41 protein-coding genes, 1 tRNA gene and 5 pseudogenes (1 of these 47 cut by a window edge) are annotated in these 57,671 nt (G+C 71.2%); 28 read left to right on the top strand and 19 right to left on the bottom strand.

Features of this window, described 5'->3' with window-relative positions:
• The first annotated feature begins 172 nt into the window (after positions 1–172).
• From Q3Y56_RS07560 to Q3Y56_RS07545, 4 genes are read left to right on the top strand one after another with little or no spacing between them, the layout of a single operon-like run.
• The gene (locus tag Q3Y56_RS07560; RefSeq protein ID WP_304465506.1) at positions 173–592 is read left to right on the top strand and encodes a GntR family transcriptional regulator; all 420 of its coding nucleotides are present in this window, start codon (positions 173–175) and stop codon (positions 590–592) included.
• Between the two features lie 5 nt (positions 593–597).
• A complete protein-coding gene (locus Q3Y56_RS07555) occupies positions 598–1,551 on the top strand; it encodes an ABC transporter ATP-binding protein (RefSeq protein ID WP_304461180.1) in 954 nt (317 codons plus the stop codon).
• The gene (locus tag Q3Y56_RS07550; RefSeq protein ID WP_304461179.1) at positions 1,548–2,561 is read left to right on the top strand and encodes a hypothetical protein; all 1,014 of its coding nucleotides are present in this window, start codon (positions 1,548–1,550) and stop codon (positions 2,559–2,561) included. Before Q3Y56_RS07555 ends, Q3Y56_RS07550 begins: the two co-directional genes overlap by 4 nt.
• Before the next feature lie 34 nt (positions 2,562–2,595).
• Positions 2,596–4,152, top strand: coding sequence for a glycosyltransferase family 39 protein (locus Q3Y56_RS07545; protein WP_304461178.1), 1,557 nt, complete (start codon positions 2,596–2,598; stop codon positions 4,150–4,152).
• On the opposite strand, the gene Q3Y56_RS07540 is transcribed toward Q3Y56_RS07545, so the two are convergent.
• Positions 4,106–4,819 carry a hypothetical protein gene (locus Q3Y56_RS07540; protein WP_304461177.1) on the bottom strand — a complete coding sequence of 238 codons (714 nt, stop codon included), beginning with the start codon at positions 4,817–4,819 and terminating at the stop codon, positions 4,106–4,108. The genes Q3Y56_RS07545 and Q3Y56_RS07540 overlap by 47 nt on opposite strands.
• Positions 4,820–5,038: 219 nt before the next feature.
• On the opposite strand from Q3Y56_RS07540, the gene Q3Y56_RS07535 reads away from it, so the two are divergent.
• From Q3Y56_RS07535 to pepN, 8 genes are all read left to right on the top strand, one after another.
• Positions 5,039–5,869: a trypsin-like serine protease gene (locus Q3Y56_RS07535; protein WP_304461176.1), complete on the top strand. Its 831-nt coding sequence runs from the start codon at positions 5,039–5,041 to the stop codon at positions 5,867–5,869.
• A 379-nt stretch (positions 5,870–6,248) separates the two neighbouring features.
• Positions 6,249–7,043: a trypsin-like serine protease gene (locus tag Q3Y56_RS07530; RefSeq protein WP_304461175.1), complete on the top strand. Its 795-nt coding sequence runs from the start codon at positions 6,249–6,251 to the stop codon at positions 7,041–7,043.
• A gap of 240 nt (positions 7,044–7,283) precedes the next feature.
• Positions 7,284–7,979 carry an MBL fold metallo-hydrolase gene (locus Q3Y56_RS07525; RefSeq protein WP_304461174.1) on the top strand — a complete coding sequence of 232 codons (696 nt, stop codon included), beginning with the start codon at positions 7,284–7,286 and terminating at the stop codon, positions 7,977–7,979.
• Between the two features lie 281 nt (positions 7,980–8,260).
• The gene (locus tag Q3Y56_RS07520) at positions 8,261–11,317 is read left to right on the top strand and encodes an endo-alpha-N-acetylgalactosaminidase family protein (RefSeq protein ID WP_304465505.1); all 3,057 of its coding nucleotides are present in this window, start codon (positions 8,261–8,263) and stop codon (positions 11,315–11,317) included.
• A 158-nt stretch (positions 11,318–11,475) separates the two neighbouring features.
• Entirely contained in the window at positions 11,476–12,375 is a 900-nt protein-coding gene (locus tag Q3Y56_RS07515; protein WP_304461173.1) for an AraC family transcriptional regulator, read from the top strand.
• Between the two features lie 9 nt (positions 12,376–12,384).
• Positions 12,385–12,759 (top strand): chorismate mutase, encoded by a 375-nt coding sequence (locus Q3Y56_RS07510; RefSeq protein ID WP_304461172.1) that lies wholly within the window; start codon positions 12,385–12,387, stop codon positions 12,757–12,759.
• 73 nt (positions 12,760–12,832) lie between these two features.
• The gene (locus Q3Y56_RS07505; protein ID WP_304461171.1) at positions 12,833–13,579 is read left to right on the top strand and encodes an HNH endonuclease family protein; all 747 of its coding nucleotides are present in this window, start codon (positions 12,833–12,835) and stop codon (positions 13,577–13,579) included.
• Positions 13,580–13,741: 162 nt separating this feature from the next.
• Positions 13,742–16,288, top strand: coding sequence for an aminopeptidase N (gene pepN, locus Q3Y56_RS07500; protein ID WP_304461170.1), 2,547 nt, complete (start codon positions 13,742–13,744; stop codon positions 16,286–16,288).
• Positions 16,289–16,506: 218 nt separating this feature from the next.
• Here the strand turns inward: pepN and Q3Y56_RS07495 are convergent, their stop codons facing one another.
• A complete protein-coding gene (locus tag Q3Y56_RS07495; RefSeq protein ID WP_304461169.1) occupies positions 16,507–16,983 on the bottom strand; it encodes a hypothetical protein in 477 nt (158 codons plus the stop codon).
• 162 nt (positions 16,984–17,145) lie between these two features.
• On the opposite strand from Q3Y56_RS07495, the gene Q3Y56_RS07490 reads away from it, so the two are divergent.
• Together Q3Y56_RS07490 and Q3Y56_RS07485 are read left to right on the top strand one after the other, a co-directional pair.
• Positions 17,146–18,543 (top strand): aminotransferase class V-fold PLP-dependent enzyme, encoded by a 1,398-nt coding sequence (locus Q3Y56_RS07490; protein WP_304461168.1) that lies wholly within the window; start codon positions 17,146–17,148, stop codon positions 18,541–18,543.
• Positions 18,540–19,882, top strand: a pseudogene (locus tag Q3Y56_RS07485) (lysine N(6)-hydroxylase/L-ornithine N(5)-oxygenase family protein); the annotation flags it as partial. The gene Q3Y56_RS07490 and the pseudogene Q3Y56_RS07485, both read left to right, overlap by 4 nt.
• Here the strand turns inward: Q3Y56_RS07485 and Q3Y56_RS07480 are convergent.
• Both Q3Y56_RS07480 and Q3Y56_RS07475 read right to left on the bottom strand, forming a co-directional pair.
• Positions 19,817–20,269 carry a hypothetical protein gene (locus tag Q3Y56_RS07480; RefSeq protein ID WP_304461167.1) on the bottom strand — a complete coding sequence of 151 codons (453 nt, stop codon included), beginning with the start codon at positions 20,267–20,269 and terminating at the stop codon, positions 19,817–19,819. The pseudogene Q3Y56_RS07485 and the gene Q3Y56_RS07480 sit on opposite strands and share 66 nt — an antisense overlap.
• Positions 20,270–20,332: 63 nt before the next feature.
• Positions 20,333–22,129, bottom strand: coding sequence for a bifunctional UDP-sugar hydrolase/5'-nucleotidase (locus Q3Y56_RS07475; RefSeq protein WP_304461166.1), 1,797 nt, complete (start codon positions 22,127–22,129; stop codon positions 20,333–20,335).
• Positions 22,130–22,241: 112 nt separating this feature from the next.
• On the opposite strand from Q3Y56_RS07475, the gene Q3Y56_RS07470 reads away from it, so the two are divergent.
• From Q3Y56_RS07470 to pyk, 3 genes are all read left to right on the top strand, one after another.
• Positions 22,242–22,691, top strand: coding sequence for an NUDIX hydrolase (locus Q3Y56_RS07470; RefSeq protein WP_304461165.1), 450 nt, complete (start codon positions 22,242–22,244; stop codon positions 22,689–22,691).
• Between the two features lie 41 nt (positions 22,692–22,732).
• Positions 22,733–23,449, top strand: a complete 717-nt coding sequence (locus Q3Y56_RS07465) for an SIMPL domain-containing protein (RefSeq protein WP_304461164.1) — start codon at positions 22,733–22,735, stop codon at positions 23,447–23,449.
• Positions 23,450–23,603: 154 nt separating this feature from the next.
• On the top strand, positions 23,604–25,037 hold the full coding sequence (gene pyk / locus Q3Y56_RS07460; protein WP_304461163.1) for a pyruvate kinase: 1,434 nt from the start codon (positions 23,604–23,606) through the stop codon (positions 25,035–25,037).
• Between the two features lie 57 nt (positions 25,038–25,094).
• Here the strand turns inward: pyk and Q3Y56_RS07455 are convergent.
• Together Q3Y56_RS07455 and Q3Y56_RS07450 are read right to left on the bottom strand one after the other, a co-directional pair.
• Positions 25,095–25,717 (bottom strand): annotated as a pseudogene (locus Q3Y56_RS07455) (helix-turn-helix domain-containing protein).
• 110 nt (positions 25,718–25,827) lie between these two features.
• Positions 25,828–25,900 (bottom strand) — tRNA-Leu (locus Q3Y56_RS07450).
• A 99-nt stretch (positions 25,901–25,999) separates the two neighbouring features.
• Between Q3Y56_RS07450 and Q3Y56_RS07445 the strand changes: the two genes are divergently transcribed.
• The gene (locus Q3Y56_RS07445) at positions 26,000–26,638 is read left to right on the top strand and encodes an ANTAR domain-containing response regulator (protein ID WP_304461162.1); all 639 of its coding nucleotides are present in this window, start codon (positions 26,000–26,002) and stop codon (positions 26,636–26,638) included.
• 108 nt (positions 26,639–26,746) lie between these two features.
• Here Q3Y56_RS07445 and Q3Y56_RS07440 read toward each other — a convergent pair whose 3' ends face one another.
• The 9 genes from Q3Y56_RS07440 to Q3Y56_RS07400 all read right to left on the bottom strand — a co-directional run bounded on the left by Q3Y56_RS07440 (position 26,747) and on the right by Q3Y56_RS07400 (position 37,344).
• Positions 26,747–27,463: an ABC transporter ATP-binding protein gene (locus tag Q3Y56_RS07440; RefSeq protein WP_304461161.1), complete on the bottom strand. Its 717-nt coding sequence runs from the start codon at positions 27,461–27,463 to the stop codon at positions 26,747–26,749.
• On the bottom strand, positions 27,460–28,386 hold the full coding sequence (locus Q3Y56_RS07435; RefSeq protein WP_304461160.1) for an ABC transporter ATP-binding protein: 927 nt from the start codon (positions 28,384–28,386) through the stop codon (positions 27,460–27,462). The genes Q3Y56_RS07440 and Q3Y56_RS07435 overlap by 4 nt, the downstream gene beginning before the upstream one ends.
• 5 nt (positions 28,387–28,391) lie before the next feature.
• A complete protein-coding gene (locus Q3Y56_RS07430) occupies positions 28,392–30,125 on the bottom strand; it encodes a branched-chain amino acid ABC transporter permease (RefSeq protein ID WP_304461159.1) in 1,734 nt (577 codons plus the stop codon).
• A gap of 13 nt (positions 30,126–30,138) precedes the next feature.
• Entirely contained in the window at positions 30,139–31,071 is a 933-nt protein-coding gene (locus tag Q3Y56_RS07425) for a branched-chain amino acid ABC transporter permease (protein ID WP_304461158.1), read from the bottom strand.
• A gap of 100 nt (positions 31,072–31,171) precedes the next feature.
• Positions 31,172–32,401, bottom strand: a complete 1,230-nt coding sequence (locus Q3Y56_RS07420) for a branched-chain amino acid ABC transporter substrate-binding protein (protein WP_304461157.1) — start codon at positions 32,399–32,401, stop codon at positions 31,172–31,174.
• 437 nt (positions 32,402–32,838) lie between these two features.
• Positions 32,839–33,294, bottom strand: coding sequence for a hypothetical protein (locus Q3Y56_RS07415; protein WP_304461156.1), 456 nt, complete (start codon positions 33,292–33,294; stop codon positions 32,839–32,841).
• A gap of 63 nt (positions 33,295–33,357) precedes the next feature.
• Positions 33,358–34,251 carry a trypsin-like serine protease gene (locus Q3Y56_RS07410; RefSeq protein WP_304461155.1) on the bottom strand — a complete coding sequence of 298 codons (894 nt, stop codon included), beginning with the start codon at positions 34,249–34,251 and terminating at the stop codon, positions 33,358–33,360.
• A gap of 240 nt (positions 34,252–34,491) precedes the next feature.
• Positions 34,492–34,998 (bottom strand): hotdog fold thioesterase, encoded by a 507-nt coding sequence (locus Q3Y56_RS07405; protein ID WP_304461154.1) that lies wholly within the window; start codon positions 34,996–34,998, stop codon positions 34,492–34,494.
• A 63-nt stretch (positions 34,999–35,061) separates the two neighbouring features.
• Positions 35,062–37,344, bottom strand: coding sequence for an FdhF/YdeP family oxidoreductase (locus tag Q3Y56_RS07400; RefSeq protein WP_304461153.1), 2,283 nt, complete (start codon positions 37,342–37,344; stop codon positions 35,062–35,064).
• A 141-nt stretch (positions 37,345–37,485) separates the two neighbouring features.
• Here Q3Y56_RS07400 and polA point away from each other — a divergent pair, with 141 nt between their 5' ends.
• The 4 genes from polA (at position 37,486) to Q3Y56_RS07380 (ending at position 43,433) form a co-directional block, all read left to right on the top strand.
• Positions 37,486–40,224 (top strand): DNA polymerase I, encoded by a 2,739-nt coding sequence (gene polA / locus Q3Y56_RS07395; RefSeq protein WP_304461152.1) that lies wholly within the window; start codon positions 37,486–37,488, stop codon positions 40,222–40,224.
• Positions 40,225–40,325: 101 nt separating this feature from the next.
• Positions 40,326–42,092, top strand: coding sequence for a lytic transglycosylase domain-containing protein (locus Q3Y56_RS07390; protein ID WP_304461151.1), 1,767 nt, complete (start codon positions 40,326–40,328; stop codon positions 42,090–42,092).
• Between the two features lie 180 nt (positions 42,093–42,272).
• Positions 42,273–42,407 (top strand): SPW_0924 family protein, encoded by a 135-nt coding sequence (locus tag Q3Y56_RS07385; RefSeq protein WP_304461150.1) that lies wholly within the window; start codon positions 42,273–42,275, stop codon positions 42,405–42,407.
• Between the two features lie 18 nt (positions 42,408–42,425).
• On the top strand, positions 42,426–43,433 hold the full coding sequence (locus tag Q3Y56_RS07380; RefSeq protein WP_304461149.1) for a DUF3068 domain-containing protein: 1,008 nt from the start codon (positions 42,426–42,428) through the stop codon (positions 43,431–43,433).
• Here Q3Y56_RS07380 and Q3Y56_RS07375 read toward each other — a convergent pair.
• A pseudogene (locus Q3Y56_RS07375) lies at positions 43,420–46,160 on the bottom strand (ATP-dependent RNA helicase). The gene Q3Y56_RS07380 and the pseudogene Q3Y56_RS07375 overlap by 14 nt on opposite strands.
• Positions 46,161–46,263: 103 nt before the next feature.
• Positions 46,264–47,084: pseudogene (locus Q3Y56_RS07370) on the bottom strand (class I SAM-dependent methyltransferase).
• Positions 47,085–47,430: 346 nt separating this feature from the next.
• Here Q3Y56_RS07370 and rpsA point away from each other — a divergent pair.
• From rpsA to Q3Y56_RS07345, 5 genes and pseudogenes are all read left to right on the top strand, one after another.
• Entirely contained in the window at positions 47,431–48,930 is a 1,500-nt protein-coding gene (gene rpsA, locus Q3Y56_RS07365) for a 30S ribosomal protein S1 (protein ID WP_304461148.1), read from the top strand.
• 263 nt (positions 48,931–49,193) lie between these two features.
• Positions 49,194–50,138 carry a PAC2 family protein gene (locus Q3Y56_RS07360; RefSeq protein WP_304461147.1) on the top strand — a complete coding sequence of 315 codons (945 nt, stop codon included), beginning with the start codon at positions 49,194–49,196 and terminating at the stop codon, positions 50,136–50,138.
• A 203-nt stretch (positions 50,139–50,341) separates the two neighbouring features.
• A pseudogene (coaE, locus tag Q3Y56_RS07355) lies at positions 50,342–50,949 on the top strand (dephospho-CoA kinase).
• A 148-nt stretch (positions 50,950–51,097) separates the two neighbouring features.
• Positions 51,098–51,466 (top strand): tetratricopeptide repeat protein, encoded by a 369-nt coding sequence (locus tag Q3Y56_RS07350; RefSeq protein ID WP_304461146.1) that lies wholly within the window; start codon positions 51,098–51,100, stop codon positions 51,464–51,466.
• Between the two features lie 731 nt (positions 51,467–52,197).
• Positions 52,198–54,684: a toll/interleukin-1 receptor domain-containing protein gene (locus Q3Y56_RS07345; RefSeq protein WP_304461145.1), complete on the top strand. Its 2,487-nt coding sequence runs from the start codon at positions 52,198–52,200 to the stop codon at positions 54,682–54,684.
• Here Q3Y56_RS07345 and Q3Y56_RS07340 read toward each other — a convergent pair.
• Entirely contained in the window at positions 54,681–54,983 is a 303-nt protein-coding gene (locus Q3Y56_RS07340) for a DUF6343 family protein (RefSeq protein WP_304465504.1), read from the bottom strand. The genes Q3Y56_RS07345 and Q3Y56_RS07340 overlap by 4 nt on opposite strands.
• A 555-nt stretch (positions 54,984–55,538) precedes the next feature.
• On the opposite strand from Q3Y56_RS07340, the gene Q3Y56_RS07335 reads away from it, so the two are divergent.
• Positions 55,539–56,270, top strand: a complete 732-nt coding sequence (locus Q3Y56_RS07335) for a hypothetical protein (protein ID WP_304461144.1) — start codon at positions 55,539–55,541, stop codon at positions 56,268–56,270.
• Positions 56,271–56,629: 359 nt separating this feature from the next.
• Here the strand turns inward: Q3Y56_RS07335 and Q3Y56_RS07330 are convergent, their stop codons facing one another.
• A protein-coding gene (locus tag Q3Y56_RS07330) for a WGR domain-containing protein (RefSeq protein ID WP_304461143.1) crosses the window boundary here: on the bottom strand, positions 56,630–57,671 show its 3' portion. The gene runs 395 nt beyond the window's last position; 1,042 of the gene's 1,437 nt are visible here — the last part of the coding sequence; its start codon lies off the right edge, out of view; the stop codon is at positions 56,630–56,632.

The following is a 57,671-nucleotide window of genomic DNA, read 5'->3' as shown; positions in this document are numbered from 1 at the left end:
CTCCGCCGTACAACGTCGTACGGACCGGATGCGCGGCGTCTGCCCTTCCCGACCGGGGCAGGCGCCGCGCGGCTTTGTGCTGCCCTGACAGCACGGCTCGCGTCGGCTTGACAGCGCTCGGCGCCCGCCTGCACCATCATTCCACTAACTGATTAGTGAAAGGGTGGTGGATGTGGTCGAGTACCGCATCGACCGGCGCAGCGGCGTCGCCACCTACCTGCAGATCGTCCAGCAGACGAAGCAGGCGCTGCGCCTCGGGCTCCTGCAGCCGGGCGACAAGCTGCCCACCGCCAAGGAGGTCGTCGCGGCCACGGCGATCAACCCCAACACCGTCCTCAAGGCGTACCGGGAGCTGGAGCGCGAGGGCCTGGTCGAACCCAAGCCCGGCCTCGGCACCTTCGTACGGCGCTCGCTCGCCCGGCCCGAGGCCGCCGCGGACTCACCCCTGCGCGCCGAACTCGCCGCGTGGACGGACCGGGCCCGCGCGGCCGGACTCGACCGCGAGGACGTGGCGGCGCTGATCGCCGCCGTCCTCGACGAACGCTTCGGCGGCGGCCCGGCCGCCGCCGGCACCGACCGATACGGGGAGTAGAACGGGTGACCGATCAGATAGCCGCCCCGGGCACGGCAGCCGTGGAGGCGTCCGGCCTGGGCAGGAAATACCGGCGCGGCTGGGCGCTGCGGGAGTGCACGTTCCGCCTGCCCGCCGGACGCGTCTGCGCACTGGTGGGCCCCAACGGCGCCGGCAAGAGCACCCTCCTCGCTCTCGCCGCGAACCTGCTGGCGCCCACCGAGGGCACCGTACGGCTCTTCGGCGAGCCGCCGTCGGCACCGGCCGCGCGGCGGCGCGTCGCCTTCGTCGCCCAGGACAAGCCGCTCTATCCGCGGTTCACCGTCGCCGAGACCCTGCGGCTCGGCCGCGAGCTCAACCCCGCCTGGGACCAGGCCGTGGCCGAACGCCTCGTGGCCGAGGCGGACGTGCCGCTCACGGCCCGGATCTCCACCCTCTCCGGCGGCCAGCGCACCTGCGTCGCCCTGGCCCTCGCCCTCGGCAAGCGCGCCGACCTGCTGCTGCTGGACGAGCCGATGTCCGACCAGGACCCGCTGCGCCGCCGCCGGATGATGGGCGCGCTGATGGCCGAGGCGGCCGAACACGGCACCACCGTGGTGATCTCCACCCATGTGCTCGCCGAACTGGACGGCGTCTGCGACTACCTGCTGCTGATCGGCGGCGCCCGGCTGCGGCTCGCGGGCGAGACCGACGCCCTCCAGGCCGCGCACCGCCTGGTCACCGGCGTCCACGAAGGCCCCGGCCTGCCGCCCGGGTTAGCAGGACACACCATCGTCGAGTCCCGCACCACCGGCCGCCAGTTCACCGCCCTGATGCGCCCCGGCGCGGCGCCGGTCGGCGGCGACTGGATCGTGAGCGAGCCGTCGGTCGAGGAGATCCTGCTCGGCTACCTCCGCGCACCGGACGCCCCGCCGCTGCTCACCCGCAGCGCGCGGGCGGCGTCCGCTCACGCCGCGGCCGCGGAGGTGGTGGCCGGATGAAGGGCCTGACGTGGGTGGTCTGGCGGCAGTACCGGACGCTGCTGCTGACCGGGGCGGCGCTGGCCGCGGCTCTTGCCGCGTACATCGTGTACCAGCGGTTCGAGCTGGTGGGCTTCCAGCGGGACCACGGCATCGCGGGATGCGACCGGCTGCAGCCCGAGTGCCACGGCAGGGAGGTGTTGGACGGGTTCGACGACGAGGGCCCCAACGCCCTCGGCAAGGTGCTGATGCGGCTTGAATCCGACTACCGGGAGCCGCTGCTCGACACCGGCCGGTTGCTGCTCGTCCTGCCGCTGCTGATCGGTACCTTCCTCGGTGCTCCGTTGCTGGCGCGCGAGCTGGAGACGGGGACGTACAGGCTCGCCTGGGCGCAGTCGGTCAGCCCCCGCCGCTGGCTCGCCGCCAAGCTCGCCCTCCCCGCCGCGTTCACCCTGCTGGTCTCGGCCGCGCTGACGGCGCTGTACGGATGGTGGTGGCACCCCTCCTACCGGGACTTCGGCGATCTGATCTGGACCTCCGACGTGCCGTTCCTGACGACCGGCCCGGCGGCGGTGGCCCTGGCTCTGCTGGCGCTGCTCCTCGGTGCCACGATCGGTCTGCTCGTACGGCGCACGCTGCCCGCGATGGTCGTCTCGCTGGCCGCCACGGCGGGCGTGCGGTACGTACTCGAACTGCCGGGTCTGCGCTCGGCGTTGTGGCCCCGGCAGACCACGACCAGTGGCGAACTGTCCGGCTTCGGACCGGTGCTCGACGCCGTGCCCGGGGACGCACGCGACATCAAGTACGGGTACGTCACGGCGTCGGGGGAGCGGACGGCAGACGGGCTCTGCGCCATGGAGTACCCGGATCGCTGCCTGGCGGACCACGGGGTCGTCAAGACGTACGCCGTGTATCACCCCTCAAGCCACTTCTGGCCCATGCAGTGGGTCCAGGCCGGGATCTGCCTCGCCGCGGCCGCCGCGCTCGCCGCCTTCTGCCTGTGGTGGGTCGGCCGCCGCCCGGCCGCCTGACCCACCCCCACGCGCGAACGGAGCCCGCCCCACCATGGTCCATCCGCCGTCGGCCGCCGAGGCCACCGCCGCCGAGGCCGCCGCCGTACGCGCCGCCCGGCCCGGCAGCACCAGCGGCAGCGTCCCCGCGCGGCCCGCCCGCCGCCGGATCGGCCGCGCCACGGCGGCCCTGGCCCCGGCGGGGCTGATGCTGGCGCTCGGGCTGTGGGGGATCGGCCGCGAAGGCAGCATGTGGCGGGACGAGTCGACGACGTACCAGGTCGCGCACCGGGACCTCGGCGAGATCACGCACATGCTGGGCAACGCCGACGTCGTGCACGGCCTGTACTACCTCCTGATGCACGGTCTGTTCGCCCTCTGGGACGGCGGACTGGTGGCGCTGCGGCTGCCGTCGGTGCTGGGCATGGCGGCGGCCGCGGCGGGCGTCGGGCTGATCGGGCACCGGCTCGCCGGGCCGCGCGCCGGGCTCGCCGCCGGGCTGGTCTTCCCGCTGATCCCGGCGGTACAGGAATACGCGCAGGAGGGCCGCTCGTACGCGCTGGTCTGCGCGCTGGTGGTGTGGTCCACGCACGCGTTGCTCGGTGCCGTCGCCCGGCCGCGCGCGTGGGCATGGGTGCGGTACGCCGCCGTCTCCGCCCTGGCCTGCCTGCTGCACGAGTTCGCGGTGTTGGCGCTGCTCGCGCACGGCGCCACACTCCACCTCGCCCGCGCCACCGTCCCCGAGGACGTCCGCTGGCGCTGGGGCCGCGCCGCCACCTGCGCGGTGCTGCCGATGGCGCCGCTCGTGGTCGTCAGCCAGCAGCAGGCAAATCTCGTCGGGTGGATCCCGCGTCCCGATGCCGCCCAACTGCTCGGCTTCGCCGCGCCGGCGCTGGCGGGGCTGCTGCTCGCCAAGGCCCCGGTCTCAGCCGCCGCGGGCCCGGTGCGGCTGCGTACGCTCGCGCTGCCGCTGCTGATCCTCCCGCCGGCGCTGCTGATGGCCGTGTCGTACCTCCACCCGCTCTACGTCGACCGCTACGTGCTCTACTCCCACGTCGGCCTCGCCCTGCTGCTGGGCGCCGCGCTCGACTGGGCGCTCCGCGCGGCCCGGCGCCGCGGGACGCTCGCGGTCGGCACCGTCCTGGGGCTCGCGACGGCGGCCGTGGCCGCCCTGCTGCCGCCCTCGCTGCATCTGCGGACGCCGGAGAGCAGGCTGGACGACACGGTCTCCGCCGCCCGCGCCGTACGGGAGCTGTCCGAACCCGGTGACGGAGTGCTCTTCCTGCCCGCCCGGCGACGGGAGCCGATGATGTCGCGCCCGGAGGACTTCGCCGGCCTGCGGAACCTGGCCCTGAGCGTGGACGCGGTCACCTCGGGCACCCTGCACGGCGTCGAACTGCCCGCCGCCGAGATCCGTACGCGGATGCTCACCGCGGACCGCATCGTCACGGTGAACGACCCGCCCGGCGGCAAGCCCGCCGGCGCCCCGGAGGAGCAGGCCAAGCGCGAGGTGCTCAGCGGGCACTTCGCGGTGTGCGAGCAGCGGGCGGTCAAGGGCATGCGGATCATCCTGTACGCCCGCCCGGGGAAGTGCGGACCGCGGCCCCACTGACATCCGCCACCACCTCGACCGCGTCCGGCCCGTACGCCTCGGAGTTGACGACTTTCAGCAGCAGGCAGAAGACACCGTCGACACCGTGCGTCCGGGCCAGGCGGGGGTGCTCCCGGGCCAGATACCGCGCCGCCGCCTGGTTGGCGACCGAGCGCTGCCCGCACAGCAGGAACAGCGGATGCCGCCCCGCGCCCGGGGCGACCCGGGCCAGCAGGACGTACTCGGCCGCGCCCCGCTCCATACGGTAGGAGGTCCCGGCGACGGCGAAGTCGACCTCTCCTTCGATCGAGAAACCGGGCAGCGACACGGCCAGGTGGGCGGCCATCCGCCGGTTCGAACGCGGGCCGCCGACGCAGAACTCGGTGCGCTCGCCGATGCCCTGCCGGGTCTCGTCGTGCGCGGCGACCTCGAACCCCGCTCCGCACTCCTTGACCAGCCCGGCGAGTTCCAGCAGCGCGTAGGTGTCGTTGCGCGCCACGCTGTCGGCCGCACCGCCGAAGTCCCGGTTGACCACGAGCAGGCACTCGGCGCCGGGCGGCAGCCCGAAGAACCGCTGGGTGCGGCGGAGTTCGCGGCGATAGAGGAACGTACGGGAGAACCAGCCGAATCCCGTGCCCATGGCCGCCGTGACCAGGCCCAGCACAAGGTTCAGCAGTATCTCGGTCATATGCGTGAAGGGTAGCCGCCGCCGTCCGCGGTGTGAGCGAGGACGCCGTGCCGCCGGCTCGCCGCACCCGCCGTGGCCGTCGATGTCCGGAGTACGAACACATCTGGCCGGAAAACGTGGCTTGTCACGCCCTTCACCGCGTCCACATAATCAATGGCCATGGGTTGGCATGTGCGTGCCAATCACGCGGTATCCCGCCCCCACGGAAAGGACATCCCCTTGCGGAATTTCCTGAAGCACGTGAAGAGATCGGCGGCAGTCTGCGCGGCCGCGCTCGCCGGGATCAGCCTGTTCCCCGGTACCGCACTGGCCCAGAGCGACGGCTCCCGGGCCGGACAGGGTGACGGCTCCCGAGCCATCGCGCCCGTCGTCGGCGGAACCCGCGCCACGCAGGGCGAATTCCCGTTCATGGTGCGCCTGTCCATGGGATGCGGCGGCGCCCTGTACTCCAAGACCATCGTCCTGACCGCCGCGCACTGCGTGAACGGCAGCGGTCCCAACACCTCCATCACCGCCACCGCGGGCGTGGTGGACCTCCAGGGCTCCGGCGCGATCAAGGTCAAGTCCACCCGGGTCCTCCAGGCCCCGGGCTACAACGGCACGGGCAAGGACTGGGCGCTGATCAAGCTCGCCCGGCCGATCGACCTGCCCACGCTGAAGATCGCCGACACCACGGCGTACAACAACGGCACCTTCACCGTCGCCGGTTGGGGCGCGGCGCGCGAAGGCGGGCCGCAGCAGCGCTACCTCCTCAAGGCCACCGTGCCGTTCGTCGACGACGCCACCTGCAAGAGCGCCGGCGGCAGTTACGCGGGCCTGGTCGCGAACGAGGAGATCTGCGCCGGATACATGCAGCAGGGCGGCGTGGACACCTGCCAGGGCGACTCCGGCGGCCCGATGTTCCGCAAGGACAACACCGGCCAGTGGATACAGGTCGGCATCGTCAGCTGGGGCGAGGGCTGCGCCCGTCCCGGCAAGCCCGGCGTCTACACCGAGGTGAGCACCTTCGCCGGCGCCATCAGGTCCGGCGCGGCCCAGCTCGGCGGCTGAGGCCCCGGACCGCACCCGCGGCGACCGCGACCAAGAGCCCAGCGGGCCAAGGGCAGGCGACCAAGAGCAGGCGACCAAGAGCAGGCGACGCCCCGGCCGGGCCTTCCTTCCGGCCGGGGCGTCGCCGACTTCGCAGCTGTTGTCGCACGTCCCGCGGCGGTGTTCGGAATGCGGGCGCCCTTGGCCGGAACTCGACCCTTGCCAGGGCGTGTTGTCCGTTCGGATAATCACAACGCGCTACGCGGGCTCATCCCCCACTGGGTCCCGGGCACCTCATGGTGTGGTGCCTTCCGCCGATGCCCCACCCCGGCGAAGGCTTCCGGATTTCCTGTTGGCATGGACCTGCTGTGCGTGTCAACCCCCCACGAAAGGAAGTCCGTTGCAGAACTTCATGAAGCAGGTGAAGCGCACCGCAGCCGCCGGTGCCATCGCCCTCAGCGCGTTCAGCCTCTTCCCCGGCACCGCCCTGGCGCAGGACGACGGCGGCAAGTCCGCGAAGGTCGTCGGCGGCACCAAGGCCGAGCAGGGCGAATTCCCGTTCATGGTCCGCCTGTCCATGGGCTGTGGCGGCGCACTCTACACCCAGGACATCGTGCTCACCGCCGCCCACTGCGTCGACGGCAGCGGCCCGAACACCGACATCACCGCCACCGCCGGCGTGGTGGACCTGGAGGACTCCAACGCCGTCACCGCCAAGTCCACCGAGGTCCTCCAGGCCCCCGGCTACAACGGCACCGGCAAGGACTGGGCGCTGATCAAGCTCGACAAGAAGATCGACCTGCCGACGCTGCCGATCGCCGAGTCGGACGCGTACAACAACGGCGACTTCTCCATCGCCGGCTGGGGCGCCGACAAGGAGGGCGGCGACCAGCAGCGCTACCTGCTCAAGGCCAGTGTGCCGTTCGTCGACGACGCCACCTGCAAGAGCGCCTACAGCAACCTGGTGGAGAAGGAGGAGCTCTGCGCCGGACTCCTCGACCAGGGCGGCGTGGACACCTGCCAGGGCGACTCCGGCGGCCCCATGTTCCGCAAGGACGACTCCGACAAGTGGATACAGGTCGGCATCGTCAGCTGGGGCGAGGGCTGCGCCCGTCCCGGCAAGCCCGGCGTCTACACCGAGGTGAGCACCTTCGCCGAGGACATCAAGAAGGCGGCGTCCGAGCTCGGCGCCTGAGCCGTCCGGCACGCCCGTCGCCCCCTTGAGTGACCGGCGCCGCCCCCGGACCGGGTTCCCTCCCGGCCGGGGGCGGCGCGCGTCATCCCCGAAAACGAAGCGCCGTCCAGCGCCGTCCGCCGGCAACAGCGCCCGCCGTTTCACCCCCGCCGGCGCCGCCGACTTCCGTTCGCCCACGGCGTGTTCGCGCCCCGCGCAACCACCTGGCCGCCGCCGCCCACCGGCCCTAGCGTCGCCGACATGGAGATCACCCACGTCACCGACACCGTCTGGATGCTGCGCTTCCCCGTGGGCCAGGCGTACGCCGTCCGGATCCCGGACGGCTTCGCGCTGGTGGACTGCGGATGGGCGGGCTACGAGAAGCCGATCCTGGACGCCCTCGCCGGACTCGGCGCGTCGGGCCCCACCGACCTGCGCGAGATCCTCATCACCCACTGCCACAAGGACCACTACGGTTCCGCCGCCGCCCTGGCCGCCGCCACCGGCGCCCGCATCCTCGCCGGCGCCGCCGACGCCCCCGTCATCAGCGGCGCGCAGCCGCTGCCGGACCCGGTGCTCGCCGACTGGGAGATCCCGCTCTACGAGGCCAACGCCCCGCAGGTGCCACCGGCCCCGGCCGTGCCGGTCGACCGGGAACTGTCCGACGGCGACACCCTCGACTGGGGCGAACCCGCCCGCATACTGCACGTACCCGGCCACACCCACGGCAGCGTGGCGCTCCATCTGCCCGACTCCGGCGTGCTGTTCACCGGCGACACCATCGCCAACGTGGGACAGTTGATGCCGGGCGTGTTCAACCTCGAACCCGCCCGCATGGCCGACGCCTTCCGCAAACAGGCCGCCCTGGACGTGGAGACCGCCTGCTTCGGCCACGGCGACCCGCTGACCACCGGCGCGGGCGCCGCCCTGCGCGCCGCCGCCCGGACGCTGACCTGAGCCGACGGGCGCTGACCTGAGCCGATGGACGCTGACCTGAGCCGGCGGACGCTGCCCCGAGCCCGTGACCGCACCCGCAGCCCGTAGACCGCACCCACAGCCCGTGACCGCACCCGCCCCACGAGTCCAACACCCCCCACGCTTTGTCCATGGGCTCAGGCGCCGTCCCGCCCCAGGGTGTGGAGGAAACCCAGGCGACGAGCCGGAGGAGCAGCGCGTTGACGAAGCACGGGGAGCGGGGCACGGGCCCCAGCCGCAGAACGGTCGTGGCCACCGGTGCGATGGCCGGAATCGGCACGGCACTGGGCCCCGGCGGCGGGTCGGCGCACGCCGCCCCCGGCGCCCGCACCGCCGACACCGTCATCCGGTCGCCGCGGCTGGAGGTCCGGGTCGGCACCGACTTCCCGCGCGTCATCTCCTACACCGACCGCGGCACCCGCGCCGTACTCCACGCCCAGACACGCCCCGTCGGCTCCGTCCTCATCGGCGACACCGAGCTGACCCCCCAGGTCACCAGCACCGCACACAGCGACCACATCACCTACACCCTCGCCTTCACCGGCGGCACCCGGATCGGCGTGGAGATCCGCGTACGGGACTGGCAGGTGCACTGGCGCGTCACCCACATCAGCGACACCGACGCTCTCCGCGTCGGCACCCTGCGCATCCCCGGCCTCGCCCTGCTCACCGTCCGCGCCGACCAGCCCGGCGCCGCCCTGCTGGCCGCCCGTATCGAACTGGACAAGGCCGCAAGCGGCGACACCCTCGTTAGGCCCGGCAACCCCGCGACCCCCGTGGACGCCGCACCCCTGGGCTGCGCGTACGCCGTCGCCGCCACCGACGCCCTGGCCGCCGCCGTCGAGACCAACACCGTCTGGGACAGACCCTCCACCGCCGCCGGGACCACCTGGGAGAACGGACGCCTGTGGCGGCAGACCGTCAGGTGCGACGACGGCCGGCTCGCCGTGCGCCTGGGCTGCGGCCAGTGGACGCACCGGGCCGCCACCGCCCCGAACGACGCCACCGAACCACTGCCGTACGCCACCGTGATCCTCACCCGCGACCGCAACGGCGACGGCACCATCGACTGGCAGGACGCCGCCATCGCGCTGCGCGACATCATGACCGAACCCCTGGGCGCCGACGAACAGCACCTGCGCGTCGTCCCCCACATCGCCTTCAACTTCGCCAGCCAGGCCACCAACCCGTTCCTCGCCACCCTCGACCACGTCAAGCGGATCTGCCTGGCCACCGACGGGCTGCGCCAGTACACGCTGCTCAAGGGCTACCAATCCGAAGGCCACGACTCCGCCCACCCCGACTACGCGGACAACTACAACAAGCGCGCCGGCGGCCTGGACGACCTCAACACCCTCCTCCGCGAAGGCAGCACATGGCACAGCGACTTCGGCGTCCACGTCAACGTCACCGAGTCCTACCCCGTCGCCCGCGCCTTCTCCGAGACCCTGGTGGACACCACCGACAAGCAATGGGACTGGCTCGACCAGTCCTACCGCATCGACCAGCGCCGCGACCTGGTCTCCGGCGACGTCATCCAACGCTTCCAGGACCTGCGCGACCAGACCGACCCCGCCCTCAACACGCTCTACATCGACGTCTTCCGCGAATCAGGCTGGACCTCCGACCGACTCCAGCGCGCCCTGCGCGACCAGGGCTGGCACATCACCACCGAATGGGGCCACGGACTGGAACGCTCCGCCCTGTGGTCCCACTGGGCCACCGAGACCGACTACGGCCCCGACACCTCACGCGGCATCAACTCCCGCCTGATCAGATTCCTGCGCAACCACCACAAGGACGTCTTCGCCGACAAGTGGCCCACCCTGCTCGGCATCCCGCGCACCGGCAGCTTCGAAGGCTGGACCGGCAAAACCGACTGGACCGCCTTCTACCGGCTGATCTGGACCGACAGCCTGCCCGCCAAATACCTCCAGGCGTACCCCATCCGCACCTGGCGCGACCACGAGATCACCTTCGAGGGCCCCACCGCGACCGCGGTCACCGACACCGGCGGCGTACGGCGCATCACCACCGACGGACGGCTCGTCTACGACGGCGGAACGTATCTGCTGCCCTGGGAGCCGCGCAAAGCCACCGACCCGGCCCGGCTCTACCACTACCACCCCGCCGGTGGCACCACCACCTGGCGGCTGCCCCGCGGCTGGACCGACCTGCGAACCGTCGTGCTGTACCGGCTCACCGACCAAGGACGCGCCGACGCCACCCAACTCCCCGTCCGCAACGGGAAGATCACCATCACCGCGCGGCCCGACCAGCCGTACGTGGTCCACAAGGCCCCCGCCCCCGCCCAGCCCGCACCCGACTGGGGCCAGGGCACCCCGGTCCACGACCCCGGATTCCACTCCGGCTCCCTGAACGGCTGGCACACCATCGGCCCGGCCGGCATCGAACGCAGCGACCTCGGCGACTACGAACTGATCCTCGGCCCCGGCCCGGCCGCCGCCGCCGGCCAGCGGCTGACCCGGCTCGCCCCCGGCGACTACGCCGCATCCGTCCAGGTCGAGGTCGGACAGCGCCCGGGGGAGCGGCGCCGCGCCGCACTCACCGTCCGCACGGCCGACGGCATCACCGCCGAGAACTGGACCGAGACCTCCACCGCCGCCAACCACATGGCCGCCGACCGCAAACACGGCACCCGCTTCCAGCGCATGTTCACCTACTTCACCGTCCCCGACGGCGGCGGGCCGGTCGACCTCACCCTCCACGCCGAGCCAGGAACGGCACGGGTACGGTTCGACAACGTACGCGTCGTCCCCACCACCCGCCGCCGCACGCCGGGCACACTGCTCCACGAGGACTTCGAACACGTCCCCCAAGGCTGGGGCCCCTTCGTCAAGGGCGACGCCGGCGGCACCACCGACCCGCGCACCCACATCGCCCAGCGGCACGCCCCGTACACCCAGGCCGGCTGGAACGGCAAGGCGATCGACGACGTCATCGACGGCGCCGAAGCGCTCAAGTCCCGCGGCGAGAACCCCGGACTCGTCTACCGCACCGTGCCGCACACCGTCCGCTTCCAGGCCGGGCACCGCTACCGGGTCACCTTCCGGTACGAGAACGAGACGGCCGGGCAGTACGCGTGGATCACCGCCGTCGACGAGCCCGCCCCCCGCGAACTGAGCCGCACCCCGCTGCCCGAGGCGACCGCCCCCGCCACCCACTCCTACGAGTTCACCGCCCCCGCCACCGGCGAAGCCTGGGTCGGTCTGAGGAAAACCGGCGACAACGGAACCTCGGAGTTGACCATGGACTCCTTCACGGTGGAGGACCTCGGCAGGACCGCACCTCCCCGCTGACCGCCGCCGCCCCCTTCTCGCACCACACCCCCCACAAGGGGGCGGCGGCACCGCCCCGTGACCGGCCCCGCACAGCGCCTCCCGCCGATCCCTATCCGCCCTCTGGCGGAGCGCCCGTTCATCGACAACGATCGGGCGTGTTCGGACGGAGGGAGCCCGTGTACCACACCTGGATGCGGTACTTCACGCCCAGCCCGGCCCACCACCGGCTCGGCCTGGTCTGCCTCGGCGTCGGCCTCCAGCACGGCGCCCTGCCCGAAGTCGGCCCGCGCACCCTCGACCACCACGTGGCCGTCGTCATCAGCGCCGGCCGCGGCTGGTACCAGAGCACCGACGGCCGCCGCCACACCATCACCGCACCCGCCCTGATCTGGCTCACCCCCGGCACACCGCACCACTACGCCCCCGACCCCGGCTGGGACGAAAGCTTCGTCGACTTCACCGGACCGGCCACCACCACCTACACCGAACTCGGCTACATCGACCCCGACCGGCCCGTCGTACCGCTCACCGACACCGCCACCGCGCGCGCCGCCATCGGCCGGATCGTCCGCGCCGCCCGGCCGGGCAACCCGTTCCTGGAGGTCGAGGCCGCCGCCGCCGTCCACGAACTCCTCGTCGCGCTGCGCCGCGCCCGCGCCGACACCGGCGGCGACGGCCACCCCGTCCTCCAGGCCCTGGCCCGCGACGCCTGCCGCCCGCTGTCCGTCGCCGAACACGCCGCCCGGCACGGGATGACCCCCGCCGAACTACGCGCCGCCGTACGCCGCGGCGCCGGCTGCAGCCCCAAGGACTACCTGCTCGCCATCAGGCTCGGCCGCGCCAAGGAACTCCTCGTCGGCACCGAACTCCCGGTCGCCGCCGTCGCCCGCCGCGTCGGCTACGACGACCCCGCCTACTTCAGCAGACTGTTCACCCGCCGCGTCGGCACCTCACCCGTCCGCTTCCGCCAGCAGCAGGGCCGCACCGTCCCCGGCGGCTGGAGCGACCGCGTACCCGAGCCCGACCGGCCGCCCACCATCGCGCCCGGCTCCCCCGTCGAGGGCCACGCCACATAAGGTCTGCTCATGACGAACCGCGAACCCGCCGACAACGACGCATCCGGCGCCATCGACGAGTCCGTACGAGCCGAGCTGAGCCGGCTGCGCGAGAGCATCGACAACATCGACGCCGCCGTGGTCCACATGCTCGCCGAGCGCTTCAAATGCACCCAGCAGGTCGGCCACCTCAAGGCCGCCCACCGGCTGCCGCCCGCCGACCCCTCCCGCGAAGCCCGCCAGATCGCCCGGCTGCGGCACCTCGCGGAAAGCGCCAACCTCGACCCCGCCTTCGCCGAGAAGCTGCTCAACTTCATCATCGCCGAGGTCATCCGCCACCACGAGCGGATCGCCGAAGCCGCCCCGACCCCGGACGACACCCCCGCGGCCACCCCGCTCGAGTGATCCTCCACGCCTGCACGGCCCGCCGCACAGTCCCTCCCGCTAGGAAGGTGCCAGCCCCAGAAGGAGGACTGGCATGGCACACATCGGCACCCGTACCCGTATCCGTACTCGCACCCGTACCCATACGCGTATCCGGACTCGCACCCGTACGCGGCTCCGCGTCCGCACCGCGATCACGGCCTGCGCGGCGACGGCCGCGGCCCTGCTGACCACACCCGCCACCCCGGCGACAGCGACGTCGGGAGACACCGTCACCACCACCCTGCACCAGGCCGTCGCCGACCTGCCCATCGCCGCCGAGGACCGCACCGGCTACCGCCGCGACCTCTTCCCGCACTGGACCGACGAGGACCAGGACGGCTGCGACACCCGGGACGAGGTGCTGCTGGAGGAGGCCGTCTCCCCACCGGAGACCGACTCCCGCTGCACCCTCGTCGGCGGCGCCTGGCACTCGTACTACGACAAGACCGACCACACCACCGCGCGCTCCCTCGGCATCGACCACATGGTTCCCCTCGCCGAGGCCTGGGACTCCGGCGCCTCGACCTGGTCCGAGGACGACCGCCGCGCCTACGCCAACGACCAGGACGACCCCCGGTCCCTGGCCGCCATCACCGCCGCCGAGATCCGCGCCAAGGGCGACCAGGACCCCGCCCAATGGGAGCCCTCCGACGACAGCGCCGACTGCCGCTACACCGCCGAGTGGCTCGTGGTCAAGGGACGCTGGCGGCTGACCGCCGACCGCGCCGAAGCCGCCGCCCTCGAACAACTGACAGGGGAGTGCGAAAACGAGAGGATCACCTACACCCGCGCCCGCTGACCGGACCGCACCCCGCCGCCCGCCCGCTGGGCAGCACCCCGGCGCCCGCTGACCGGATCGCACCCGCGCTATGCCCGATTCCCGAAAGAGAGCCGCTTCAGCTCAGCGCGGACCTCGTCCCTCACCGCTGCGCCACCGCACGCCGTACGGCAGCATGTCCCCATGTCCGTACTGAGGCGCGACGAAGCGCAGACCCGAGCCCGCCTGATCGACACCCACCGCTACCACATCGACCTCGATCTCACGCGCGGAGAGGAGCTGTTCGGCTCCACCACCACCATCCGCTTCAGCGCGCGCGAGGCGGACACCGACACCTTCGTCGAACTCAGGCCCGCGACCCTGCACCGCGCCACCCTCGACGGCCACGACCTCGACCCCGCCGCATTCACGGACAACCGGCTCGCCCTCACCGGTCTCACCGCGGGCGAGCACGAACTACGCGTCGAAACCGACATGCGCTACTCGCACACCGGCGAGGGCATGCACCGCTTCACCGACCCCGCCGACGGCGAGACATACCTGTACACCATGTGCTGCATGGCCGACGCCGACCAGGTGTTCGCCGCCTTCGACCAACCCGACCTCAAGGCCGTCTTCGAGGTCACCGTCACCGCCCCACCCGAATGGACCGTCCTCGGCAACGGCATCGCGCAACGCGTCGACGACCCCGCCGACGGCCGCTGGCAGCTCGCCCCCACCCCGCCCATCAGCACCTACCTGATGGCGCTCGCCGCCGGCCCGTACCACTCCGTACACACCGAACACCGCGGACTGCCCCTCGGACTCCACGTCCGCCGCTCCCTGGCCCCCCACCTCGACACGGACGCCGACGAACTCTTCGACATCACCAAACGCTGCTTCGACCGCTACCACGAGATCTTCGACGAGCCCTACCCCTTCGACTCCTACGACCAGGCCTTCGTCCCCGAGTTCAACTCCGGCGCCATGGAGAACCCCGGCCTCGTCACCTTCCGCGACGAATACATCTACCGCTCCGCCGTCACCGACGCCCAGCGCCAGACCCGCGCCATGGTCATCGCCCACGAGATGGCCCACATGTGGTTCGGCGACCTCGTCACCATGCGCTGGTGGGACGACATCTGGCTGAACGAGTCCTTCGCCGAGTACATGGGCTTCCAGATCCTCACCGAAGCCACCCGCTACACCGGCACCTGGGCCGACTTCGGCGTCCGCCGCAAGAGCTGGGGCTACGACGCCGACCAGCGGCCCTCCACCCACCCCGTCGCCCCCGCCCCCGATGGCGTCCCCGACACCGCCTCCGCCCGCCTCAACTTCGACGGCATCTCCTACGCCAAGGGCGCCTCCGCCCTCCGCCAACTCGTCGCCTGGCTCGGCGAGAAGGACTTCCTCGCCGGCATCAACGACCACTTCACCCGGCACCGGTTCGGCAACGCCACCCTCGCCGACTTCATCGACTCCCTCGCCCGCGCCTCCGGCCGCGACGTCCACGCCTGGGCCGACCGCTGGCTGCGCACCACCGGCGTCGACACCCTCACACCCGAGATCACCACCGACGGCGACCGCTGGACCGCCCGCATCCACCACCACGGCAGCGGCGACGGCACCCGCCCCCACCGCATCTCCATCGGCCTGTACGACCAGCGGCCCGCCGCCCCCCACCAGCTCACACCACGCAAGCGCATCGAGGCCGACCTCGACGGCAGCGGCCAGAGCCTCACCCTGACCTTCACCGGACACCGCCCCGACCTGCTCCTCCTCAACGACGCCGACCTCAGCTACGCCAAGATCCGCCTCGACCCCGGCTCCTGGGACACCGTCGAACGCTCCCTGTCCGGCCTCCCCGACCCCCTCACCCGCGCCGTGATCTGGAACGCCGCCCGCGACATGGTGCGCGACGGCGCACTCGACCCCGCCACCTACCTCGACACCGTCCGCACCCACCTGCCGCACGAGACCGACACCGCGATCGTCGAAGGCGTCCTCGGCTTCGCCCGGCTCCACATCGCCGACCTCCACCTCCCCGCCGAACAACGCCCCGCGGCCCTGAACACCCTGCTCGCCACCTGCCGGGACCTGCTGCGCCGCACCGAGGACGGCTCGGGCCCCGGACTGCGGCTGGCCGCCGTACGGACCTACGCCGACTGCGCCACCGGCACCGCAGAACTCACCGACTGGCTCGCCGACGGCACCGTACCCGGCGGCCCCGCGCTCGACCCGGAACTGCGCTGGCGCTTCCTGCTCCGGCTCGCCGTACTCGGCGCAGCCACCCCCGCCGACATCGAAGCCGAACTCGCCCGCGACCCCAGCGCCACCGGCGCCGAAGGCGCCGCCCGCTGCCGCGCCGCGCTGCCCGACCCCGCGGCCAAGGAAGCCGCCTGGGCCGCCCTGTTCGAGCGGGACGACCTGTCGAACTACCTGGTCACCGCCACCGCCGACGGCTTCTGGCAGCCCGAGCAGCACGACCTCCTCCGCGGCTACCTACCCCGGTACTTCCCCGCCGCCGTCGCCCTCGCCGACCGCCGCGGCCCCGCCATCGCCGAGGCCGTCGGCCGATACGGCTTCCCCACGGGCGCCGACCCCGAGACACTGCGGCTCGGCGAGGAGTGCCTGCGCGACACCGACCTCCTGCCCGCCCTCCGCCGCCGCCTCGCCGACCAACTGGACGACGTACGACGCGCCCTACGCGCCCGCGAAGCGACCACCGCAACCCCATCCGGGACACCCTGAGCACCGGAGACCGCACGACCCGTCCCGAACACGACGAGGCGGCCCCCGGGACAGCCTGAGAACGGGGGAGCGCACGGCCCGCCCCCACACGGCGACGCACCCCGGGGCAGACCGAGCACGGGACCCGCGCGCCGCGGCCCGAACACGCTGAGGCGGCCCCGGCAGAACACCGGGGCCGCCTCAGCGGTTTCACACACGGCGGCGACGAGCCGCCGACGTCACCTGCGCTCGCGCGCGAACTCGTCCAGCGACTCACCGACGATCTTGCCCGCGAGCTGCGTCGCGAGCGCGTCGATCTCCTGGTTCAGCGACGCCTCCGCCAGGGCCCGGTCCGCGTCCAGCTGCGTACGCGCCGCCGCGACCATCTCCTCACGCTGCCGCTGCCCCTCGGCGCGCAGCTCGGCCAGCAGCACCGCGCCCTGCTCCGCCGACTCCTGACGCAGCCGCGCCGCCTCGTGCCGGGCCTCGGCCAGCAGCCGCTGGTACTCCTCGTGCAGACGCTCGGCCTCCGCGCGCGTCTCCCCGGCCCGATCCGCGACCCCCTCGATCGCGTCCTCGCGCTCCCGCAGCACCTTCGCGATACGCGGCAGGAGGACCCCCGCGAGCAGAGCGAAGACCAGTGAGAACGAGACGAACGCGACCACCAGGTCCGGCCATTCGGGCTGAAGCGGGCCAATATCCAAGGACAGTTCCATGCACATCAGGGTACGGGGCCAAAGCGACCACACCGACGCCAGGGAGCCAAGCGGCCGTACCACGTAAGGGTGGACTCCAGCCGACAGCAGGCCCTGGGCGCTCATCCGACAAGTAGCTTAGGTCGGCCCTCCCGTACCGACCTCGACCCGAGGGGCACACCCATGCCTGTGCCCGCATCCGGGACCGCCCACCTCCTCGCCGGAGGCACCGACGGCCCGCGCGCGCTCCGCCCGATGCTCGACATCGTCCTCGACGCCCTCGCCACCGGCGCCACCGACCGGGCAGGCCCGCTGCCGCCCGGCGGACCCGGCGCCGTCAGCCGCCGCGTCCGCGCCGCAGCCGAACCCGTCCTCCCCACCACCGGCACCGGCGCCCGCGACGCCCTGCACACCCTCGTCCGCACCCTGACCGCGGGCGCCGCCGACCCCGCGGAACCGCACTGCACCGCCCACCTGCACTGCCCCCCGCTCGCTGTGGCCACCGCCGCCGACCTCGCAGCCAGCGCCCTGAACCCCTCCCTCGACTCCTGGGACCAGGCACCCGCGGCCGCCGAACTCGAAGCCCTCACCTGCCGCGCCCTGGCCGCCCTCGTCCACCCGGGCGCCGCCGACCCCGACGCCCTGGTCACCACCGGCGGCACCGAGTCCAACCAGCTCGCCGTGCTCCTCGCCCGCGAAGCCGCCGCCGGCCCCCTGCACATCGTCTGCGGCGCCAACGCCCACCACAGCATCCACCGCGCCGCCTGGCTCCTGGGCCTCCCCGCCCCCCTCACCCTCCCCACCCCCGCCGGACTCCTCGACCCCCACCGCCTGCACACCGCACTCAGCGCAACGCCCGACACCCCCACCCTCGTCGTCGCCACCGCAGGCACCACCGACACCGGCGCCATCGACCCCCTCCCGGAACTCGCCGACATCTGCGCCGCACACGCGACCGACCTGCACGTCGACGCCTCCTACGGCGGCCCGCTGCTGTTCAGCGACACCCACCGAACCCGCGTCGCAGGCCTGGACCGGGCCCGCACCGTCACCCTCGACCTCCACAAACTCGGCTGGCAGCCCGTCGCCGCAGGACTCCTCACCGTCCCCGACACCACCCAACTCGCCCCCCTCGCCCACCAGGCCGACTACCTCAACGCCGACGACGACACCGACGCCGGATACCCCGACCTCCTCGGCCGCTCCCTACGCACCACCCGACGCCCCGACATCCTCAAGATCGCCGTCACCCTGCGCGCACTCGGCCGCACCGGACTCGGCGCCCTCGTCGACCAGGTCTGCGCCACCGCCCACCACCTGGCCGACCTCATCGAAGCCCGCCCCGGCCTCGAACTCCAGGCCCGCCCCACCATCAGCACCGTCCTGTTCCGCCCCACCGGAGCGGACGACACCACCGTCGCCGACATCCGCCGCACCCTGCTGCACCACGGCCACGCCGTCCTCGGCCGCGCCACCACCAGCGAAGGACTCTGGCTCAAAGCCACCCTCCTCAACCCCCACACCCGCCCCGGCGACCTGCACACCCTGTTAGACCTCGTGGAAGGCAGTACGGCCCGATGACACCCGATCCCACCCCCAACCCCGACCAGCCGCTCGACCTCGCGGGCATCGGAATCGGCCCCTTCAACCTCTCCCTCGCCGCCCTCGCCCACGGCATCCCCGGCCTGCGCACCGCCTTCTACGAACAGCGCCCCGCCTTCCACTGGCACCCCGGACTGATGATCGAAGGCACCACCCTCCAAGTCCCCTTCCTCGCCGACCTGGTCACCCTCGCCGACCCCACCAGCCCCTGGTCCTTCCTCAACTACCTCAAAGCCCGCGACCGGCTCTTCCCCTTCTACTTCACCGAGCGATTCCACCTCCACCGCGCCGAATACGACGCCTACTGCCGCTGGGTCAGCGAACAACTCCCCGACCTGCACTTCAGCCACCAGATCGACGGCGTCCGCTGGAACCCCGAACGCGCCCTGTTCGAAATCGACTACACCCAGCTCGCCACCACCGGCGAAACCCACACCCTCGGCCGCACCTACGCCCGCCACCTCGTCCTCGGCGTCGGCACCGCCCCCCACATCCCGGCCCCGCTGCGCCCCCTCGCCCACACCCCGACGTACCGCTGTGGCACTCCGCCGACTACCTCGACCACCGACCGCAGTTGCTCGCCGCCGGACACGTCACCGTCGTGGGCTCCGGCCAGTCGGGCGCGGAGGTCTTCCTCGACTTGCTGCGCAACCGGCCGCACGGCGCGGAGAGACTGCACTGGCTGGCCCGCACCCCCGCCTTCGCCCCCATGGAGTACAGCAAACTCGGGCTCGAACAGTTCACCCCCGACTACGCCCGCTACTTCCACGCCCTGCCCGAACCGGTCCGCGACCAACTCCTGCCCGGTCAGTGGCAGCTGTACAAGGGCATCGACCACGAGACCATCGCCGCCATCCACGACGAGCTGTACCGGCGCACCCTGCACGGCGGCTGGCCCGACGCCGTACTCACCCCCGGTGTCACCGTGCGCACCGCCGGCCGCGTCGCCGCCACCCGCGTCGAACTCCACCTGGAACACACCCAGCAAGGCACCCGCAGCCGACTGACCACCGACGCCGTGGTACTGGCCACCGGCTACCGCGAGCGCAGCGTCGACACCCTGCTCGCCGCCCTCGCCCCCTACATCCGGCGCGACGCCGCCGAACGACCGCGCATCGACGAGCACCACCGGCTCATCCTCGACCCCAGCGTCACCGGCTCGGTCTACGTACAGAACGCCGAGCGCCACACCCACGGCGTGGGCGCCCCCGACCTGGGGTTGGCCGCATGGCGCAGCGCCGTCATCCTCAACTCACTCACGGGCACGACGACGTTCCCGCTTCCGGCGCGGACCGCGTTCACGACCTTCGGACTCGACCCGCGGCCGGGGCCGGGGAAGCTCCCCGATCAGCGAGACCGTCTGGCGCGTATGCGGACATGACCACACCGCTATCCCGCCCTTGACCTCGGGCTGGAGCGGATGCGAGTCGGGGTGGGTGGGGCACTCGGGCCATACGGCGGGCTTGAGCGCCGCGCACAGTGCCTCCACCGCCCAGTCCTGTATCTGGTCGGCGATGTGCGCGATGCGCTCGGCGTGGTTCCGGCCCAGCCACAGCCCGATGCCCGTGCCGCTGCCGTCCCGTTCGTAGAGCACGATGTGCTCCTCACCGTGGTACACCTCTTCGGTGACCTTCGGTTGAACGGCACACGTAGCGGACAGGTCCCGCAGCACGGGTTTCAGCGCGGTGGTGAGCTCTTCGTTCATGCCGCCAGTGTGCCGAACCCGGCAGGGACCCGCCCGCCGTTATCCACAGGGGTGGGTCGATTATCAGAAGATCGGCGCGCCGTCCCGCGTCAGCTTCCAGTCCACCGACGCGAACGCCGCCACGTCGATCGTCCCCTTCGCCTTCACCCACCCGATGATCGTGTTGCGGATCTCGTCCGAGTTGGCCCACACCTGCTTGGCCGCCGCCACATGCGGGAAGTTGCCGCCGCCACTCGCCCGGTAGTTGTTCACCGCCAGCACGAACCGCGCATCCGGGTCCACCGGCTTCCCGCCGAAGGACAGCTTCGTGATCCGCGCCCCCGGCTCCTTGGCGACGTCGATCTCATACGCCAGACCGCTCACCACGTCGTAGTTGTAGTCCGGAATGGTGTCCGCGTTCGTCAGCTTCGCCGGATCGACCTCCCCGCCCGCCGGAGTCCGCACGTAGTACCGCGCCGAGAACTCCAGATAGTCCTTCAACTGCGCGCCGGTCAGCACCCGCGCCTCCAGCGTGTTCTCGAACGGATACAGCCCCGCCACCTCCCGGATCGTCACCTCGCCCGCCGGGACCGCCGCCGTACGCGAGAAACACGACGCCTGAGAGAGCACCGGCAGTGCCGCGTACTCCGTCCCCGCCAGCGCCCCCTTCACCGTCTCCGCCTGGACGTGGTTGATGAAGTCGATGATCGCGGAGTCCTTGTACGGCGCCTCGGCGGCCGCCATCGCCGCCGTGGAGGTGCCAATGACCTGGTTGACGTACTCCACGACCTTCTTGTGCTCATCCCCGAGCAGCCCGACGATCTCCGGGTCCTCCGGGACCTCATTGGAGTTCAGCACCTTCGCCGACACCGACTCCACACTCCAGCGGCCCTTGGCCCAGACCAGCTCGAAGTCGAACAGCGTCAGCCGCTGCCCCCACTTCAGCGGCTCCGACAGCACGACCTGCTTGCCGGTCTCCTTGTTCGTCACCCGGTACTCGGGGATCTCCGTGTGCGCGTGCCCCACCAGAATCGCGTCGATGCCCGGCACCTGCTCGGCGACCAGAGCCGCCGCGTTCTCGATGTACGGAAGCTGATCACCGTAAGAAGACGTGCCGCTGCTGCCCGAGTGCGCGGACACGATCACCACGTCCGCCCCCATCGACCGCAACTTCGGCACCCACTTCGCGGCCTGCTCCTCCAGCCCGGGGAACGTCATCTTCCCCTGCACATGGGCCTTGTCCCAGATCGCGATGCCCGGGTTCGTCAACCCCAGCACAGCCACCTTCACCTCCCGGCCGCACGGGGTGCGCAGCCGCGTCATCCAGTACGGCGGGAAGGCGGGACGAAGCGTCTTCGCGTCCAGCGCGTTGGCACCCAGAAGCGGAAAGTCGCACTGCTCCTGGAACTTCCGCAGCACCGGGATGCCGTAGTTGAACTCGTGGTTGCCCAGCGCCGCCGCGTCATACCCGATCGCGTTCATCGCCTGGGCCATCGGATGCACCGGGCCGTCCTCGCCCGTGATCGGGTCCACCTTGGCGTAGTAGTACGACAGCTGGGTGCCCTGGATCGTGTCGCCCGCGTCGATGAGGAGGGTGTGACACCGTCCCTTCTCCCGCCGCACCCGCTCCACCAGCGTCGAGATCTTCGCCAGCCCCACATCGTTGTGGGCCTTGTCGTCGAACTCCTTGTCGGTGAAGTAGTCCCAGTTGAACACGTTTCCGTGCAGATCCGTGGTGCCCATCACGGTGAAGGAGTACCGCTTTCGGTCCGGGCGACCGGGCCCGTGTGCCTCGGCGGGCGCGGCCGCCGCCCCCGCCAGCGCAACACCCGCACCAGTGGCGGCGGAACGACCCAGGAACGTCCTTCGATCAAGCGGCATTCGATTCTCCCCTGAAATTGGTCACAACGCGCGTAGATTCTGACTCAAGAGTGACGAACACCAACAGTCCCGAAAGGTTTCGATCAGGTTGCTACGCGGTCATGCTGAAACGATGACCCACCACGTGCTCCGCGTCGCCGCCTACGCCGTCTGCATCCGCGACGGAAAAGTCCTCCTCGCCCGCTGGATCGGCCCCGACGGCAAGCGATGGACCATGCCCGGCGGCGGCATCGAGCACGGCGAAGACCCCTACGACGCGGCCATACGCGAAGCAGCAGAAGAAACCGGCTACACCATCACCATCGACCGACTCCTCGGCATGGACTCCACCCGCCGCAACTACGCACGCCGCGGCCGCGGCCGCACCGACTTCCACGGACTCCGCATCATCTACGCCGCCCACGTCACCGGCGGCGAACTCCGCCACGAAACCAACGGCTCCACCGACCGCGCCGAATGGATCGACCTCGACCGCATCCCCGCACTACCCCGCGTCGGCCTCGTCGACATCGCCCTCGCACTGCACACCGAACGCCCACCACACGGCCGCACCACCCCATGAACCCCCACGACACCACCACCCGAACCAGGAGCCGCCACCCCATGCACCAGCAACCCCACCCCACCGACACCCCCACCCACCAGCCCTACGGCACCCCCGACACCCCCCACCTCACCGTCCGCGGCGAAGCACGCCTCGAAGTCGACCCCGACATCGCCCGCCTCAGGATCACCGTCACCGCCCGCGGCACCGACCGCCGCACCACCCTCGAAGACCTCACCCGCCGCAACCAGCACACCCTCGAACTCCTCAAGTCCTACGGCCAAGCCATAGAAAAACTCGCGACCAGCGGCTTCACCCTCACCCCACAACTCACCCAAAAAGGCCGCAACGAACGCATACGCGCCTACCACGGCACCGTCCACACCACCGCCGTCGTCACCGACTTCACCATCCTCGGCGAACTCACCACCCGCCTCGCCGACCAGGACCTCACCCACGTCGACGGCCCCTGGTGGGCACTGCGCGCCACATCCCCCGCCCACCGCGAAGTCCGCCAGAAAGCAGTACGAGAAGCCGTCCGGCGCGCCCGCGAATACGCCGAAGCACTCGACGCCCGCCTCGTCGCCCTGACCGAACTCACCGACAACCAAGCGGACACCCCCACCGGCTTCGGGCGACCAGGCGGAGCACGCATGCGCGGCCCCGCAGGCGGAGCAGCCCCCGACACCCCACCCGCCCTCGACCTCGAACCCCAGCGCCAAACCGTGCACGCCCACGTCAACGCCCGCTTCACGATCACCCGCCCCGAACTGTGAGACAGCCACCCACCGGCCCACCGACCCACCCCCACCGCTCATCAGAGCGCCACCGTGCACGTTTCAGAAGTTGTCAATAACCCTTCACCCAAAGGCCGTTGGGCAGTAGGACGTATACCGTTCTCTACCAGTCGGTAAGTCATAGGCTCGAAACATGCGCCGAGCAAAAATCGTCTGCACCCTAGGACCAGCGACAGACTCGTACGAGCAGATCAAGGCACTCGTCGAAGCAGGAATGGACGTCGCCCGCTTCAACCTCAGCCACGGCACCTACGCCGAACACGAGGAACGCTACCGCCGGGTGCGCAAAGCCTCCCACGAGACCGGCCGCAGCGTCGGAGTCCTCGCAGACCTTCAAGGCCCGAAGATCCGCCTCGGCCGATTCCGCGAAGGCCCCGTACTCCTTGAACGCGGCGACGAGTTCACCATCACCGTCGAAAAGATCGAAGGCGACCGCCACCGCTGCGGCACCACCTACACCGGCCTCGCCGCCGACGTCAGCAAAGGCGAACGCATCCTCGTCGACGACGGCCGCGTCACCCTCGAAGTCGTCACCGTCGACGGCCCCCGCGTCAACACCATCGTCATCGAAGGCGGGATGATCTCCGACCACAAGGGACTCAACCTCCCCGGCGTCGCCGTCTCCGTCCCCGCCCTCTCCGACAAAGACGTCGAAGACCTGCGCTGGGCGCTGCGCACCGGAGCCGACATCATCGCCCTGTCCTTCGTACGCAACGCCGACGACGTCATCGACGTCCACCGCATCATGGCCGAAGAAGAACGCCGGCTCCCCGTCATCGCCAAGATCGAGAAGCCCCAGGCCGTCGAGAACCTCGACGGCATCGTCGACGCCTTCGACGGCATCATGGTCGCCCGCGGCGACCTCGGCGTCGAAATGCCACTCGAACAGGTCCCGATCGTCCAGAAACGCGCCATCAAACTGGCCAAGCGCAACGCCAAACCGGTCATCGTCGCCACCCAGATGCTCGACTCCATGGTCGACAACTCCCGCCCCACCCGCGCAGAAGCCTCCGACGTCGCCAACGCCGTCATCGACGGCACCGACGCCGTCATGCTCTCCGGCGAGACCAGCGTCGGCAAATACCCCGTCGAAACGGTCAAAACCATGGGCCGCATCGTCGCCGCCGCCGAACAGGACATCCTCGCCAAGGGCCTGCCCCCCCTCACCGAACGCAGCAAACCCCGCACCCAGGGCGGCGCCGTCGCCCGCGCAGCAGCCGAAATGGGCGACTTCCTCGGCGCGAAATTCCTGGTCGCCTTCACCCAGAGCGGAGACACCGTCCGCCGCCTGTCCCGCTACCGCTCACCCATCCCCCTCCTCGCCTTCACTCCCGAACCGGCCACCCGCTCCCAGCTCAACCTCACCTGGGGCGTGGAAACCTTCCTCGGACCGAAGGTCGACACAACGGACGAGATGGTCAAACAGGTAGACGAGGAACTCCTCCGTATCGGCCGCTGCCGCGAAGGCGACGCCGTGATCATCACGGCAGGCTCCCCGCCCGGCGTCTCCGGCTCCACCAACCTCGTCCGCGTCCACCGCATCGGCGAGGCCCTCGCACCCCGATAGCCTCCGCGCCTCTTTCGAGCCCCCGCTCCGTTCAGCGGGGGCTTAGTGCGTGCGGGATCAGTGCTTGGGCCCGATGTGCGCGTCCATCAGCGCGACGGAGGCGCGCCGCGCCACGGAGACGTTGAACGGATCCTTGCCGCGCCGGGTGACCGTCCACTCGACGCCGGCCTTGTCGAGGGTGTCGGAGAAGAGCTTCAGGATGTCCTCGGACTTGTTGGTGAAGAAGTACCGGGGGTACTCGTAGCGCTTGCGCGCGCCGCCGACGAGGCGGGTGGTCCAGTTGGTGATGCGACATCCGTCGGAGTGGACGAGCCCGCGTATGAACTCCCACGGGTGAGCGTCGACGATCTGCTGCTGCCAGGGTTCGAGGGCGATGCGGCGCTCGTGCTTCTTGCCCGGCCCATGTTGCGGGAACATGCACGTCCAGTGCCTGGTGAAGGATTTCACTTCGGCGCACCCGTCCCGAGGAGGTAGGCATACGCCTCGCGGTCGACGCTACGGCCTGTGCGCTGGGGGCAGTCGGTCGGATGGGTGAACGCTTCGCCCCGGCGTCTCCGGTCTTCGTAACGCCACCACCCGACGGTGCCTCGTGGCACACCCAGTTGCTCTGCCACGGAGCGGTTGGTTATGCCTTGGCGCATCAGCATGACCGCGCGGTTGCGCGTTTCAAGGTCGTACATATTCGCGAGCTTGGCTGGATCTTGGCCGTCGCGGGCGGATTCGAAGGTCCGTTCACCGTACCGAGTGAAGATCGCCAACCCGATGCGGACCTTGGAAATGAAGGGAAAAGTACCCCGGGTGGGATTCGAACCCACGCTGGATGGTGTTTGAGACCATTGCCTCTACCGCTGGGCTACCGGGGCTTCCTTCGAAATGAAGGTTAGCGGAGAATCGCCGTGCATCAAACATACAGGACCTAGGTAGGCTCATGGTGCCCCACCTGCCCAGAAGCGAGGAGCACAGTGAGCACCACTGACGCCCCCGACGCGCAGCCGCACGTCCCCCCGTACACCACCCGCGTCGTCATCGCCGAGGACGAGGCGCTCATCCGTCTCGACCTGAAAGAGATGCTCGAAGAAGAGGGGTACTCCGTCGTCGGTGAGGCGGGCGACGGTGAGACGGCCGTCGCGCTCGCCCAGGAGCACCGGCCCGATCTGGTGATCCTCGATGTGAAGATGCCGGTCCTCGATGGGATCTCCGCGGCCGAGCGGATCGCCGCGGACAGCATCGCGCCCGTTCTGATGCTGACCGCCTTCTCGCAGCGCGAGCTCGTGGAGCGGGCGCGGGATGCCGGTGCGATGGCGTATCTGGTGAAGCCGTTCAGTAAGAGTGACGTGGTTCCGGCGATCGAGATGGCCGTGTCGCGGTTCGCGGAGCTCAAGGCGCTGGAGAAGGAGGTCTCGGACCTCTCGCAGCGGCTGGAGACGCGGAAGCTCGTCGACCGCGCCAAGAGCATTCTGCAGACGCAGTACGGGCTGACGGAGCCGGCCGCGTTCCGTTGGATCCAGAAGACGTCGATGGATCGCCGGCTGTCGATGCAGCAGGTGGCAGAGGCTGTGATCGAGGACGCGGAGGAGAAGAAGGCCGCGAAGGAGCAGTAGGCGGCCGGGAGGTGCCTACAGTACGTAGGCGAAGCGCCGGGGGCCCGCACCACCAGACCGGTGGTGCGGGCCCCCGCGCGTGTGGGGCGCCCGGAGGCGCAGGGCGGTTCAGTCCTCGCCCAGGTATGCCTTTCGTACGGACTCGTCGTGCAGCAGTGACTCGCCCGAGCCCGACAGCACGATGTTGCCGATCTCCATGACATGGCCCTGGTCCGCCAGGGACAGCGCGGCCTGCGCGTTCTGTTCCACCAGCAGGATCGTGGTGCCCTGCTCCTTGAGTTCGCTGATGGTCGCCATGATCTTCTGCATCATGATCGGCGAGAGGCCCATCGACGGTTCGTCCAGCATCAGCAGCTTGGGGCGTGACATCAGGGCGCGGCCCATGGCGAGCATCTGCTGTTCGCCGCCGGAGAGGGTGCCGGCGGCTTGGTTCCGTCGTTCGCCGAGGATGGGGAAGAGCTCGTAGGCGCGCTCGGTGTCCTTGGCGATGCCGGCGGCGTCTTTGCGGAGGAAGGCGCCGAGCTGGAGGTTTTCGGCGATGGTGAGCCGGGGGAAGATGTGGCGGCCTTCGGGGGAGTGGGCGAGGCCCAGTGCGACGATCTTGTGTGCGGGGACTCCGGTCAGCGGTTTGCCGTCGAAGAGGATGCGGCCGCTGAGGGGCTTGAGGAGTCCTGAGAGGGTGCGCAGTGTGGTGGTCTTGCCGGCGCCGTTGGTTCCGATGAGGGTGACGACTTGGCCGGTTTCGACGCTGAATGAGATGCCTTTGACGGCTTCGATCTTGCCGTAGGCGACCCGGAGGTCCTCGACCTCAAGGAGTGCGGTCACTGTGGGTCCTCCGTGCGTGCGGTGGTGCTCTGCTGCGCTTCGGCGGCTTCCGCGGTTTCGGCGGTTTCGGCCGCTTGGGCTTCGGCGGCTTCGACTTCTGCTGCTTCGGCCGCGCCGGGTGCGCCTTCGAAGGGGGTGCCGAGGTAGGCGGCGATGACGCGTTCGTCGCCTTGGACGACGGCGGGTGTGCCTTCGATGAGCTTTTCGCCTTGGACGAGGCAGGCGACGCGGTCGCAGAGGTTGAAGATGAAGCGCATGTCGTGCTCGATGACGAGGACGGCGATGCCCTTGTCCCGGATGGCGAAGATGAGTTCTTCGGCGGCCCGGGTCTCTTGCGGGTTCATGCCGGCGGTTGGTTCGTCGAGGAGCAGTAGGCCGGGGTCGCTGGCGAGGGCGCGGGCGATTTCCAGTTTCCGCTGTTCGCCGTAGGGGAGGTTGCGGGAGAGGTGGTCGGCCTTGTGGGCGAGGCCGGTGAACTCCAGCAGTTCCATGGCGCGTTCGGTGGAGGCCGCTTCGGCCCGCTTGAATCCGGGGCCGCGGAGGAGGGCGGACCACAGTCCTTCTCTGGTGCGGGTGTGCCGTCCGACGAGCACGTTTTCCAGGACGGTCATGTTGGCGAAGAGCCGGATGTTCTGGAAGGTGCGGGCGATGCCGGCCTGGGTGACCAGGTGGGGTTTGGGTGGCAGGACGGTGCCGCGGTAGTTGACGGTGCCTTCGGTGGGAACATACAGCCCGGTGAGGCAGTTGAAGAAGGTGGTCTTGCCGGCGCCGTTGGGGCCGATGAGGCCGACGATCTCGCCGGGGTGGACGGTGAGGTCGACGGAGCGTACGGCGGTGAGTCCGCCGAAGCGCATGGTGACGCCGGTGGCGTTGAGGACGGGGGTGGTGTCCTTGGTGGTGGTCTCGGGCGCTGTGTGGGTCATGTCGGTCACGCCTCCGCCTTGGTGACGCCGACGGCTGCGTCGTCCAGGCCCTTGGTGGGCACGTCGAGCTGGTCGGTTTCGTGGTATTCGAGTTGCTGCCGCCGGTTGGGGATGAGCCCTTCGGGGCGGAAGCGCATGAGCAGGATGAGCGCGATGCCGAAGGCGAGCAGCTGGTAGTCCTGGAGGAAGGTGAGCTTCTCGGGGATGAGGAAGAGGAGTGCCGCACCCATGAGGGGGCCGCTGATGGTGCCCATGCCGCCGAGGATGACGGCGGCGAGGAGGAAGGCGGAGTTGGGCGCGACGGGTCCGGTGAATACGTACTGCTCGGGCACGACGGTGGCCTGGGTGTGTGCCCATACGGTGCCGGCGACGCCGGCGAGGGTGGCGCCGAGGGCGAAGGCGATGAGCTTGAGGCGGAAGCCGTTGATGCCCATGGCGGTGGCGGCGGTCTCGTCTTCGCGGATGGCGACCCAGGCGCGGCCGATGCGGGAGTTTCCGGCCCGGCTGAAGACCATGACGACGAGGACGGTGAACAGCAGCATCAGCAGGTAGTAGTTGGCGAACGTGCCGAGTTCGAAGCCGCCGATGGTGTGGGTCTCGCCGAAGTCGTATCCGAAGATGACGAGGTCGGGGATGTTGGGGATGCCGTTGGGGCCGTTGGTGAGGCTGGGGCCGGAGTTGCCGTCGAGGTTGTTGACGACGATGCGGAAGATCTCTCCGAAGCCGAGGGTGACGATGGCGAGGTAGTCGCCGCGCAGCCGCAGGGTGGGTGCGCCGATGACGACGCCGAAGATGAGGGCTGCGAGGGCTCCGGCGATGACGGCGGCCCAGAAGGGGAACTCGACGCCCAGGGTGGAGGCGGTGGAGCCGGACACCAGGGCGGCGGTGTAGGCGCCGACGCCGAGGAAGGCGACGTAGCCGAGGTCGAGCAGTCCGGCGAGGCCGACGACGACGTTGAGGCCGAGGGCGACGGTCGCGAAGATCAGGATGCTGACGCCGAGCTGGAGGTACTGGTCGTCGGACTGGGTGAAGGGGAAGGCGGCGGCGGCTGCGAAGGCCGCGGCTGCGGTGGCGGCCCGGTTGGTGTGGGTGAGGGCGGAGAGGCGGGCGACGAGGCCTGCCTTGTGCAGGGCCGCGGTGCCGAATCCGACGGTGATGAGGTAGCCGATGAATTCCTGGCTCTCCTCGTCGTCGATGTCGATGCCGTAGGTGATCACCTGGAGGGCGAGTGCGAAGGCGACGACGATGAGGAGGATTTCCAGCCAGGGGCTGAGCTTCTGGGGGCGCTTGGCCAGGCGGGTGTCGTCGGGGATGAGGAAGGAGGCCGCGGCGGGGATGGCGGAGGCGGCGGCCGCGATGTAGCCGCCTGGTTCGAGGTTGACCAGTCCGCCGAGGTCGACGGAGATGGCGATGACGGTGAACCAGGTGGTGGCGAAGGCGCCGAGGGCGGCGAGCCGGATGGCCTGGGTGGCGCCGGTGGGTACCAGCCAGCGCAGGCCCTTGAGGTCGTAGGAGGCCAGGGTCAGGAGGGTGGTGGCCAGTCCTGCGATGAGGGTGAAGATCTGGAGGCCGCCGGGGTAGCCGTTGATGGTGAGGTTGCCGGGGAAGGCGGCGGTCCAGGTCCAGGCGAGCATGGTGCTGCCTGCGGTGGCCAGTCCGCCGGCGGCGGTGAGGAGGCGCCCGAGGTTGGTGCGGGGGGCCGGGGTGGTCTTGGCCGGGGTGGTGGTGTCGGTGCTCATGTGTGTGACTCCCTCACGCCCGGTCCGCTACGCGTTCGCCGAGCAGGCCTTGCGGCCTGAGCAGCAGGACGGCGATGAGCAGGGTGAACGCCCATACGTCCTTCCAGGCGCCGCCGCCGAGCTGTTCCATGCCCGGGATGTGCTCGATGTACTGGATGGCCAGGGCTTCGACGAGGCCGAGGACGACGCCGCCGAGCATGGCTCCGTAGATGTTGCCGATGCCGCCGAGGACGGCCGCGGTGAAGGCCTTGAGGCCGGCGATGAAGCCCATCTCGAAGTTGATCTGGCCGTACTTGAGGCCGTGGGCGGTGGCCGCGACGGCGGCGAAGGCGCCGCCGATGGCGAAGGCCATCACGATGATGCGGTCGGTGTCGATGCCCATGAGCTTGGCCGTGTCGGGGTCCTGCGCGGTGGCTTGCATGGCGCGGCCGGAGCGGCTCTTGGAGACGAACAGGCCGAGGGCCATCATGCAGGCGGGGGCGGCGAGGAGCAGGAAGAGGTCGGCCCGCTGGATGTGCAGGTTGTCGAGGAGTTCGAAGGACTTGCCCTCGAACTGCGGGAAGGACCGGGGGTTCTTGGCGTCGGGGTAGAACGCCCAGATCAGCTGCTGGAGGGTGATGGACAGGCCGATCGCGGTGATCAGTGGGGCCAGCCGTGGTGCGTTGCGCAGGGGGCGGTAGGCGAAGCGTTCGGCGGCGGTGGCGACGGCTACCGAGGCGACGACGCCGCCGATGAGCATCAGGGGTATCGCCAGGGTGAGCGCGGTGCCGCTGGGGAGCCAGAGGAAGATGGTGAGGGCGCCGAAGCCCCCGATCATGAAGATCTCGCCGTGGGCGAAGTTGATGAGCTGGACGATGCCGTAGACCATGGTGTACCCGATGGCGATCAAGCCGTAGAGGGCGCCGAGGGTCAGGCCGTCGATCAGCGTTTGCGGCAGTTCGTGCACCGCAGGGCCTCCGATGAGCGTGTCGGATATGAGGCCGCGCGAGGGCGCTGGTGAGCACCCTCGCGCGGATTCGATCAAGTGGTGCGGGGTGGGGTCGGGGTCAGTCCTTGAAGGTGTCGCTCTTGACCGAGATCCACTTGCCGTCCTTGACCTGGTAGACGGTGAGCTGCTTGTTGGTGGTGTCGCCGTACTCGTCGAAGGAGACCTGGCCGGTCACGCCGTCGAAGGAAACCTTGTTGAGTGCTTCGGTGACCTTGGCGCGGGCGTCGTCGGGCAGCTTGCCGTCGTTGTCCTCGACGACGGTCTTGACGGCCTGGATGATCGCCCAGGCGGCGTCGTAGGAGTAGCCGCCGTAGGCCGCGTAGGGGTCCTTGTAGCCCTGGGCGTCGTAGTTCTTGATGAATTCCTTGGCGGAGGGCAGCTTTTCGACGGGGTAGCCGACGGAGGTGGAGAGGTCGCCGTCGTTGCTCTCGCTGGACGCCTTGATGAAGGCGGGGTCGTAGAGGCCGTCGCCGCCCATGGTCGGGACGTCGGCGCCGGCCTTCTTGATCTGGTCGGAGAGCAGACCGCCCTCGGGGTACTGGCCGCCGAAGTAGACCGAGTCGGCGCCGGAGGAGTTGACCTTGCTGGCGATGCCGGAGAAGTCGGTCTCCTTGACGGTCAGGTGGTCGGTGCCGACGACCTTGCCGCCGAGCCGCTTGAACTCCTGGGCGAAGATCGAGGCCAGGCCGGAGCCGTAGGCCTGCTTGTCGTCGATGACGAAGACCTTCCGCTTCTTGGCGTCCTTGTAGTAGTACTGCGCGGCGAAGCGGCCCTGGATGATGTCGGTGGTGGCGGTGCGGAAGTAGGTGGGGAACTGCCGCTTCTTGTCGCCTCTGGTCCAGCCGGGGCCCTGGGTGAGGTCCGGGGTGGTGTTGGCGGGGGAGACCTGGGCGAGGTCCGCCTTGGCGAAGACGCCCTGCATGGACTGGGAGACGCCGGAGTTCAGCGGGCCGACGACACCGAGGACGTCGTCGTTGCCGACGAGCTTGGTGGCGTTCTGCTGGCCGGAGGCGGGGACGGCCTTGTCGTCGTAGGACTCGACCTTGAAGGTGACGCCGTCGACTTCGTTGTTCTTGTTGGCGATCTTCGCCGCGAGGTCGACGGAGTTCTTGATTCCCTGGCCGAGTGCGGAGAGCGAGCCGGTCAGCGGGGCGTCGACGCCGATGACCACGGTTGTCTTGCCGCCGTCATCGGCGTTCTTGCCTTCGTCCCGCGAGCCACATGCGGACAGTCCGAGAGCTCCGGCGGTGACCGCGGAGGTGAGTATGAGCAAGGAACGGTGTCGCACGGGTGAGTCCTTTCCCTGGCGCGGCTCCTCTGTAGAGGTGCCGATCGCTCGCCGGATGACGGTGGAGCGTGTTGTGAAGATTCGGTGCGCCACTCGGCCGCGTGGTGACTGGCCGTGACTCTAAGCGCGTGTGGCGATAAGGGGCAGAGGTGCAGGCCAGGATGTGACGCTCTTGTTATGCCGAAGGTCACCAGACGGTGTCTGTGTAGCAAAATTGAGGGTTCAAAGCCGACATATCGGCACTTTTTGATCGGTCCAGATACTGAGAATCTGCAGTTCCGCTAAGAAGTCGTGGCTCGAACGGATGCTGGTGAGCGGGAGGTGGGCCGGGATGCCGGGAAAATGCGTGTGGTCTACATCTCATCGCCGATGAAGATCGCGGACGGGATTGCGTCGATGTTACGGAGTGTTACATCCGTCGCCTCCCTACCTGCGCCTCAGGGGCGGGAGCGCCAGTTCTCGGAACTGCCCGTGGCGCCGCGCTCGGCGGCGCACCGGCGCTTCGCCTGCCGCTTGACGAGTTCCTTCGCGGCCTCGAGGCCGTGGCGGCGGCGCTCGGCGCGCGCCGCCGCCACGATCTGGTCGTGGAGCACCAACTGCTGGTTGGACAGCCCTTTTTGCTCCCAGTCCAGGCCCGCCCACCTGCCGTCGGTGAGCGCTTCCTGGGCCCAGTAGGAGATGAGCGCCGCGCACACCTCTGCGGGGCTGGAGGGCTCCGGCGTCGGGCCGTGGTCGCCCGCGTCGGTGCGGGAGCCGCCGCAGCCGGCCAGCGCGGCGGCGGTGAGGAGGAGGCAGCCGCAGACCCGGCCGAAGCGGGCGGCCGGGCTACGGGGACGGGGATGGGAACGGGGCTGAGCGTGGGCGCCGGTCGGCGCACGGGGCGGGGCCCTCATGGACGCACGGTAGAGCCGCGGGCGGCACACGGCAACAGTGCTGCCGTGTGCCGCCGGGTCGGATCAGGGAAGCTTCACGTACGGCGCGAGGAAGGCGCGGGCGCCGGGGGTGTCCAGACGGTACGTCACATTCGTGGCGTAGCAAGGGGTGTCGCCGGTGATCGTGGTGGCGGCCAGTAGGCGCTTGCCGTTCACCGTCGCGAAGTTGGGGCCGCCCGAATCGCCGTAGCAGGCACCGCCGTTGCCCTGGGGCGCGGTCATGGCCAGCCGGATCCAGGCGTCGTTGAGGGCGTCGAACGTCACGGGCGCTTGCATGCGGACGCCGCCCCCGGGGTGGGTCTGGCCGCCGGGTTCGCGCTGGGCCTCCTGCGTGCCGTACCCGGCGACGGTGAAGTCCGCGTCGTTCAGGCCGCGCGGGCCGAGTCGGTCGAAGAGTCCCGCGGTCGGCAGTGTCGCCGGGGTGAAGGACCAGCGGGCCTTCATCGTGTCGGCCGGCAGCTCGATGACGGAGATGTCGTGGGTGTCGGCGGCGGGGCCGGGGTAGTCGGGGTGGGTGTGGGCGGTGCCGGGCACCGCGACGGCGGCGGCGATGGCCGCCGGGTCGCCCGGGTGCTGGACGGCCGCCTTGTCCAGCCCGGCCTGCACGTCCTGGTCGAGTGAGACGTAGAACCGCACGTTCTCGGGCCAGTCGGTGGTGCAGTGCGCGGCGGTCAGGAAGGTGTCGGCGTCGACCATGGTCCCGGAGCAGACCCAGTCGACCCGGTCGGGCGTCGCGGGGTTGTCGTCGTCGTCCCAGGTGGCGACCAGGGCGCCGACCTCGGTGCGCTCCGGGGCGGGGGTCGCGTTGTACGAGTTGATGGCGGCGGCCGGAAGCTGCGCGGTGAGCGCGAGGGCGGCCGCTGCGGCGGCGGTGACGGCGCCGCGCTGCCAGGTGGATCTCAGGCGTATGGCCCGCAAGGCGAACTCCTTCGTGTCAGGCGTCCGTTGGGGGTCCCCAGGTCGAACGCGCTGGGGAGGTGTCGCCCCGCATTGAAGCGTGCCGGCGCGTGCCATGAAAGCCCTGTTGAGGAAGTGGCCGTTGTGCTATGCCGTGCCGGGTGCCGGGTGCCGGGTGCCGGGTGCCGGGTGCCGGGTGCCGGGTGCCGGGTGCCGGGTGCCGGGTCTGGGGCGCTGCTGCCCCAGACCGCGGCCGCAAGGTCACTGTCCGGCGTCGGCGCGGGCCCGTTCGATGTCGGACAGCGTCCCCTCGACGTCAGCCTCCCGCAGCACGCAGGTCAGTCGGGCGCTGCACACCCGGCGGTCCTGCTCGTCGCTGATCACGATCTCGTACGTCGCGCTGGAGCGTCCGCGGTGCACCGGGGTGGCGACGCCGGTGACCAGCCCGGAACGGACGCCCCGGTGGTGGGTGCAGTTGAGGTCCACGCCCACGGCGATCTTGCGGCTGCCCGCGTGGAGCATCGCGCCGATGGAGCCGAGGGTCTCGGCGAGGACCGCGGAGGCGCCGCCGTGCAGCAGTCCGTAGGGCTGGGTGTTGCCCTCCACGGGCATGGTGCCCACCACGCGCTCCGCTGAGGCCTCGGTGATCGTCACGCCCATGCGGGAGCCGAGCCGCCCGGCGGAAAACAGCGCGGGCAGGTCGACGCCGAGCGCCGCGTACTCGTCGATGACCTCTTGTGGGAACTTCACGCGGGTCTGCTCGCCCATGGGTCCGGCTCCGTTCGTCTGAACTGTCGTGCGCACCGTCTTATCAGGTCACTGACCGAACGCTTAGACGGGGGTGGTGAGTTCCAGGCGGACGATCACGGACTTGCTCGCGGGGGTGTTGCTGGTGTCGGCGGTGGCGTCGAGGGGGATCAGGACGTTGGTCTCGGGGTAGTAGGCCGCGGCGCAACCACGCGCGGTGGGGTAGTGGACGACCCGGAAGCCGGGCGCCCGGCGTTCGACGCCGTCCGTCCACTCGCTGACCAGGTCGGCGTAGGCGCCGTCGGCCAGCCCCAGCTCCCGGGCGTCGTCCGGGTGCACCAGCACGACCCGGCGGCCGCCCTTGATCCCGCGGTAGCGGTCGTCGAGGCCGTAGATCGTGGTGTTGTACTGGTCGTGGGAGCGGAGGGTCTGCAGCAGCAGCCGGCCCTCGGGCACCCGCGGGTACTCCACCTCCGCCGCCGTGAAGTTGGCCTTGCCGGTGGCCGTGGGGAAGCGCCGCTCGTCGCGGGGCGCGTGCGGCAGCGCGAACCCTCCGGGCCGGGCGACCTTGGCGTTGAAGTCCTCGAAGCCCGGTACGACCCGCGCGATCCGGTCCCGGATGCGGGCGTAGTCCCGCTCGAACTCCTCCCACGGGGTGCGGCTGCCCGGGCCCAGGACCCGCCGCGCCAGCCGGCACACGATGGAGGGCTCCGACAGGAGCTGCGGACCGGCCGCTTCCAGCCGCCCGCGCGAGGCGTGGACCATGCCCATCGAGTCCTCGACGGTGACGAACTGCTCGCCGCTGTCCTGCAGGTCCCGCTCGGTGCGGCCCAGGGTGGGCAGGATCAGCGCCCGCGCCCCGGTCACCACGTGCGAGCGGTTCAGCTTGGTGGAGACATGCACCGTCAGGCGCGCCCGGCGCATCGCGGCCTCGGTGACCTCGGTGTCGGGCGACGCGGCGACGAAGTTGCCGCCCATGGCGAAGAAGACCTTCGCCTGCCCGTCGCGCAGCGCGCGGATGGCGCGGACGACGTCGAGGCCGTGCTCGCGCGGCGGCGCGAAGCCGAACTCCTTCTCCAGGGCGTCCAGGAAGGCAGGGGCCGGACGCTCGAAGATGCCCATGGTGCGGTCGCCCTGCACATTGCTGTGGCCGCGCACCGGGCAGACCCCCGCGCCGGGGCGGCCGACGTTGCCGCGCAGCAGGAGGAAGTTCACCACTTCGCGGATGGTGGGCACGGCGTGCTTGTGCTGGGTCAGGCCCATCGCCCAGCAGACGATGGTGCGCTCGGAGGCCAGGACCATCCGCAGCGCCTGGTCGATCTCGGCGCGCTCCAGGCCGGTGGCGCGCAGCGTCTCGTCCCAGTCGGCGGCTCGGGCGGCGGCCGCGAACTCCTCAAAGCCGTGCGTGTGTTCGCGGACGAACTCCTCGTCCACGGCGCCCTCGGTTTCCAGGACCAGCCGGTTCAGGGCCCGGAACAGGGCCTGGTCGCCGCCGATCCGGACCTGGAGGAAGAGGTCGCTGATCGGGGTGCCGCGGCCCAGGAGGCCGCGCGGGGTCTGCGGATTGTTGAATCGCTCCAATCCGGCTTCGGGCAGCGGATTGACGGTGATGATCCGCGCGCCGTTGTCCTTCGCCTTCTCCAGGGCGGTGAGCATGCGCGGATGGTTGGTGCCCGGGTTCTGCCCGGCGACGATGATCAGATCGGCGTTGTGGAGATCCTCCAGGGACACGCTGCCCTTGCCGACCCCGAGGGTCTCGGTGAGCGCGGAGCCCGAGGACTCGTGGCACATGTTGGAGCAGTCGGGCAGGTTGTTCGTGCCGAACTCGCGGGCGAACAGCTGGTAGAGGAACGCCGCCTCGTTGCTCGTACGCCCGGAGGTGTAGAAGAGCGCCTCGTCCGGGGAGTCCAGGGCCTGAAGCTCCTCGGCGATGATGTCGAAGGCGCGCTCCCACGGCACCGGCTCGTACCGCTGCGCGCCCTCCGCCAGGTACATCGGCTGGGTGAGACGGCCCTGCTGCCCGAGCCAGTAGCCGCTGCGCCCGGCGAGGTCGGCGACCGGGTGCGCGGCGAAGAAGTCGGGGGTGACCCGGCGCAGCGTCGCCTCCTCGGCGACGGCTTTGGCGCCGTTCTCGCAGAACTCGGCCTTGGCCCGCTTCTCCGGCTCCGGCCAGGCGCAGCCCGGGCAGTCGAAGCCGTCCTTCTGGTTCACCTTGAGGAGGGTGAGCGCGGTGCGGCGCACACCCATCTGCCGCTGCGAGACGCGCAGCGCGTGGCCGATTGCGGGCAGCCCGACTGCGGCGTGCTCCGGAGCGGTCACCTCGGGTGCGTCCTGCACCGGGTCTCCGGCGGGCGGCTTGGCTGCCATGGCGCTCTCCCTTGAGCGGTCGTCGGCATCGGCGGGCAGGGCCGGGGCCCTGGTCCCGATCCTTTCACGGCGCACCGGCCCCCGCGCTGCCGGCGCCGCTCGTGGGCGGGATTGTCAGTGGGGCGTGGCAGGATCGGACGCGTGGCAGAGAAAGCATCGAAGCAGACCGATCGGACCGCGCCGGAAGCCGGGCAGGCAGGCTCGGGGGACCGCCCCCGCCTGATGCTGCTGGACGGGCACTCGCTTGCGTACCGGGCGTTCTTCGCGCTGCCCGCGGAGAACTTCAACACCACCAGCGGCCAGACGACGAACGCGATCTACGGCTTCGCGTCGATGCTGGCGAACACGCTCCGTGACGAGCAGCCCACGCATCTCGCGGTCGCCTTCGACGTCTCCCGCAAGACCTGGCGCTCTGAGGAGTTCGCGGAGTACAAGGCGAACCGCTCCAAGACCCCGGACGACTTCAAGGGGCAGGTGGAGCTGATCGGCGAGCTGCTCGACTCGATGAACGTGCGCCGGTTCGCGGTGGACGGCTTCGAGGCCGACGACGTCATCGCCACCCTTGCCACCCAGGCCGAGGCCGCGGGCTTCGATGTGCTGATCGTCACCGGTGACCGGGATTCGTTCCAGCTGGTCAGCGACCGGGTCACGGTGCTCTACCCGACCAAGGGCGTCTCGGAGCTGACCCGGTTCACGCCGGAGAAGGTCCAGGAGAAGTACGGTCTCAGCCCCCGGCAGTACCCGGACTTCGCGGCGCTGCGCGGCGACCCCTCGGACAACCTCCCCGGGATCCCGGGCGTCGGCGAGAAGACGGCCGCGAAGTGGATCAACCAGTTCGGCTCGTTCGCGGAGCTGGTGGAGCGGGTCGACGAGGTCAAGGGCAAGGTGGGTGAGAAGCTCCGCGAGCACTTGGACGCGGTCAAGCTCAACCGGCAGCTCACCGAGTTGGTGCGGGATGTGGAGCTGCCGGTGGGCCCCGACGCGCTGGCCCGCGCTCCGTACGACCGGCAGGCGCTCTCGGTGATCCTCGACGCGCTGGAGTTCCGCCACCAGAACTTCCGGGACCGGCTCATGGCCGCGGACCCGGGTGAGGTCGTGGAGGAGGCGCCGCCCGCCGCCGGGGTCGCGGTGGACGGGGTGGCCCTGGGCGCGGGCGAGCTGGCGCCGTGGCTGGCGGAGCACGCCGCCGGCCCGCTGGGCCTGGCCACCGTTGCCGCCTGGGCGCTGGGCAGCGGCAGCGTGAGCGAGATCGCGCTGGCGACCGCCTCCGGGCCCGCCGCCTGGTTCGACCCGGCAGAGCTGGACGAGGCCGACGAGCGCGCGTTCGCCGACTGGATCGCCGACCCGGGCAAGCCCAAGGTGATGCACGACGCCAAGAGCACGATGCGGGTCTTCGCCGAGCACGGCTGGTCTGTGGCGGGCGTGCGGATGGACACCGCGCTCGCCGCGTACCTGGTCAAGCCGGGGCGCCGCTCCTTCGCGCTGGACGCGCTGTCGGTGGAGTATCTGGGCCGCGAGCTGGCCCCGGCCGCCGCGGACGGCCAACTGGCCTTCGGTATGGACGAGCAGGCCGAGCAGGACGCCCTGATGGTCCAGGCCCGCACGATCCTGGACCTCGGCGAGGCCTTCGGCGAGCGGCTGCGGGACGTGGGCGCCGCCGAGCTGCTGCGCGACGTGGAGCTGCCGACCTCCGCTCTGCTGGCCCGCATGGAGAGGGCGGGCATCGCCGCCGACCGGGCCTGGCTGGACCGTATGGAGCAGCAGTTCGCCGCCGCCGTGCAGCAGGCCGTGCGGGAGGCGCACGCCGCGGTGGGCCACGAATTCAACCTCGGTTCGCCCAAGCAGCTCCAGGAGGTGCTCTTCGGCGAGCTCGGTCTGCCCAAGACCAAGAAGACCAAGACCGGATACACCACGGACGCGGACGCGCTCGCCTGGCTCGCCGGGCAGACCGACCACGAACTGCCCGTGATCATGCTGCGCCACCGTGAGCAGGCCCGGCTGCGCTCCACCGTCGAGGGCCTGATCAAGACGATCGCCCCCGGCGGCCGGATCCACACCACGTTCAACCAGACCGTGGCCGCCACCGGACGGCTGTCCTCCACCGACCCCAACCTGCAGAACATCCCGGTGCGCACGGACGAAGGCCGCGCCATCCGGCGCGGGTTCGTCGTCGGCGAGGGCTACGAGTCGCTGCTGACCGCCGACTACAGCCAGATCGAACTGCGGGTCATGGCCCACCTGTCCGAGGACGAGGGCCTGATCGAGGCGTTCACCTCCGGCGAGGACCTGCACACCACGGTCGCCTCGCAGGTGTTCGCCGTGGCCAAGTCCGACGTCGACCCGGAGATGCGGCGCAAGATCAAGGCGATGTCGTACGGACTGGCCTACGGGCTGTCGGCGTTCGGCCTCTCCCAGCAGCTGAACATCGCGGCCGACGAGGCGCGCAAGCTGATGGACACCTTCTTCGAGCGGTTCGGCGGGGTGCGCGACTATCTGCAGCGGGTCGTGGAGGAGGCCCGCGCCACCGGGTACACCGAGACGATGCTCGGCCGCCGCCGCTATCTCCCGGACCTCAACAGCGACAACCGCCAGCGCCGCGAGATGGCCGAACGCATGGCGCTCAACGCGCCGATCCAGGGCACCGCCGCCGACATCGTCAAGATCGCGATGCTCAGGGTGGACGAGGCGCTCCGGCAGGAGAAGCTCGCCTCCCGGCTGCTGCTCCAGGTGCACGACGAGATCGTGCTGGAGGTCGCCCCCGGTGAAAGGGAACGCGTCGAGGAGCTGGTGCGTCAGGAGATGAGGGGGGCGGTCTCCTTGCGCGCGCCGCTGGACGTGTCCGTCGGGTTCGGCGCGGACTGGGAGTCCGCGGCCCACTGAGTGCCCCGGCGACCGGTAGCTGTGCGCCGGGAGTTGTCGTAATGTCACGAGGTGCTGTCGCGTGGGGGAATGCGCGGCGCCCGACGGGAGGGGAACAACTGATGGCAGCACGGTTCGGCCGGCGGTTGCGCAAGGGAGCGGCGACGACGGCGGTGGCGGCGATCGCGATGGCCGCCCTCACCGCCTCTCAGGCCCCGGGGTTCGCCGACACGCTCCACCATGACCGGGACCGGCAGGCCGAGGGCGCGGCGGTGGACCCGCCGGCCGGCACGCCGATCGACGGCGGCTCGTCGTACCACACGGATCTGCCGCCCCTGCCGACGCCCGACAAGCCGGCCGCCGGCGACGGCTCCGGTGGGGACGACGATCCCGCCATCGGTGCCGGGCCCGCCCAGCGCGGCATACCCGCGACCGTCCTCGACGCGTACAAGAGGGCGGAAGCCGAGCTGCGCAGGAGCAAGCCAGGCTGCAACCTGCCCTGGCAGTTGCTGGCCGCGATCGGCAAGGTCGAGTCCGGGCAGGCCCGCGGCGGCGCCGTCGACGCACAGGGCACGACCCGCACGCCGATCCTCGGGCCTCAGCTCAACGGCAACGGCTTCGCCCGGATCACCGACACCGACGGCGGGGCGTACGACGGCGACACCACCCACGACCGCGCTGTGGGGCCGATGCAGTTCATCCCGTCGACGTGGGAGAACTGGGGCAAGGACGCCAACGGTGACGGCGAGCGGGACCCCAACAACATCTACGACGCGGCGCTCGCCGCGGGCGGTTATCTGTGCGCGGGTGGCCGCGATCTGTCGGACACCGCTCACCTGCACCGCGCGATCCTCGGCTACAACCACTCGCAGGAGTACCTGCGGACGGTGCTCTCCTGGTTCGAGTTCTACAAGAACGGCACGCACGAGGTGCCGGACGGCACCGGGGTGCTGCCCTCGGGCACCAGCCCGTCCGGCTCCTCGGGCAAGAACAAGGGCAACGGCGGCAAGGGCGACGGCGGGAACAAGGACAAGAACAAGGGCAAGGACGAGAGCGGCAAGGGCGACGACGGCAAGGGCACGCCGCCGAGCCCGAAGCCCCGCCCGGGCGGTGGCGACGGCCCTACGCCTCCCGGTGGCGACGGCAAGCCCACTCCGGGCCCGACCGACCCCAGCACCCCGGCCCCCGCGCCCGTCACCGGACTCGTCTCCGTGGACGTGGGCGAGCTGACCGCGACGGCGGGCACGGAGTTCGCCCGCTCGCCGCAGGTGCGGGCCGAGGACGCCGCGGGCAAGCCGGTCAAGGGCGTCCGCGTCCAGTACGAGATCCGCGGCGAGACCGACGCCGTCTTCCCCCGTAACGCGCGCCGCGTCAACGCCGTAACCGGTGCCGACGGGATCGCCACCGCGCCGAAGCTGCGGGCGGGCCAGCGGACCGGCTCCTTCACCGTGCGCGCCACGGTCGTCGGCCGTGACATCGCCGCCGCCGACGTCACCGCGACCGTCACGGCACCGCCGCGGCCGCAGGCCGACGCCCTGAGCCCGGTCGACGTGACGGACCACCAGGCCACCGCGGGCGGGGAGTTCGCCGACCCGGTCGCCGTCCTCGCCACCTACCGGGGCAAGGCCGCTGCCGACGTCCCGGTGACCGCCACCATGATCACCTCTGATTCGGCCGACCCGCTCCCGAACGACCGCGGCCCCTTCTTCAAGGACGCCAAGGGGCAGCCGGTCCGCACGCTGACCGAGCTGAAGACCGACGCCGAGGGGAGGCTCACCCTCCCGAAGATCTTCGCCGACGACCAGACGGGCGTCTTCCAGCTGCGCCTGAGCACCCCCGAGGGAACGTCCCTCATCGTCACTCTGGTCGTCACGGCGCCGATCGGCTGAGCCCGCGACCGCGGCTGTACCCGGCTCCGGACCCTGGCCGAAGCCGTGCACCACTCAGCGCCGCATAGCACCGCCCTCGCGCCCCGCCGGGTGCGAGGGCGGTGCTACGTGTTCTCATCTCCGCTTCCCGTTGCTACGGTTCCCCAGCCAACTGACGCCCCATCAGATCCGGGAGGGGACATGCGCGCCCTCGCCGCCGCGGCCGCCGGACTCGTCGCCGCCCTCGGCCTCGTCCTCACCGTCACGGCCGTCGGCGCGCCCAGCGGCGAGACGTCCAAAGAGCCGCTGCTCACCACCGTTCCCGAGCACCCGTAAGCCGAACGGGGCCTCGCCATGCGCCGCAGAGCCAGCCTGGTGCTCCTCGCCTTCGCCGTCTTCCTCGCCGCCCTGGCACCGCTGATCCGCTGGTACGCCTACCCCCGGCTCGCCAAGGTCCCGGCCGACGAGTACCAGACCGCGGTCCTCGAAGCGAAGCCCGCCACCCTGCTCGACTACGGCACCCTCCGGGCTCGTGAAGTCCCCAAGATCACCATCGTCCAGACCCTCCGCGGCAACGTGGCGGCCTCCGAGAAGATCGAACGGAGCACCGACCGCGACGTCGTGGTGTGGGACGCCCTCTCCTACGTCGCGGGCCCCGACGGCAAGCTGGTCTCCGAGATCCCCGAGCGCTACATCTTCGACGCCCACACCCAGGACCCCGTGCACGCCGACGGCGAGCACGTGGACGGTGACCCGGTCCGCCGCCAGGGCATCGCGTTCAAATGGCCGTTCCTGACCCAGCCGCGCGACTACACCTACTTCGACGCACAGACCCGCACCTCCGCGCCGATCCACTACAAGGGCACCCGGACCTTCCGCGGCCTCAAGGTGTACTACTTCGAGCAGACCATCCCCTGGACCAAGGTCCCGCTGCCCAGGAAGCTCCCCGTCGGCGGCGTCACCCGCGAAGCGGTCGCGCAGGCGGGCACCACGCGCTGGTACACCACCAAGCGCATGTTCTGGGTCGAACCCACCACCGGCGCCCCGGTCAACGGCGAGGAGATCCACAAGGAGGAGCTCCGCGGCGGCACCCTGCTCGGGGACCGCGACAGGGTCACCGCCTTCGCCGGGCACGTCAAGATGCGCGAGGACTACGTCCGGCACACCGTCGACCTCGTCAGGTCCCAGCGGCAGCTGGTCCTGCTGCTGACCACCTACCTGCCCTGGGGGTGCCTGGGCCTGGGAGCCGTGCTGTTCGCCCTCGCGCTCCTCCTCGAAGCCCGCAGCCGACGGCCCGGAGCTCCGGCCGCCGCGGACGCCGCGCCGCCGAACGCCGCCGCCACGTCGCTCAGCCCCTCCTGAGCCGCGCCGTGGTGTGCCGGGTCGGCGCGGCCGCCACCGGGTCCTCCGGCCACGGGTGCTTGGGATAGCGGCCGCGCAGCTCCGCCCGTACGGACCGGTATCCGTCCTTCCAGAAGGACGCCAGGTCGGCGGTGACCGCGGCCGGGCGCCCGGCGGGGGAGAGCAGATGGACCAGCACAGGCACCCCCGCCACCGTCGGCGTCTCGGCGAGCCCGAACATCTCCTGCAGCTTGACGGCCAGAACCGGCTGCTCACCGCCGTAGTCGACGCGCACCCGCGATCCGCTGGGCACCTCGATGCGTTCCGGCGCGAGGCCGTCCAGCCGCGCCGCCTCACCGCTCGCCCACGGCAGCAGCCGGGTCAGCGCCCGGCCCGCGTCGAGCCGCGCCAGGTCCGCCCGTCGGCGGGCGGCGGAGAGCTCGGGCTCAAGCCACGCCTCCGTACGCTCCAGCAGCGCGGCATCGGACACGTCCGGCCACGGCTCGCCCACGGTCCGGTGCAGGAACGCCAGCCGCTCCCGCAGCCGTATGCCCTCCTCCGTCCAGCGCAGAAGCCCCAGCCCCTCACGGCCCAGCCCCGTCATGAGCGCCTCCCGGACGAGAGCGGGATCCGGCGCGGACGGTCGCCGCACCCGCAGCTCGATCGCACCGAGCCGTTCGACGTCTCGGGCGACGACATCGCCGTCGGCCCAGCCGACCTCCGCGCCGGACGAGGCGAGCGCCGCGGCCGCCCTGCGGGCCGTGTCCTCGTCGGTCACGGCGGCGAGCCGCACCCGGGCCGACGCTGCGGTCACCGGCCGGTCCGCGACGGCCACCGCGAGCCATGGTGCGCTGCGCAGCCGCGACTCCTCGGCGAGCTCCGCGCCCGTCCCGGACGCCATGAGATACGCCGCTCCGCCCCGGGCCCGCGCCACCCGCTCGGGGAAGGCGAGCGCGGCGACGAGGCCCGCCGCGGCGTCGTACGTGTCCGCACCCGCGCCTTGGGGCATCCTCCGCGCCGTCTGACCCGGGCCGGAACCGGTGCTTCCGGCGTGTTGGGAGGTGCGCTCGTCCGCCTCTCGCCTGGTGCCGGAGGACCCCGCTCCCCCAGCTGCTGAAACCCGGTGCGTGGCGGGGCCGTGGCCGGGTGGGCGGGAGCCGTCCCGCGACGGAGGCGCCGACGCACCCACCGCGTGCTCCAGGCGGCGTACCTCCTGCCGCCAGCGGGCGGCGTATCCGTCCCCGCCCCGGCGCGCCGCACGCCACGCCGCCGCCAGGTCGTCCCCGTACTCGCGCGGCGGCTCCTCACTGAGCAGCGCCACGACTTCCGCGGCCCGGCGCGTCCCGATCTCGCGGGCGCCGTCCAGCAGGGCGCGCGCGAGCCGGGGGTGGAGGCCCATACGGGCCATTCGGGCGCCCCGCTCCGTGGCCCGGCCGCCCGCGTCCACGGCGCCGATCGCCGTCAGCACCTCTCGCGCGGCGGCCATCGCACCACTGGGCGGTGGGTCGAGGAGCGCCAGCCCGGACGCGTCCGGGTCCCCCAGCAGGACGCCTGCAACGCGAAGGCGGCCAGGTCCGCGATCGCGATCTCAGGGGCGGGCCAGCGCGGCAGCCGGGCGTCGTCAGCCTCCGTCCAGCAGCGGTAGACCGTGCCCGGGGCCTCGCGCCCCGCACGTCCCGCACGCTGCTCGGCCGACGCACGCGAGGCCCGTACGGTCGTCAGCGCGCTCAGGCCCCGGGCGTGGTCCACTCGCGGCTCACGGGCCAGCCCGCTGTCCACGACGACCCGTACGCCCGGCACGGTCAGGCTCGACTCGGCGACCGAGGTGGCCAGCACGACGCGGCGGCCTCCGTCGTTCCCGCCCGCCAGCACCGCGTCCTGTACTTCGGCGGGAGCCCGCCCGTGCACCTGGAGCACCTCGGCGCCGCAGCCGCCCAGGTGGCCCGCCACCCGGGCGATCTCGCCGACACCCGGCAGGAAGCAGAGCACGTCCCCTTCGCGCTCGGCCAGTGCCCGCCGGACCACGGCGGCCACATGGGTCAGCAGGGCCGGATCGACCCGCATCCCGTGCGGCGGCCGCACCGGCCGGCCGGGCGGTGCCCACACCGCCTCCACCGGGTGCGAGACACCCTCCGCCTCGACCACCGGAGCGACCCCGCCGTCGCCCGCCCCGTCGCCGAGCAGCCGTGCCCAGCCCGCCGCGTCCGTCGTGGCGGACGCCGCCACCAACCGCAGCTCAGGGCGCAGGGTGGCCCGTATATCCAGCAGGAAGGCCGCGGCGGTGTCGGCATCCAGGTGCCGTTCATGGCACTCGTCCAGGACCACCGCGTCGACTCCGGCCAGCTCCGGATCGCGTTGCAGCCGCTGCAACAGGACTCCAGTGGTCACCACCTCCACGACCGTGCCGGGCCCGGCACGCCGCTCACCACGGACCGTGAAGCCGACCCGGCCACCGCCTCCGGCGCCGTCGACGGACTCGCCCAGCAGCCACGCCATGCGCCGGGCCGCCGCCCGCGCCGCGATCCGCCGCGGCTCCGCGACCAGCACCCGCCGTACGGGCCGGCCTGCCCCGGGCGGCGTCCCGTCAGGGGCGACCAGTCCGGCCAGGGCCAGCGGTACGAGCGTCGTCTTGCCGGTCCCAGGCGGCGCGCACAGCACGGCGGCGCCGTGGCCGTCCAGGGCCCGCAGCAGGGCGGGCACGGCGGCACGTACGGGAAGCTGGGCGAGCGCGTCGGTCCGGATCGTCACGGCACCATCCTCGCAGCGGACCGTGTCTCCCCGACTTGCCCTGTGGATAACCGGGACCGCGGGGAGCCCTGGGAATGAAGCTGCGGGCGCTCGAGGAAAGGACCTAGTCCCGCTCGCACACGAAGATGGCCGTGCCCGGGATCAGATGCCCCGCAGCGGGGACCAGCCGCCCCACTCCTGCTGGTTCCAGTGCGGCCACTCGGGCTCCACCAGGCCGGTCAGCCGGAAGCCGGCGGCCACGACGTCCCGGACCCGGTCGCCGAGGGTCCGGTGGTGCTCCACGTAGACCGCCCGCCCCGACTCGTCCTGCTCCACATAAGGCGTCCGGTCGAAGTACGAGGCGGCGACGCTCAGCCCCTCAGGGCCGGGCTCGTCCGGGAAGGCCCACCTGATCGGGTGCGTTACGGAGAAGACCCAGCGCCCGCCGGGCCGCAGCACCCGGTGCACCTCGCGCATCACCCGGACCGGATCGGCGACGAACGGCACCGCGCCGTACGCCGAGCACGCCAGGTCGAACGAGGCGTCCGCGAACGGCAGCGCCCCCGCGTCGGCCTCCACCAGCGGGAAGCCGGCCCCGATACGCAGCGCGTGCTGCAACTGCCGGTGCGAGAGATCGAGCGCCACCGGCCGTGCGCCCTGCGCGGCCAGCCAGCGCGAGCACTGCGCCGCGCCCGCGCCGATCTCCAGGATGTCCCGCCCCTTGAGCTCGGTCACCGGGCCGAGCAACTGGGCCTCGGCCTCGTCCAGGCCCTCCGGGCCCCAGACGAACCGGTCGTCGCCCAGAAATCCGCCGTGCTCGCTCTGGTACTCGTCGGCGTTGCGGTCCCACCAGCCGCGGCTGGCCCGGCTGCTCTCCGCGTCGCCGGCGACACGCCGCGTGGCCGTGGATTCATCCGGTTCCGGAAGTCCGTCTTCTTGGATCATCTGGCGTGCCGTCGTACTCTCTGAATCGACCTGTGGCCGCGGGGCACGGTGTGAACCGCGTCGCAGCACGGACATGCAATGCCGGGTAAGGGGCGAAAGTCCCTTCTGCGCATCTTCGCGCATTGACCGCGCCCGGCTGCCCCCGTATGCTACAAGTTGCGTTGCGGGCCTGTGCGCCTCAGACGGAGCAGGCCGCACTCGCATCTGTTGAATGACCCCTCGGTTGTCGAGGCGTATCCGACCTTTCGGAAGGCGCCTCCAAGGCTGTCCGGCTTCGGCGGTGCGATAAGGGTCCACGGCGTAGCAGTACCTACGACTTCATGTCCGTACCGGAGCCCTTTCCCACATGACGAGCAGCACCGAGGCAACCCGCACCACCCCGCAGGTGGCGGTAAACGACATCGGTTCCGAGGAAGCCTTCCTCGCCGCGATCGACGAGACGATCAAGTACTTCAACGACGGCGACATCGTCGACGGCGTCATCGTGAAGGTCGACCGGGACGAGGTCCTGCTCGACATCGGTTACAAGACCGAAGGCGTCATCCCTTCCCGCGAGCTTTCGATCAAGCACGACGTCGACCCGAACGAGGTCGTGGCCGTCGGCGACGAGATCGAGGCCCTGGTTCTCCAGAAGGAGGACAAGGAAGGCCGCCTGATCCTCTCGAAGAAGCGCGCCCAGTACGAGCGTGCCTGGGGCACGATCGAGAAGATCAAGGACGAGGACGGCATCGTCACCGGTACCGTCATCGAGGTCGTCAAGGGTGGTCTCATCCTCGACATCGGCCTCCGTGGCTTCCTCCCGGCCTCCCTGGTCGAGATGCGCCGTGTCCGCGACCTGCAGCCCTACGTGGGCAAGGAGCTCGAAGCCAAGATCATCGAGCTCGACAAGAACCGCAACAACGTGGTCCTGTCCCGCCGCGCCTGGCTGGAGCAGACCCAGAGCGAGGTCCGCCAGACCTTCCTCACCACCCTGCAGAAGGGCCAGGTGCGCTCCGGCGTCGTCTCCTCCATCGTCAACTTCGGTGCCTTCGTGGACCTGGGTGGCGTCGACGGTCTGGTCCACGTCTCCGAGCTGTCCTGGAAGCACATCGACCACCCGTCCGAGGTTGTCGAGGTCGGCCAGGAGGTCACCGTCGAGGTCCTCGACGTCGACATGGACCGCGAGCGTGTCTCCCTGTCGCTGAAGGCGACCCAGGAGGACCCGTGGCAGCAGTTCGCCCGGACCCACCAGATCGGTCAGGTCGTCCCGGGTAAGGTCACCAAGCTGGTGCCGTTCGGTGCGTTCGTCCGCGTGGACGAGGGCATCGAGGGTCTGGTCCACATCTCCGAGCTGGCCGAGCGCCACGTGGAGATCCCGGAGCAGGTCGTCCAGGTCAACGACGAGATCTTCGTCAAGGTCATCGACATCGACCTGGAGCGCCGCCGCATCAGCCTCTCGCTGAAGCAGGCCAACGAGTCCTTCGGCGCCGACCCGGCCTCGGTCGAGTTCGACCCGACGCTGTACGGCATGGCCGCGTCGTACGACGACCAGGGCAACTACATCTACCCCGAGGGCTTCGACCCGGAGGCCAACGACTGGCTGCCGGGCTACGAGAAGCAGCGCGAGGAGTGGGAGCGCCAGTACGCCGAGGCGCAGCAGCGCTTCGAGCAGCACCAGGCGCAGGTCATCAAGTCCCGCGAGGCCGACGAGCAGGCCGCTGCCGAGGCCGGTCAGGCTGCCCCGCAGGGTGCCGGCGCCGGTGCCGGTGGTTCGTACTCCTCGGAGTCGGCGGACCAGTCCGGTGCCCTCGCTTCGGACGAGGCCCTGGCCGCGCTCCGCGAGAAGCTGGCGGGCGGCCAGAGCTGAACCGCTCCAGCCGCTAGGCGATAGCCACTGACAAGGCCCGCCCCCTTTGGGGGCGGGCCTTGTGCCGTTCCGTGGTCTGCGGGAGGCGCGGGCTTCACCCCTTCGGGTAGTGGTCTGTCGTCGAACTCCCTGCTCAGCCTGGCTCGTTGGCGGAGGCTCGGCTCAGCGGGCACGGTGAAGAAAGTGCGGCGGACGGGCGGGGCCGGGAATGCGCGCCCCGTACTCCGGTGTTCTTGTCAGCGGAACACAAGGAGGAGCGTCAGGTGTTGGATCCGCAGGATTTGTACGCATGGGACCCGAGCGGGCTCGCGATGGTCGACGCCATAGCCTCCCGGGACTCCGCCGGGTTGGTGATGCTGTACCACTTCGACGGATACATCGACGCGGGCGAGACCGGGGAGCAGATCGTCGAGCGGCTGCTCGACGGCCTGCCGCACCAGGTCGTGGCGCGCTTCGACCACGACCGGCTCGTCGACTACCGGGCGCGCCGCCCCCTGCTCACGTTCGAGCGCGACCGCTGGACCGGGTATGAGATCCCGGCCATCGAGCTGCACCTCGTGCGTGACGCCACCGGAGCCCCCTTCCTGCTGCTCACGGGCCTGGAGCCGGACGTCGAGTGGGAGCGTTTCGCGGCGGCCGTGCGGCAGCTTGTCGAGCGGCTCGGAGTGCGTCTTTCGGTGAACTTCCACGGCATCCCCATGGGGGTGCCGCACACCCGCCCCGTCGGCCTCACCCCGCACGGGAACCGTACCGACCTCATGCCCGGCCACAGCGACTTCTTCACCGAGGCCCAGGTGCCCGGAAGCGCCGAGTCCCTGATCGAGTACCGGCTGGCGGAAGCCGGACACGACGTCCTCGGTGTCGCCGCCCATGTGCCGCACTATGTCGCTCGGTCGCCCTACCCGGACGCGGCACTCACCGCGCTGGAGGCGATCACCGCGGCCACCGGTCTGGTGCTGCCGGGGGTGGCGCACGCGCTGCGTACCGAGGCGCACAAGACACAGGAGGAGATCGAGCGTCAGATAGCGGAAGGCGACGAGGAACTGGTGGCGCTGGTGCGCGGGCTTGAGCACCAGTACGACGCGGTGGCCGGCGGTGAGACTCGGGGCAATCTCGTGGCCGAGCGGGTCGAACTGCCGTCGGCGGACGAGCTGGGCGCGGAGTTCGAACGCTTCCTCGCCGAGCGGGAGGGCGAGCCCGGCAGCTGAGGCCTGCGCGAGCCGGGCCAGGTGGCCCGGTCCGGCTCGGCCGGCCCAGCCCAGCCCAGCCCAGGCCAGACCGGGGGCCTGGGGCCTGCCGGACCGAGACCGCGACCCTGGCTGTACCGTCCGGTAGCGTGGCGGCTGACCGGCCCGGCACCGGAGTCGGCGGCCCCGCGCGAGCGGGGTGAGCGAGCGAGTGGAGGAGTGCCATGCTCTCCGTCGGCCTGACGGGTGGAATCGGCGCGGGCAAGAGTGAGGTGTCCCGGCTGCTGTCCTTGTACGGCGCAGTGCTCATCGACTCCGACCGGATCGCCCGCGAGGTCGTCGAGCCGGGGACCCCCGGACTGGCAGCCGTGGCCGAGGCGTTCGGCCCGGAGGTGCTGACGGCCGAGGGCGCGCTGGACCGTCCCAGGCTCGGCGCCATCGTCTTCAACGACCCCGGGCGCCGGCAGGTGCTCAACGGCATCATCCATCCTCTGGTCCGCGACCGCTCCGCCGAACTGGCCGCGGCGGCCGGACCGGACGCGATCGTCGTCAACGACGTCCCCTGCTCACGGAGAACAGCCTGGCTCCGCTCTACGACCTGGTCATCGTGGTCGACGCCGCTCCTGAGACCCAGCTCGACCGGCTGGTACGGCTGCGCGGCATGGCCGAGGACGAAGCGCGCGCCCGGATGGCCGCCCAGGCGACGCGGGAGCAGCGGCTGGCCATCGCCGATGTCGTCATCGACAACGATGGGCCGCTGGAGGCGCTGGAGCCCCAGGTCAGAAAGGTCTGGGCCGACCTGCTGGAGCGGGTGGGGCGCACGGCCGAGTAGGCGCGCCCCCGCGGGCCCGTGCGCTCCTTGCGGTGTACCGCCCCGGGAATGCGCGGACCGCCCGCTCGGTTGTGCCTCTCGTACCGAGTGCTGCCGGCAGGACGGTCAGTCCGACCAGCAGCCAGGCGACCACGGGAAGGAAGCGGCTGTGCCCGAGCCCACGCCCGAGACCCACGTCATCGACTACCGCGCGGCGGAGCAGTTGCTGGCGGCCCGCGACCCGCGCGGCGCCGTGAAGCTGCTCGACTCGGTCATCACCGCCCACCCGGAGAACACCGCGGCGCGGCTGCTGCGGGCGCGCGCCTTCTTCAGCGCGGCTCAACTGCGTCCCGCCGAGTTGGAGTTCCAGCTCGTCCTGGAGCGTGAGCCGGACAACGCGTTCGCCCACTTCGCGCTGGCCCGCACACTGGAGCGCGCCAACCGTCCCGCCGAGGCCAGGCGCCACTTCCGGCTGGCCGCTGCCCTCGACCCCCGCCCGGACTTCGTGGCGGCCGCGGGGTTCGGCGACGGCGGCTGAGTCCGGTCCGCGACGGGTGTCGGCCGCTTACGCGACGAGCGTCAGGATGTCCCGTCCGGTTGCCCGGGCCTGATCGCTGGGGGGGGGTAGGCATTGTCGCGGGTCGCAGCAGATCGGCCGAGCCCGCGACCTCGGCCAGCGCGTTCGCGAGGGCGACCAGGACCTCCCGTACTTCAGCGATCCGGGCCCGCAGCTCCTCCGCGTGCTGCCAGCTCCGCTCGTACGCAACGGGGTCGTCGTCCGGCAGCCGCGCCGACTCGTAGGCGGCCAGCCGCGGGTGCCAGGTCGCCAACAGCGGGCGCAGGGCCTGGTTCAGAACGGTCACGGCCAGGGCGCCGAAGGTGATCTCGCCGGGACCGCGCCGCGGGGCGACCTCGGGGCCGTACCGCCGCAGGATCTCGCGGGTCGTGCCGAAGAGACTGTAGAAGGAGGTCAGGGCCTCGCGCAGAAAGCCCTCGTCAGGGCCGAGTTCGACGGTGGAGACGCGGGTGGCCAGCTCCGCGTACAGCTCCCAGGCGGCCTTCCGTTCGGCCTCGACGGGCTCCCAGGTGCCGGTGATGTCCCCGATCAGCGGTATCGCCAGACGGACCGTGATCTGCTTCGGCCTCGCCCGATCCGCACGACCCCTGCTGTTGCGCATCCGTCGCATGATCTCCCTCCCCGCGCCCACAGTAGGGTAGGCCCGGCCCTGGAGGGAATCCGGGCGACGGCGAGGCGGCGAGGAGCGGCGAGTGGAGGGACGGGAGCCCCGCGTGTGGGACGTGTTCCTCAGCTACAGCCGCGGTGACGCCGAACGGGTCCGTCCACTGCGCGCGCGGCTGGTCGCGGCGGGCCTGCGGGTCTTCGTCGACGAGGCGACCGTCGCTGGTTTCACGGGCATCAGCGAGGCGATCCGCGACGGCCTCGCCCGTTCCAAGGCGCTGCTGGCGGTCTACTCCGCCGCCTACCCGGAACGGCGCGCCTGCCAGTGGGAACTGACCGCCGCCCATCTTGCCGGGCTGCGCGAGGGCGACCCGCGCCGCCGCGTGATGGTCGTCAACCCCGAGCCGTCCGCGCACCACATCCACCCCGTCGAGCTGCGCGACGCCAAGCACTGGCCGCTGCCGACCTCCGACGCGGCGCTCGACGCGCTCGTGGCGGACGTACGGGCGCATGTCGCGGCGATCGGCACACCGATGGGGCAGCTGCCCATGGCCACGACGGTGCCGCGCTGGCTGCCGGGCCCGCCTCCTCCGCCCGCCGTGGCCTTCACCGGGCGCCTGCCGCAGCTGTGGCAGGTGCACAGCGCGCTGCACTCGCACGCGGCGCCGCTGACCACCGGACAGACGAGCGCCGGACCGGTGCAGATCCGGGGCATGGCGGGGATCGGCAAGACGCTGCTGGCGCGGGAGTACGCGACGCGGTTCGCGGCGGCGTACCCAGGCGGGATCCACTGGCTGGCGCTGCGGGAGGCGGACGCGGACGTCGAGCGCACTCCGTACGGCAGGGGCCTTGCGTACGACGCGGGCAGGGGCTCCGCGTATGACGCGGGGGACCCTGCGTATGGCGCGGACGGAGGCCTCGCGTACGACGCGGACGAGACGTATGGCGCCGCGGCGGAGTACGGCACCGGCTCGACACCCGTCGCCGGCCACCGCCGCCCCGGCCCGACCCCGTGCGAGCCTGAGAGCGCCGCCGGGCGCCCGGCGGCCGGGGCGCACGGGCCAGGGCACCCCGGGCAGGACAACCACCCCGGGCAGGCCGGCGGCTACCGGCAGGACGGGCGGACGGGTGCCGCAGGCAGCCGCTTCCCGGCCTACGAGCGGGCTCTGCGCGCCGTCGTGCGCGCGCTCGGCCTCCCCGACGACGGCCCCGCCGAGACTCTCACCGCCCACCTGCACACCCACTTCGCACGCTCGGGGCTGCCGTTCCTCTGGGTCGTCGACGGCCTTCCCGACCACGACGGCCTCACCGCCCGGCGGTTCGCGGCCCTGACGGCCCCGCACCCGCTCGGTCGTACCCTGGTCACCACCCGCAGCCGCCGCTACGACTCCCTGGCGGCACCCGTCGAGCTCGGTCCGCTGACGGATGAGGAGTCCTACGCGCTGCTCACCCGCGCGGAACCGCCGCGCGGGGAACACGAGTGCGCCGCCGCGCGCCGGTTGTGTACGGCCGTCGACGGCCACCCGCTCGCACTTGACCTGCTCGGTTCGGCCACCGCCGACGGCTACCACGTCCTCCACGACCGGTTCCACGCCCCGGGCAGCCCGCTCCTGGACTCGCTGGCACGCGGCAGCGTCCTGCCGACGGGGCACCCGGTCGAGGTGACCTCCGAGCTGGTGCGGGACGCGGTGCCCGCCGGCCCCTGCGCACTGGACGTGCTGCGCCTCGCCGCCGCGATCTCGCCGCTGCCCCTGGTCCGGGACGAGGCGACGCGTGCGCTCGCGCTCGCCGACGGGATGCCGCCGGTCGCCGCCGCACGGCGTGTGGACGCGGGGGTCGCCGCCCTGCGCGCCAGGAACCTGCTCGTACCGGCCGCGCGTTCCTGGTGCGTGCACCCGGTGATCGCGCACGCCTGGCTGCGGCACGATCCCGAGCCGGCCCGCGCCGAACGGCTGCGGCACGCCGTCATCAGGGCGCTCCGCAGCCCCTACGGACCGCCGCACGGAAGTAGTCTGGGCGGCATCGGAGCCCGCCCCCGCCCCGGCACGAGGGAGCCGCAGATGCCCGCGCCGCAACCCGAGAGTGTGCCCAGCGAGCTGGAGCGCATGGCCGCCTTCGACATCCAGGTGGAGCTCGCCACCCGGATCGGGGTCCAGGAACTGGCGCCGCAGGGAGGCAGCCTCCGTGAGGCGCTGGCGTCGCTGCACGCGATGTTCGAGTTCACCCGGAGCACGCTGCGGCAGTACAGCATCAGCCTGGCACCGCCGGCCGCGCCGGACGCCGCGGCCAGCGGAGCTGGCGGGGCCGCCGCGGGCGGCGACCGTACCGTGCACGCCATCGCCTACGACCTGCTCAACCGGATCCTGCGGCCCTTCCTCACCGAGTGGCATCCGCGGCTGGCGGCGCACGAGGCGGCGCGCCCCGTGGACGGCAACCCGATCCAGCACGAGCAGGCATGGGCTCAGGCGGCGGCGCTGCGCACCGCCCTGGCCGAGCTGCGGACCCCGCTGCTCCGGATCACGGGCGAGCTGTCCGCGATCTCCGGGGCCGACTTCGGGCTGGCGCCCGCGGGCTAAGGCCGTGGCCTGCGCTCCCGCGCCCGCTGGTCGCCTCCGCGGTCGTCGACCGGCTCGTACGGCGGCACATCACGGCCCGGCTGGTAGTGCGGGCCCTGCCGGATGTGCCGTATGACGACGATCAGGTCCGTGGCGGTGACCGCGACCAGCACCCCGCACGCGACAGCCCAACCGGTCCTGCCCGCGGCGGCGAACAGCACCGTTCCCGCCAGGGCCCACAGGCACCCCCACACGGCCAGTCCGCAGCGCAACCGCAGGGCGCTGCGGGCGTGCACCGGCTCATCGCCCGTACGCACCATGCGCAACATCGCGACTCATCTCCCGGCATCGAGGCTTCTCTGCGAACGCTGCCCGGACGCTGCCCAAGGCCCTCTTCTACCGAAGCTACTCTTCTCGCGTCGTCCGGGTCGTCGCGATGCGATCATGGGCCGGGACCGACGCCGCCCGCGGTGACACCCGGCGGCCGCCCGAGGGCCGAATGAGCCGATGAACGAGCCGACGACGAAGCGGACGAGGGCAAGGGCATCGGCGGAGCGGAGACCGCCCTCGTCCGGTACTCCTATCTGCGCTGGCTGGAGACGCAGAACCACTCCGCGCCGCCGCCCGCCGGACCGTCGCACGACCCGGTGCGCTCCGGCTGGCTCCGCCTCCAGCCCTGGGCGGCGGTTGGGTCGCCGAAGCGGCCCTGGCGATCTGGCCGCGGAATTCCATCCGTTCAGTGACACCAGGGACGAGCGCGACCCGCACAGCGACTCGTTCTTCCCCCGGGACCGCTATCCGCACGGCTGACGGAGGCCCGGCGCCCGCGGGATAAGTGTTCGAGGAGCTGTGCCACGCGCTGTTACTGTGGCGAGGTGGCGAAACTGAACCAGATCATCGCGGTCGAGAAGGGCGTCAAGGCCAAGGCGCAGCAGGACCTGGCGGCGGCTCACCACGGGCTCCAGAAGCCCGCCTTGCTCGCCGGTATATCCCGTACGTACCAGCCCAAGGACGAGGAGGGCGAGCAACTCCCGCCCGAGTCCACCCGCGTGCAGGTCAAGGCGGAGGACGTGCTGCGTGAGACGGCGGCCACCCTGACCCGCCTCTTCGACGTCACCGCCACCAAGGACTGGGCCAACTGCACGGCCCGCGCCGATGTCACCGTCGAGGGCCGCGCACTGCTGCGCGACGTCCCGGTCTCCTATCTGCTCTTCCTGGAGAAGCAGCTGAGCGACCTGGGAACCTTCCTCCGCAAGCTGCCGATCCTCGACGCCGCCGAGTCCTGGTCCCTCGACCCGTCGACGGACGCCTGGAAGACGGACCCGGTCCGCACGGTCCGTACGAAGAAGGTGCCGCGCAACCACGTCAAGGCGGAGGCCACCGAGAAGCATCCGGCGCAGGTCGAGGTCTATTACGAGGACATCCCGGTCGGCTACTGGACCACGGTCAAGTTCTCCGGCGCCCTGCCCGCCCGCCGTGTCAACGAGCTTCTCGACCGTGTGGAGAAGCTCCAGCAGGCGGTCAAGTTCGCCCGCGAGGAGGCGAACGCCGTGGAGGTCAGCGACGAGCGCGTCGGCGAGGCGGTCTTCGGCTACCTCTTCGGGTAGTCTCATGAACTCCCCGACCGCCTGTGCGCGGCCGGGGTGCGCGAGGAGCGCAAGCTGAAGCTGAAGCTTGTCGTGACGGTGCGGCCTGGTGGCGAACACCAGACCGTGATCAATCTCAGACTCTCGCTCCAGACTCAGCATTCGCCGCCGATCGCCGGACAGACCGGGCCCAGGCTTGGTCGTCGGATGCCGGTTCAAGTCCGGCCCGCGCAGCTGTCATTCCTTTCCGATGCGCGGTAGTTCAAAGGCAGAACACGACGACATGATGACTGACCTGTGCCCGCAGTGACGCCGGCGTGCGAACTGGGCGGCATCACGGGGCCCGGGGGCAGGCTACGCCCCCGGGCCCGCTCCGCTTCCTACAGCAGACGGCGGATCTCGCCGCGGACCCGGTAGAAGCCACCGGAAGCCGGATGCAGGGCGTCGACCACGTAACGGGCGCCCGCCTCGCGTATCCGGCGGGGGAACTGGACGTTCCATCGCGGGTCGTAGCCGTCGGTGATGACGCGCATCCGCAGCCGGCTGCCGTCCTGCACGCATTCGATGATCACGCCGCTCCCCGGCGCGGACGCCGCGGTCACGGTCTGGACCGTGGTGGCCGGGGCGTACGTGGGCAGACCCGCGGCCGACTTGACGTCCAGGGCTGTGGGGAGGGTGCCGCCCTGCGCGGCCGCGATCGCCGCGTCGCTCGCGTCGATGCAGACCAGCGAGCCGTCGGTGGTGACGACGTAGAGCTTCTCGTCCAGATACTGCATGGACAGCGCCGAGCCGCCGCCGGTGCCGAGCTTCCACAGCCGGGTGCCGTCCTCGGCGAAGCAGTACACGGACGAGGCGGAGTCGCCCGCGAAGACGTAACCGCCGCCGGGCGCGGTGGCGCAGGAGTAGACGACGGTGTCGCAGCGGTACGTGGCCTCGATCCGGCCGGTCGCCTTGGACAGGCGCTGGACGACGCGGCGGTCGGTGCCGGCGTACACCGCGTCGGCCTCCTGCCAGCCGAACAGCACCGCACCGGACGTCGGGGTGTGCCACAGTTCGGCGGTGCCGTCGCAGGCGTAGGCCGTGACGCCCCGCTGGTGGCCGTGGTAGACGGCTCGGTCGTCGCGACGCACCATCCAGGCGTGCTCGCCCGTGCTGCCGCGCGACCACTGGAACTCGTCCTCGTGGTCGATGACCGTCAGTCCGCCCTTGCGGTCGGCGACGTTGAGGATGCCTTCGTGGATGTCCAGCCAGAAGATGTCGACGTCGGTGGCGATCTCGTAGGCGGCGAAGGGCAGTTTGGAGGACAGGTCGTAGACCGTTCCGTCGTCGCAGCCCGCGTAGATCCAGAAGTCGTCGGCGACCAGGCACTTCACCCCGTCGGGCAGCTGGTAGCGGGCGAGCACCTCGCCGTCGTGGCCGACC

Source organism: Streptomyces sp. XD-27 (assembly GCF_030553055.1).
Lineage (GTDB): Bacteria > Actinomycetota > Actinomycetes > Streptomycetales > Streptomycetaceae > Streptomyces.
Note: the sequence above shows the minus strand (reverse complement) of the source record. Positions and strands in the feature narration are given on the sequence as shown.

What these genes read in the sequence shown, in the direction of transcription:
- Q3Y56_RS07550 (WP_304461179.1), top strand. Translation starts at nt 1,548, where the DNA reads ATGAAGGGCCTGACGTGGGTGGTCTGGCGGCAGTACCGGACGCTGCTG.
- Q3Y56_RS07545 (WP_304461178.1), top strand. Translation starts at nt 2,596, where the DNA reads ATGGTCCATCCGCCGTCGGCCGCCGAGGCCACCGCCGCCGAGGCCGCC.
- Q3Y56_RS07540 (WP_304461177.1), bottom strand. Translation starts at nt 4,819, where the DNA reads ATGACCGAGATACTGCTGAACCTTGTGCTGGGCCTGGTCACGGCGGCC.
- Q3Y56_RS07525 (WP_304461174.1), top strand. Translation starts at nt 7,284, where the DNA reads ATGGAGATCACCCACGTCACCGACACCGTCTGGATGCTGCGCTTCCCC.
- Q3Y56_RS07520 (WP_304465505.1), top strand. Translation starts at nt 8,261, where the DNA reads ATGGCCGGAATCGGCACGGCACTGGGCCCCGGCGGCGGGTCGGCGCAC.
- Q3Y56_RS07510 (WP_304461172.1), top strand. Translation starts at nt 12,385, where the DNA reads ATGACGAACCGCGAACCCGCCGACAACGACGCATCCGGCGCCATCGAC.
- Q3Y56_RS07505 (WP_304461171.1), top strand. Translation starts at nt 12,833, where the DNA reads ATGGCACACATCGGCACCCGTACCCGTATCCGTACTCGCACCCGTACC.
- pepN (WP_304461170.1), top strand. Translation starts at nt 13,742, where the DNA reads ATGTCCGTACTGAGGCGCGACGAAGCGCAGACCCGAGCCCGCCTGATC.
- Q3Y56_RS07495 (WP_304461169.1), bottom strand. Translation starts at nt 16,983, where the DNA reads ATGGAACTGTCCTTGGATATTGGCCCGCTTCAGCCCGAATGGCCGGAC.
- Q3Y56_RS07490 (WP_304461168.1), top strand. Translation starts at nt 17,146, where the DNA reads ATGCCTGTGCCCGCATCCGGGACCGCCCACCTCCTCGCCGGAGGCACC.
- Q3Y56_RS07480 (WP_304461167.1), bottom strand. Translation starts at nt 20,269, where the DNA reads ATGAACGAAGAGCTCACCACCGCGCTGAAACCCGTGCTGCGGGACCTG.
- Q3Y56_RS07475 (WP_304461166.1), bottom strand. Translation starts at nt 22,129, where the DNA reads ATGCCGCTTGATCGAAGGACGTTCCTGGGTCGTTCCGCCGCCACTGGT.
- Q3Y56_RS07470 (WP_304461165.1), top strand. Translation starts at nt 22,242, where the DNA reads ATGACCCACCACGTGCTCCGCGTCGCCGCCTACGCCGTCTGCATCCGC.
- Q3Y56_RS07465 (WP_304461164.1), top strand. Translation starts at nt 22,733, where the DNA reads ATGCACCAGCAACCCCACCCCACCGACACCCCCACCCACCAGCCCTAC.
- pyk (WP_304461163.1), top strand. Translation starts at nt 23,604, where the DNA reads ATGCGCCGAGCAAAAATCGTCTGCACCCTAGGACCAGCGACAGACTCG.
- Q3Y56_RS07435 (WP_304461160.1), bottom strand. Translation starts at nt 28,386, where the DNA reads ATGACCCACACAGCGCCCGAGACCACCACCAAGGACACCACCCCCGTC.
- Q3Y56_RS07430 (WP_304461159.1), bottom strand. Translation starts at nt 30,125, where the DNA reads ATGAGCACCGACACCACCACCCCGGCCAAGACCACCCCGGCCCCCCGC.
- Q3Y56_RS07415 (WP_304461156.1), bottom strand. Translation starts at nt 33,294, where the DNA reads ATGAGGGCCCCGCCCCGTGCGCCGACCGGCGCCCACGCTCAGCCCCGT.
- Q3Y56_RS07405 (WP_304461154.1), bottom strand. Translation starts at nt 34,998, where the DNA reads ATGGGCGAGCAGACCCGCGTGAAGTTCCCACAAGAGGTCATCGACGAG.
- Q3Y56_RS07400 (WP_304461153.1), bottom strand. Translation starts at nt 37,344, where the DNA reads ATGGCAGCCAAGCCGCCCGCCGGAGACCCGGTGCAGGACGCACCCGAG.
- Q3Y56_RS07390 (WP_304461151.1), top strand. Translation starts at nt 40,326, where the DNA reads ATGGCAGCACGGTTCGGCCGGCGGTTGCGCAAGGGAGCGGCGACGACG.
- Q3Y56_RS07385 (WP_304461150.1), top strand. Translation starts at nt 42,273, where the DNA reads ATGCGCGCCCTCGCCGCCGCGGCCGCCGGACTCGTCGCCGCCCTCGGC.
- Q3Y56_RS07380 (WP_304461149.1), top strand. Translation starts at nt 42,426, where the DNA reads ATGCGCCGCAGAGCCAGCCTGGTGCTCCTCGCCTTCGCCGTCTTCCTC.
- rpsA (WP_304461148.1), top strand. Translation starts at nt 47,431, where the DNA reads ATGACGAGCAGCACCGAGGCAACCCGCACCACCCCGCAGGTGGCGGTA.
- Q3Y56_RS07340 (WP_304465504.1), bottom strand. Translation starts at nt 54,983, where the DNA reads ATGGTGCGTACGGGCGATGAGCCGGTGCACGCCCGCAGCGCCCTGCGG.